Source organism: Dongshaea marina (genome assembly GCF_003072645.1).
GTDB classification, from domain to species: Bacteria; Pseudomonadota; Gammaproteobacteria; order Enterobacterales; family Aeromonadaceae; genus Dongshaea; species Dongshaea marina.
Window position 1 is genome coordinate 250,001 of the sequence record NZ_CP028897.1, and the last position, 56,994, is coordinate 306,994.

Consider the following 56,994-nt stretch of genomic DNA (forward strand, 5'->3'; position numbering starts at 1 on the left):
GAAGGTTGAGTAACATCAACTGGAGGACCGAACCCACTAACGTTGCAAAGTTAGGGGATGACCTGTGGCTGGGGGTGAAAGGCCAATCAAACCGGGAGATAGCTGGTTCTCCCCGAAAGCTATTTAGGTAGCGCCTCGGACGAATACTATTGGGGGTAGAGCACTGTTTCGGCTAGGGGGTCATCCCGACTTACCAACCCGATGCAAACTCCGAATACCAATAAGTACTATCCGGGAGACACACAGCGGGTGCTAACGTTCGTTGTGGAGAGGGAAACAACCCAGACCGCCAGCTAAGGTCCCAAAGTTATCACTAAGTGGGAAACGATGTGGGAAGGCCCAGACAGCCAGGATGTTGGCTTAGAAGCAGCCATCATTTAAAGAAAGCGTAATAGCTCACTGGTCGAGTCGGCCTGCGCGGAAGATGTAACGGGGCTAAGTGATACACCGAAGCTGCGGCAGCATACTAGTTATGCTGGGTAGGGGAGCGTTCTGTAAGCCTGTGAAGGTGGATTGAGAAGTCTGCTGGAGGTATCAGAAGTGCGAATGCTGACATGAGTAACGATAATGGGGGTGAAAAACCTCCACGCCGAAAGACCAAGGGTTCCTGTCCAACGTTAATCGGGGCAGGGTGAGTCGACCCCTAAGGCGAGGCCGAAAGGCGTAGTCGATGGGAAACAGGTTAATATTCCTGTACTCGCTGTAATTGCGATGGAGGGACGGAGAAGGTTAGGTGGGCCAGGCGTTGGTTGTCCTGGTGAAAGTGCGTAGGCTGAGTGTTTAGGTAAATCCGGACGCTCATTAGGCTGAGACACGAGACGAACATCCTACGGGATGGAAGCCATTGATACCCTGCTTCCGGGAAAAGCTTCTAAGCTTCAGATTACAGAGAATCGTACCCCAAACCGACACAGGTGGTCGGGTAGAGAATACCAAGGCGCTTGAGAGAACTCGGGTGAAGGAACTAGGCAAAATAGTACCGTAACTTCGGGAGAAGGTACGCCGCTGACGGTGAAGTCCCTTGCGGATGGAGCTGTCGGTGGTCGCAGTGACCAGGTGGCTGGGACTGTTTATCAAAAACACAGCACTGTGCAAACTCGAAAGAGGACGTATACGGTGTGACACCTGCCCGGTGCCGGAAGGTTAATTGATGTCGTTATCCCTCGGGAGAAGCGGTTGATCGAAGCCCCGGTAAACGGCGGCCGTAACTATAACGGTCCTAAGGTAGCGAAATTCCTTGTCGGGTAAGTTCCGACCTGCACGAATGGTGTAACCATGGCCACGCTGTCTCCACCCGAGACTCAGTGAAATTGAAATCGCTGTGAAGATGCAGTGTACCCGCGGCTAGACGGAAAGACCCCGTGAACCTTTACTACAGCTTGGCACTGAACATTGAGCCTGCATGTGCAGGATAGGTGGGAGGCTTCGAAGCGGTAACGCCAGTTATCGTGGAGCCATCCTTGAAATACCACCCTTGCATGTTTGATGTTCTAACCTCGGTCCATTATCTGGATTAGGGACAGTGTCTGGTGGGTAGTTTGACTGGGGCGGTCTCCTCCCAAAGAGTAACGGAGGAGCACGAAGGTGGGCTAAGTACGGTCGGACATCGTACGGTTAGTGCAATGGCATAAGCCCGCTTAACTGCGAGACAGACACGTCGAGCAGGTACGAAAGTAGGTCATAGTGATCCGGTGGTTCTGAATGGAAGGGCCATCGCTCAACGGATAAAAGGTACTCCGGGGATAACAGGCTGATACCGCCCAAGAGTTCATATCGACGGCGGTGTTTGGCACCTCGATGTCGGCTCATCACATCCTGGGGCTGGAGCAGGTCCCAAGGGTATGGCTGTTCGCCATTTAAAGTGGTACGCGAGCTGGGTTCAGAACGTCGTGAGACAGTTCGGTCCCTATCTGCCGTGGGCGTTGGATGATTGAGAGGAGTTGCTCCTAGTACGAGAGGACCGGAGTGAACACACCTCTGGTGTTCGGGTTGTCACGCCAGTGGCACTGCCCGGTAGCTACGTGTGGAACTGATAACCGCTGAAAGCATCTAAGCGGGAAGCAGGCCTCAAGATGAGTCATCCCTAAGACTTTAAGTCTTCTGAAGGGCCGTCCGAGACTAGGACGTTGATAGGCAGGGTGTGTAAGCGTTGTGAGGCGTTGAGCTAACCTGTACTAATGACCCGAGAGGCTTAACCATACAACACCCAAGTGAGAGACGCTTGTGTGTCTTGAGAACGAATTAATCACTTTCTGGATTTAAGTTTTTTGTCTGGCGACCATAGCGCGGTGGCCCCACCTGATCCCATTCCGAACTCAGAAGTGAAACGCCGTAGCGCCGATGGTAGTGTGGGGGTTCCCATGTGAGAGTAGGTCATCGCCAGACTTTGATTTTGGAGCGGTAGTTCAGTTGGTTAGAATACCGGCCTGTCACGCCGGGGGTCGCGGGTTCGAGTCCCGTCCGCTCCGCCATTATCGAGTAAGAAAGCCTTCCCTAACGGGAAGGCTTTTTTGCGTTTGGGGTTTAGGTATTTTACCAGCAGACCACCGGCACGCAGCGAGTCCGTCCCTGGATGCTCTATTGTGGCGTCCATGCCACAAAAGGCCGGCTTATCTGCATGGCAAAACATCTTGTTAAGGCTCTTCATAGGCAAGCCGGCCTGTCATGCCGGGAGGCGCGGGAGTTTCGTCCGCTCCGCCATTATCGAGTAAGAAAGCCTTCCCTAACGGGAAGGCTTTTTGCGTTTGGAGTTTAGATATTTTGCCAGCAGACCACCGGCACGCAGCGAGTTCGAAGCTTCTCTATGAGACTTTTCTCCTGCTCTGCGATGATAATCCATCACCATCCCTCCTTCTTGCGGTTTAATCCCTGTCTTGGCCTTGTTCTTTTATTGCCCGGGATTATCATCGGATAGGTTTGCGAACTGAGTTCTCAGGAGGGGAACATGACTCGTCTAAAAAGACATCTGATTAAATTGGTTCTATTGCTAGTGATTGTGTTCTGTATAGGCATGGCTGTCTATTACTACCCACCCCTGAGAAGTGCTGTAGGCAATGAATATGGCAATCACTACCTCAGCCAGCTCGACAGGAGTAAGCAGAGCGTGACGCAGCAGTGTGAGCTACTGATGAATGGTCGTGCCGGCTATCAGTTCGCGGATAATCATGGGGGAGTGATTATTGCAAATATGCTGATCAACAAAACACCTGGATGTCCTGCAAAAGTACGCGCAGCATTGAGCGAAAGTTAGCAGGCTGGCGCTGAGTTCGCCCTGCCTTCAACGTCGTTAAATCGCGGATCTCATGCTAGCCATGCTTAAACAGGGAGTCTAGTCGAGAGATGTACTGATGCATTGGCTTAAATTGATTCTCGAGTGTTGACCTTTGGTGCTATGACTGGTTGCCGACGCCAAGCTAGGCAATAAAGGTGGCGGCAAGGCAATAGTGCTTCTCAATCCGGTGGTAAAGGGGGCAAAGTGCAATCCGCGGAGCGCCAAGGAGTCAAAAAGCTGATCGTGTCAGCCCTTCTGAGCAGATGCCACGAGGACTCGAGAAGAAGCTTGATCGTGGGGAGTTCCTGCCTGAGGGCTGGCAGAAGAAGGTAAAGAAGGGGCAGATTCTTGAGGAGAACCTTGAGCGGCCACTGCCTCCGGTAACGGATGCAACGACAGAGTAGCCTTGAGCCCTGAATATAAAAAGCCCGGCATTTTGCCGGGCTTTTTGGGATGGAGCTAGTAAAGCTTAATCCACACTATCATCGGCTACCAGGTACTTTGGATCTTCGATGACATTCACTTCAACCAGGTCACCGGCCTTGGTCAGCAGCTTTTTACACTCTGGGCTCAGGTGTATCAGGTGCAGCTTGATATCGTACTTCATATAGCGTTCAGCCAGGGTATCGATCGCCTCAAGTCCTGAGTGATCACAAACCCGGGCATGCATAAAATCGATGATCACATCTTTGCGATCGTTTTTGGGGTTGAACTGCTCCAGGAAGTTGCTGCTGGAGCCAAAGAACAGAGCACCGCGGACGCTATAGACGGTCGACTCATTCTGATCCGGCTCACGGGTGATCTGGACATGCTTGGCATGCTCCCAGGCAAAGATAAGGGCCGAGACTATGACCCCAATCACCACCGCCATCGCGAGATCGGTAAAGACAGTGATGAGAGATACCAGAATGATGATCAGCGCATCACTCTTAGGGATCTTATTGATGATCCGGAAGGTACACCACTCGAAGGTGCCCAGTACCACCATAAACATGATACCAACCAGCACGGCCACCGGGATCTGCTCAATCAGGGGAGAGAGCACCAGAATAAATGCCAGCAGACATACGGCGGCAGTGATCCCGGACAGGCGGGAGCGGCCGCCAGACTCGATATTGATCATACTCTGACCGATCATCGCACAACCACCCATGCTACTGAAGAAGCCGGCAACTGTGTTGGCAAGGCCCTGACCGATACACTCTTTATTACTGCGACCACGGGTTTCGGTGATCTCATCAATAAGGCGCAGGGTCAGCAGGGATTCAATGAGGCCAACGGCTGCCAGGATCAGAGCGAACGGGAAGATCACCGCCAGGGTGTGCCAGTTCAGGGGAACCATGGGGATGTGGAAGCTGGGTAAGCCTCCCTTGATGTGGGCAACATCACCCACGGTGCGGGTATCAATATTTAAAAAATAAACCCCAATGGACAGGATAAGGATTGCGGCCAGGGTCGAAGGAATGATCTTAGTGAAACGTGGCAGGAAGTGGACTATTAGCATGGTGATCACAACAAGTCCCAACATCCAGTACAGAGGTGTGCCATGAATCCAGGCCAGATCGATGGAGCTGCCCTGCAGCAAGGTTCCATGCAGCCAGCCCTGGACATCATTCAGTGAAAACTGCTTGAGCTGGGCGAGGAAGATGACGATAGCCAGACCATTGACAAAGCCGAGCATCACAGGGTGGGGGACGATGCGGATAAACTTACCGAGACGAAATATCCCGGCCAGGATCTGTAGAATACCGGTCAGGACTATGGTTGCAAACAGGTACTCCACTCCATAACGGGCGACCAGGGCAACCATTACCACCGCCATCGAGCCTGTCGCTCCCGAGATCATGCCTGGGCGTCCACCCGCGATTGAGGTGATCAGGCAGACGATAAAAGCAGCATAGAGGCCCACCAGGGGCTGAACTCCGGCAACAAATGCAAAGGCGACGGCTTCTGGTACCAATGCCAATGCGACTGTCAGGCCGGACAGGATGTCATTTTTAACACTAAAGTTTTTATTTATATGTAGTTCGAACATATTGAGAGCAGGGTCCTTGATGGTTGCCCATGGGGCTCTGGATAAGGCCACAAAAGGCCGCGAATTTTACCGGATCTGTGACATCAGTACAATATCTGACCAAATAAAAAGCAAGAAACTGACAGTTTGTTAGAAGGCGTAACTTTGCGTCGCGAGGTCTCGCTTGAGGCTGGAGTGACCGGGGAGAATCGGATAGGATTCTTCCGCTCTCAAAGTGGACTGTGGGGCTGCTTTTGTTATTCTGTCACAACCTTGGCAATCTTGAGCATATACGGATGTCTTTTTTTGAAAGCAGGCTTCGTCCTCGTTCGCTGTTGCAGCTGATCTTGGCGGGGTTTGTGCTGGTGACTTTTCCTTTGGCATTCCTGCTATACCAGAATACTGTGTCACTCAACTACCTCAGTGGACTGCTTGAGCGTAACATGAGTGAGTCGGTTCAGCAGACGCGCTATGCAACCGAGTTGACCTTTTTATCAACGGATATGGCCTCAACGATTCGTCGTTACCGGGTATTGGGAACGGCGCCGCTCAAGCAACATTATCTTAAGCAACTTGATCACTATGAGAGCTTACTGGCCCAGGAGCAACTGGCTTCGGCAAAGACGACCGGTTTGCTTAAAGATCTGCTACCACAGCTGCAAGCGCTTGCCGGGATGCATGGGGTAGAGATCGATCGACGACTGGATATTTTCATCCCATTTTTTAGCCTCAATCGTCAGCTTTCTAAGGAGATAAAGGCCCAGGTCGATATCCAGGTTGATTTTGTGCAGCAGCAGATCCGGCGCTATCAAAATCGCAGTTGGTGGTATCTGAGCGTGCTGTTCAGCCTGAGTTTTTTATTGATCATGATCTTTACCTGGCTGATTATCCGGCCAATTCGAAAAATGGAGTCGATGATCCACAGCATAGGCTCGGGCCATGATCCTGAGCCGGTGACCATGACCAGTCCGACCGAGTTGGTTGAGCTTTGTGAGAGGTTGCATTGGCTGCACAATCGTCTCAATCAGCTCGAAGAGCAGAAGCAGCAATTTTTACGACATATTTCACATGAATTGAAGACACCTCTATCCAGCCTGCGTGAGGGGGCCGATCTGTTGATAGAACAGGTAGCAGGTCCGCTCAATGAGGGGCAGCTCGAAATTGTTGAGCTGATGGTTGAGAATGGGCAGCGTCTTCAGCAGCTAATTGAGCAGCTGCTTGGATATAACAGATTGAGCCAGCAAAAACAGATTAAGTGGGAGTGGGTTGATATTCCATCCCTGATCCAGTCGGTGGTGAATCATTACCGATTACCTTTAGCGAACTCTCAAATTCGCTTAGTTGAAGAGATTGAGCCGGTTTGTTGGTATACAGATAGTGAGCGATTGCGTTTGATCATTGATAATCTGCTTTCCAACGCAATTCATTATGGAAAGCAGCTCATCTTGATCAAGGTCAGGGTCGAGGAACAACAATTGGTGCTTGATATAGCTAACAATGGAACGGCGATCAGCACAGAGGAGCGTGCGGCTATTTTTGAGCCATTTATTCAGGGGAAGGCCAGCCGGGATGGTCCGGTGCGAGGCAGTGGCCTCGGTTTGAGTATTGCCCTGGAATCTGCATTATCACTGGAGGGACAACTCGTGGTGCTTGAAGAGCATGAAATGGACGTGTGTTTCCGGCTAACCTTGCTGAAACAGGGAGAGGCATCTTGTTCAGAATAATAACAATTGCGCTTTTGGTATTGGGTCTGTGCTCATGTACCAGCTTGTCGCGACAGGCCGCTCAGAGTAATGAGCAAAACTGGCTTGAAAAAATGGCCAAGGTGGATCAGCAGGGCGCCTATTGGCAGAGCTATATCCAGATAGCGGTTAATGCATCTTCAGATCAGCGCAAGCAACTGTTTAGCACCCTGGATGGACAAAAAGATCCCACCAGCCAGCTTAAGCGCGCTATCTTGCTGAGTGTACCGGGGCAGCCCTATCACTATCGCAAGCAAGCGATGCAGCTGTTTAAGCTGGAGTTACCCAAGATGAGTAAAGAGGCGCAGCAATCTCTCAGGCCCTGGGTTGAGCTCAATACAGAGGTGACGGATCTCAGGGGCAAATTGGAGGCCCTGACCAAGATTGATCAGCAGATAGCCGATCAAAAATATAATAGCGGAGGCTTATGATGAGTCAGGCCAGCCTACTCTTAGTTGATGATGATAGCAGTTTGCTCAAGCTGTTGAGCATACGCCTCAAGAGTGAAGGGTACGAGGTTCGCACCGCTCTGTCTGGCAAAGAGGCACTGCAGCTGATTGAACAGCAGCGCCCGGATCTGGTGATGAGCGATCTTCGAATGGATGAGATGGATGGGCTGGCACTGTTTGATCAGATTCAGAAGCGTTGGCTTGGGCTGCCGGTCATCATCATGACGGCACATGGCACCATCTCAGATGCCGTGAGTGCGACTCGCTCGGGGGTCTTTAGTTTTCTGGCCAAGCCGATTGATAAGAATGAGCTGGCTCAGGCCCTGGAGGAGGCACTGGCACAGTCTGCCAGTGAGCAGTATGAGGGGCTGGATAAGGCGTTTGTGACCCGCTGTCCGGCGATGATCCGGACCATTGAGCAGGCCTCCAGAATCGCTCTGAGTGATATCAATGTGCTGATCACCGGGGATAGCGGCACAGGTAAGACCCGAATGGCGCAGACCCTTCACGCCCAGAGCCAGCGTCGTGAAGCCGTGTTCATTGAGATCGACTGCCGCCTTGAAGCTGAAAAGCTTGAGATAGAGCTGTTTGGTGATGGGCAAGGATTTGCCAGTGTTTTTGAGCGGGCGGATGGAGGGATCCTATTCCTTGATGAGGTGGCTGCCATGCCTCTGGCCCTGCAGGGAAAACTGGTGGAGAGTCTCAACGAGTATTGTGTGAACGCCATGGGAGATGTGCGAGAGGGGGAGCTTGATGTTCGGATCTTCTCTGCCAGTCAGCAGGATCTGGTGGAATCTATGGATGAGGGGACGTTCCGTGAAGATCTCTATTACCGGCTCAATGTTGCCAATATCAGCTTACCCAGCCTGCGTGAGCGATTGGAAGATATCCCTGTGCTGGCCAAAGATATTCTCAAGAGCTATGCCAGTGAAAAGACAACCCTGGTTCGTAGCTTCTCTTCGGAGGCGCTCGCCTGCCTGGCAACCGCCAGTTGGCCGGGGAATATTCGTCAGCTGCATAATGTGCTGGAGCAGGCGATCTCACTAACCACCTCCTCGGTGGTGGCGGTTGCGACGATTCGCCAGCTGCTTCCCGAGACCGAGAGTGCCTTCCCGACCCTGGTGGAAGCACGCAATACCTTTGAAAGGGATTATCTTATTCGGGTGCTCAAGCTCAGTGGCGGGAATGCCCGATTGGCGGCTGAGTTGGCAGGGCGTAATCGCACCGATTTCTACAAGCTATTGCGCCGTCATGAGGTAGAGCCGGCGCAATATAAGGGTTAATCGCCCTTCTTCGCGAAACGAGCGGGCCAGATTTTGAATAGCAGCAGCCCGCTCTGCTTCATCGCAAAGCCGAATAGGGCGCCTACCAACAGGGATGGGATTGCGATCTGCCAGGCGCCGTTACTACCAAAAGCGATGCAACAGCCGGCAAAGGTTCCCGGAATATAGGAGAGCCAGCGCTGCTTTCCCTGAAAGCACATCATGAAGGCAACGATCGCCACCATCATGAAACTGAAAACCCCCTGTCCCCAGAGATCCGCCCCTTTGATCAGTAGCATTCCCCAAAAAACTCCGGTGGTATTGGTGAGCCAGGTGGTGATAAGGGAGCGCCAACAGCCCTGGGAGGCAAAATAGCTGGTACAGCCGATAAAGCCAATCCAGGTAACGAGTCCAAACGCGACGGAGAACCAGGCCCAGATCCCGGAAAGGATCCCTGTGGTGATCGCTATGGCTATAAGAGGCGTCATAATTTTTCTTCAGTCAGACACAAGGCCGGCAATTTTGAACAAACTTCCCCCTTAGTGACAGCATCAAGAGTCCGGCTCGTGATCCTGATCACGCACTATACCCAGTTAAAAGGTAAGGTGGTTCATATGGCCTCTTTATTAGCGGCTGACGCCGGGGCATCTGACTGGTTACAATGGGGCAAGAGCAACCGTGATATTGGATGAGATAGAAAATGGGACAAGATAGCTGGGGCATCTGCCATATGGATCCCGAGGTCAACCCCGAACTGGCAGGATATCAGGGGGGAAGTGGCTCACCTTTGATGAGCGTGGTGAAGCGATTGAATATCTTTGTAATGACTATCTGTTGCTATTGGCACAGGTTGGTTCCCTGGATGAACAGCAGCTCGAGATCGCCCGGGAGCGATTTGAGTTACTGGCCGAGCAGTTTGACGATCAGTTGATGATTGAGTCGATGAACGATCTGGCCGAAGGCCTCAGATATATCGTTTGGTTTGGCCCTCTGTCACTGCTGGCCGAGCTACATGAGCCCTTTGCCAATGATATGCGACGCTTTTATTGGGAGGAGTACGCCGAAGAGCCCGATGATCCCGAGGCTCCTGTTCCCGAAGAGCAGTGGGGGGAGTTATTGGAGGCCATTGAGGAGTATATGGCTCATCAGGGATATGGTGGCATCTGAGCCTGAATGAGCAGCCACTGAAAGGGAGTTTCAATGACGAATTTTGCAATCGTGGTGGTGGCTACCGAAGCGGAGCTCTTGCAGCGAGCCCTGGATGAGCTCAAGAGCTTAGAGCTCTGCTTTGGCTTGCATCAGGCTTGCTCAATCAATGAGGCTGAAGAGTTATTAGAACGGTTGGCTGAGTTGAAGCAAGAGGTGGCGGTCATGGTGTGCGATCACCACCTTGAGGATGGTCGAGGGGTCGATTTTTTGATCCGCAATGATGCAACCTACCATAGCTCCCGCCGGATCTTGCTGGGGCGCCATCCTGAGCTGGGTTCCATCATAGAAGCGGTGAACCTGAGCCGACTTGATTACTATCTGCAGTCTCCCTGGCATGAGTCCGCCCTGCGCAAAGTCGTGATAGATCAGGCGACTCACTTCATCCTCAAGCAGGATGTTGACCCGCTCCCCTATGCCCGTATCCTCGACCAGCCTCGTTTACTCAAAGCCCATGTGGATCGTCAGATCGCCCGCTATCGCCAGGGGTTTTTAGACTATACCCACTACAGCGATGAAGAGCTTTCAACCCGGCTCATTGATGCCCTGTATAAATTTTTTGATGGTAACGATGATAGTCATGCCTGTCGCTGCTATACCAGTGGTCATATCCTGACCCGGGAGGGGGAATCGAACGATTACCTGTGGTTTATTGCCAAGGGTGAGGTGCTTTTGAAAAAGCGTGACTCCAAGGGGCAGATGCAGGAAGTGGTTCGTTATCAGGAAGGGGCCCTGGTTGGAGGCATGTCTTTCATCACGGGGGAGCCTGCATTCTCTACCGGGGTTACCCTGACCCGGGTTGAGGTGATACGCCTTGATAAGGCCCTGTTTGCCAAGGTGATGAGTGTTCGCTCGGAGCTGTTGCCGCTGTTCACCAACATGCTACTGCGTCATTTTGACCGGCGTTTGCAAAACAGTATTCGAACCAAGATCAAGTTACAGGAAACCCTGCAGTCGCTGGATGCAGCATATACCCAGCTTATTGATACCGAGAAGATGGCGGTACTGGGGCAGCTTGTCGCCGGGGTTGCCCATGAACTGAATAACCCTGTCTCGGCAATCATCCGTGGCGCGGAGAAGTTGCATCGGCAGATCCCTGAATTAACCGGCATTGAACTCCCGTCAGAGATCACTGAACTTGGCGATCGTATCTTGCGTCAGGCGATGGACTCGAATCCACTGTCAACCAGCACCATCCGGGCTCGAACCAGGTTGGTAAATGAGAGCCTGGAGAATCGGGCGGTGGCTAAAAAGGTGGTTACCATGCGCCTTGATGAAGATGCTTACTGGCCACAGCTTTGCTCCCATGAGCCGGATGAGCGGGATCAGTTGATTACCGAGCTGGAGCGCTTTCATCAGGTCGGGAGCTTTTTGCGCAACATCGATGTGTGTGCCCGGCGGATCGGTGATCTGGTCAAGAGCCTTAAACAATATGCTCGCCAGACCGATGGCCAGATGAAATGGGTTGATCTGCACGAGGGGCTGGAAGATACCCTGCTGATATTTGAGAATCGCCTCAAGCGATTGGAGGTTGAGAAGGTGTATCAACCACTTCCCGATGTGTATTGTGATCCGATAGCTCTTCAGCAGATCTGGACAAATTTTCTATCCAATGCCCTTGAGGCTCTCCTATCAAAGGGGGAGCTGGAGGGAAAGATTATTATCCGCACCCGCGAGTTGGTGGACCAACGTGGGAGCTCCTGGGTTGAGGCGAGTGTTGAAGACAATGGCTGTGGGATCCCACCCGAGCTTCAGGATGAAATCTTTGAACTCAATTTTACCACTAAGCGTGAAGGGGATTTCGGACTGGGGATCGGTCTGAGTGTTTGCGCACAGATCGTACAGCGTCATCAGGGTACGATTAGGGTTGAATCGGAGCCGGGACTCTATACCCGGATGATCGTGACTCTGCCGGTATCTCCACAGAGATGGCAAGAAAGGAGGTCATAAAAAGGGATGAAAAAGTACCTGATAGTCTGCGTGGATGATGAGAGGGAGGTTCTGGACAGCATCGAGGATGATCTGTCTGAGTTTGCCGAGCGCTTTGAGATTGAGTCAACGGAGAGCGTGGCAGAAGCGCGCGAGGTGATCGATGAAATGGCCGGGGAGGGGGTAAAGCTGGCTCTGATCCTATGCGATCACATCATGCCGGGCACCCTGGGGGTCGATTTTCTGATTGAGCTCAATGAAAGGCCTCAAACCTGTGAGTGCCGGCGTGTGCTGTTGACCGGGCAGGCAGATCAGGAGGCGACGATTGAGGCGATTAACCATGGAGGCTTGCACTATTTTGTCGGAAAGCCCTGGCTTGCAGATGAGCTGCGCAAGGTTGTCATTGAACAGCTGACCGAGTTTGTGATTCAGCATGAAAGTGAAGAGCTGATGAGTTATGCCAAGTTGCTTGATTCAGAAAAAGTATTTGCGGCGATGCAGCAAAAAAGAATGGATCTGTAGCTGACGGGGAGATCTTTCTCCCCGTCAGAGCATAAGCATACAGCTGTTTATATATCTTGGGTGTACAAGTATCTGAAAATGATTTAATTATCGCTTTCATACTATTAGTGAAATATTTGAAGCTCATGTCATTAAGCAGTCATAAACACTCTCTAGAATTTTTCGGGCGATTATTTCAGGGAGAAGATGGCTATGCTGATGCAGCAAGCACAGGGACGCGGACAAAATGTAAATCCACTGGTGATGCAAGGGGCAGCGGAGCTTCTCAAGCTACCTCATCAGAGGGTAGCCACTCAGCTAGCCGAGCCAATACTCAGGATGCCCAAGCCGCCGGCTCAGCAGGAGAGCGAGGTGAATCGGGGAAAAGTAGTTCAAGCCAGCCATCAGCTAAATCAAACCAGCCTTCAGAGTCATCCAAGAAGTCATCAGATTCTTCAGAATCATCTAAGATCCCTTCGGCGAAAGAGTTTTTTAAGCCGACCGCCAATATGAAGTGGAAGATTAATGGCTGGATGCAGCTGGAGGCGCAGGCGAAGTTTGAAACTTTTCTGGGATCCAGCCATACCAGTTACCTGGGGAGCTATTCCAAACTGGGTGTAGGGGCTAAGTGGGAGATCTATTTGGCCCTGGTGCAGAAATATAGTTGGCGATCCTATGATGTAAAGGGCACTGAATATAAGTGGGTCGGGTGGAAGAATGGGCTGTATGCTAAAAAAGATTCAACGGCAGCTTCCGTTAGAAAAGTCTTGCTTGAAGAGCATGTTGTTCGGGCTGATGAGCTGGAAGCAGTTAGCCAGAAGCTCCAAACTACCCAAGATAGCGTCCGCATCGCATTTTCTGAAATCGATACAACATCACAGAAGGTTTCAACTCTTGAAAATGAGGTTGCCCTTACCCAGACGCAGGTAATGCATAATTTGAATCAGATAGAAAATACTCAAAATCGTATGCAGTACATTGACTCTAAACTGATGGCTTCAGAAAGTACCATTGAAAGGCATACATCTGAGGTTAAAGATATCCAAAACTCAGTAGCGGCTCTGGGGATGGTGATTGAAGATACTCAGTTAATGATGATTGCTTAAAGTAAATCCACTTCTGGCAGCTCACTACGGCAGAAGGGGGGATTCAAACCAGCACATCTTGCGATGAAGTATTGCTTAGGTTCGTGTCTGATTATCTCAAGTTATGCCTCTTGCATTCACAAAAGGTGCTCCCGAGGTATAGCTTGTTATGCCTGTAGCGTGCGGGTGATTATGCAGGAAAATCTGTCATAAAACTTTCATTGAACTGTCACACTGATGTCATACGACTCTCCTAGAATGCCCTCAACAAATTAGAAACACCATTTTTGTTCTGAGTTCTTGTGCTGAATTAGGGAGAGAGTCATGCCGGGTTTGAAGGGAAAGGAGATCGCTTTTGTACTGTTTGGTTTATGGGCGTTGGGAATCACCGCCCTGGTCAATGTTGCCACGGCCGGGCCTGACTCCGGGGTAGCGCAGCCGGTCGTGCTCTCATCATTTAGCGGGAACTGACTTCGATTAGTCCATGTGATCCATATTAGGAGCGCCCTGGACTCAATAGGGCTCTCATCTGTTAAATGAGCGGGTCCTCCGGCTCGAGAAGCCAGGCGCTGTTGTGAGGCTTGAAGCCAATGTGCGGGTAGTAGTTTTGTGCCGCGGGAGCCGCAAGCAGAATGATGGCACACTTATCACCTAACCGGGTTCGTGTCTGACGGATAAGCTCTTTTCCCACTCCCTTTGCCTGGATCTGTTGGCTCACCGCCAGATCAGAGAGGTAACAGCAAAAAGAAAAATCGGTGACGGAGCGAGCAATACCGATCAGTTCCTCCCCCTCCCAGGCCGTCACCGTCAGGTTGCCATGGTCCAGCATCGACTGCAGGCAGCTTTCATCTTCAATGGGCCGGCGCTCTCCCAGGGTTGAGGTCTGCAGAACATGACGGAACTGTTCTACTGTGATGGTGTGATTGATCTTGTAAGTGATAGCCATGTCATTATCCCGTTAATTCCGAGTTATCTCTTACCGAAAACCGCTCTCGGCTGTGATATTTTGATTTGTGGGGCTAGGCAGCCCGGTGAATGATTATGATGGGATCTTGGCCATATTCAGTCAACCAATGTGAGGTATCAGGATGAGACGAGCCGACAGAGAGATGGAAGATCCCAGTGAGATCGAAGCTGTGCTCCATCAAAACAGGGTGGTGGTATTGGGGGTGGTCGATGGTGATGAACCTTACCTGGTGACGGTCAACTATGGGTATGCCGACAACAAGCTGTATCTGCATGGCGCCAAAGAGGGGCGCAAAGCGAGCAGCTTTGCTACAAATCCGAGGTTGTGCTTTACCGTGACCGATCAGCATCAATTGATCGATCACAAATCTTCAGCCTGTCATCTCTCTTATGGGTTTCGCTCCGTAGTTGGCTACGGAAGGGTTCGAGAGCTTGAGAGTGATCAAGAGAAGACACTTGCTTTTGAGGCGCTGCTTGGGCAGGTTGTTCGTCCCGAACACAAGGTCTCCAAAACCCTGTTAAGGCAGACCGCCTGCTGGGTTATTGATATTGAGAGCATGACAGGAAAACAGCAACTGTTGCCGGAGCACTCTATGGAGAGCAAAGAATAAGGTCTCTGCCTATAATCGGGCCACAACCCTCACCGGAGCGCCTCCGGCCTCAACCTTTAATGGCAGAGCCATGAGTTCAAACTCACCGGAATCAAGGAGCAGCTCCAGCCCTGTCAGGTTTTCGATGATGGGAATCCCTGCTCCCAGGAGCTGCTGGTGGATGGCAAAGGGAGAGTCATCCGGACTTGGAGTGTCCAGCCCCAGCAAGCGGACCCCTGAATCGGTCAATTTTCGGCCAAGCTCAGGGGTGATGAGAGGGTAAGCTTGGTAGTACTCAGGCTTGCCGAAGTGCTTGTCATGTCCGGTCAGGATCAGTACCGCCAGTTCGCGGCGCACAGTGACGCCATCAAGCAGGGATAGTTGTAACTGTTGTTGGCCCCGGGCATCCAGCAGGATCGCCGGGCCGATGAGTCGTGAGAGCCCCAGCTCGCTAATGTTCAGTCCTGAATCGATAAAGTGCATCGGGGCATCCATGTGGGTGCCGGTGTGCATCCCACAGCTCAGGAGGTGATTACTGAAACCATCTTCTCGCACGCTCGCTATTTCAGTGAGTGTGGCGGGAGGATCGCCCGGGAACACCGGCATCGGTGAGCCAAAGGTGTGAGTGAGGTCGATTAGGGGCATGTTACTGACTCCTTGCCGGGTCTTTGTTGTCTGTGAAGGGGAGCTCGAACCATCGATTTCGAATATCCTGAATCTTTCCCTGCTCAAGCAGCTTGTCAAAAGCCTGCTGCCACTCTTTAACGCTTGCCTCAGGGGTCTGGCGTGAAAAGGCCATATACAGGGGAAAGCGTTTGAACTCGTAGATGATTCTGAATACCTCACCTGGCTTCTGGATCTGGCCCAGCTCCTGACGACTCATGGCAATATTGGTCGTGATAAATGCATCGATGCGTCCGCGTTCAAGGAGTCTTGGAAGTTGCAGTGCTTTATTGACCGAGTGCAGGTTGGTAAACCCAAGCTCCTCAAGATAACGCTCCCGGACATCATGGCGATAGGTGCCGATCTGCCCCAGTTTTTTGGCATCGTCTAGTGAGTGGATGATAAGAGGGGAATCCTTGCGGGCAACCAGCAGCCATTTGACTTCAAAGAGTGGTCCCACCCATTGAAACAGAGCTTCTCGCTCGGGAGTTCGGGTTGTGGAAAATAACATGGTATTTGGAGTGCTGGAGATGATTCGATAGCCCCTGGCCCAGGGGACAAGATGGATCTTTCCCGGTTGATTGAGCTTACCCTGAATTGCTTTGACTATTTCGACACTCAGACCTGTGAGATCTCCCTGAGCATTAACAAAATTTCCCGGGGGAGAGTTCTCGGTATAGATAGTTAGCTTGTCCGCATGTGCGAGCGGATTGAGCGTTATGAGTAATACAATCAGTATTGTAAGTAATCGCAGCATGGCGGACTTACTTCCCCTATCTACCTGTTGCTTAATGTCTTTTCTTATGTTGGACGATTGTAGCAGCTCAAAGGAGAATATTTGTTCGTTGACGTAGCAATTTTTGTTGTGCTAGATTGCTTGGGCTGTTCGTGGCCTTATCTGCCACGTTTGAAAAATCAAGAGAGCAATAGAGTCTCAACTGGATGTTTAATTTTTATTATTACGCTCAGTATATTCAGCTTCGATGGCTGCACTGAGTGTTTAAAGTCTTCAGTATTGTCATCGAAGCACCGTTTGAACCTGAGAGGTTCAAGGGCGGAGAGCTTACGAGTGTGATAATACTTCCCTGACTTCCCTTCCTAAGAACCTCACAACTCATTATTGATAACATCAGCTGCCTTATGTGAGGAAATCATCAGTGAATTTTAAATTAGTCGGAAGTGCACTCATAGTTGCTGGCACCGCTCTTGGAGCCGGTATGCTTGGTATTCCCATGGTGTTGGCACAGCTTGGTCTGGTTCTTGGAACCGTGATGATGCTGCTGGTTTGGGGGATCACCTGTTATGCGGCGCTGCTGCTTCTGGAGGTGAACCTGAGTGTCGGGGTTGGCAGTAATATGCACGCCATGGCAGGAAAACTTCTGGGACGAGCCGGTCAGTTGGTGACCAATGGCAGCATGATGTTTCTGCTCTACTCCCTGTTGATGGCTTACATCATAGGGGCTGCCGATCTGCTTCACAGCGCTTTTGACTACTTTGGGTTACAGCTTCCTATGCTGGTTTGCCAGCTGCTATTTGCCTTGCTGGGAGCCGTGGTGGTGATCTGTGGTACCGCCTTGGTGGATAGGCTCAATCGTGCCCTGTTTGCCCTGATGATAGTCTTTTTTCTCGCCGCTCTGATTTTGATGCTGCCGAGCAGCAAGATGGACCTGTTACTGGCAGCGCCTTTGCACGCTAAAGGCTGGTTACTGTGTCTGCCGGTTCTGTTTACCTCCTTTGGTTTCTCTGTGGTGATCCCCTCGCTGGTTCGTTACAGTGGTGCAACCATTAAGCAGATGCGCTGGATTATCATTATCGGTAGTGCCATCCCACTGCTGTGCTACTTCTTGTGGCTGCTGGCTTGTCTCGGGAACCTTCCGGAAGGCAAGCTACTTTCAATGGCAGGAAATGTTCATGCCATGGTTACAGCCCTTTCAGAGCAAAGAGGGCACCTGCGGACCGTGCTGAATCTGTTTGCGGCGATGGCGCTGCTGACCTCTTTTCTCGGAGTGGCCCTGGCCCTGTTTGATCTGCTGGCAGAGGTGTGCAAAAGCTCCTCAAGCCTCAGGGGGCGCAGTATAAATGCGCTGCTGACCCTTGGATTGCCGACGGTGATCGCGATTATTGCTCCCAACCACTTCCTGGCCGCACTCTCCTATGCGGGAATCGCCCAGACGATTTTTGCTATTTTGATCCCAAGCGCTATGGTTTGGCAGCTACGTCGTGGAAAAACCGGCCTGAGCTTCGCTGATTATCGGGTGCGGGGTGGTGAGCTAGGGGTGATGGCGATCAGCGCCTTTGGTGTGGTCCTGATTGCGGCACAGTTTTAGCGGCTAAATTTAAAACACCCGTTGACCTGCTGATTTTTTCTATGCTAGATTCTCCGGGCCTGTCGCTAATGGCGGGCCCATTTTCCATCAAAATGATAGTTGAGTTGTAATCATCTAATGATCAATTTCTATTATTTTGCTCAGTTTATACAGCTTCGATGGCTGGGCTGAGCAGAATATAATTTCAGCGTCGTCATCGAAGCAAACCGACAGAACCAGTGAGGTTCACCGTCGGGAAGCTTGAGAGCGTGGCGCCAACTCATCTACCTTTCCCCTCGAACCTCACTAAACTAAAGATCAGTCATGTGAGGAAGTAGATTTTGAATCTCAAACTAATTGGAAGTGCACTCATAGTCGCCGGAACGGCATTGGGCGCAGGTATGCTTGCGATCCCCATGGTGTTGGCTCGCCTGGGGTTTGTCGGAGGCTCTTTGGTGATGCTTCTGGTGTGGGCTTTTACCAGTTATGCGGCTCTGCTACTGCTGGAGGCTAACCTGCGGGTCGGCGTTGGTAGTAATATGCATGGGATGGCAGGCAAACTGCTTGGCAAGGGGGGTCAGTGGCTGACCAATGCCAGTATGATGTTTCTGCTCTATGCACTGCTGATGGCCTATGTGATTGGTGCCGGCGATCTGCTCCATGGAACTCTCGCTTCCTTTGGTTGGCATTGGCCTATGATGTTGTGCCAGCTGCTGGTGGTACTGATTGGTGGATTGGTAGTAATGCTGGGAACTGCGGCGGTAGATAAGTTTAACCGGCTGCTGTTTGCCATCATGCTGATCTGTTTGCTGCTTGCATTGGTGATGATGCTGCCACGGATCTCCTTTACCCATCTCTATGAGATGACTCCACAGCTGGATGGCTGGATGAATACCCTGCCTGTCCTGTTCACCTCCTTTGGCTTCATGGTGGTTATTCCTTCGCTGGTGAGTTACACCAACGCCAGTGGCCGTCAATTACGCTGGGTGGTGTTGGGTGGAAGTGGGATCCCGCTGGTTTGCTACTGGCTGTGGTTTATCGCCTGTATCGGTAATCTCTCTGCGGAACATCTCTCCGGGCTGTCCGGGAATGTGAACCAGCTGGTCACGGCACTGGGGCATGGTATGAGCGAACTGCAGCCGATCCTGCATATCTTTGCCGCAGTGGCTCTGGCTACCTCTTTTCTTGGGGTATCGCTGGCCCTGTTTGATCTGCTGGCGGAGATCTGCAAGCGACCGAACCATCGTCTGGGGCGCTTTCAGAGTGCGCTGATGACCCTGCTTCCGCCATTGTTGATTGGGATCCTGGCTCCCAATCAATTCCTGGGAGCTCTTGCCTACGCCGGGCTGGCGTTGACCTTTCTGGCGATCTTTATCCCCTGTGCCATGGTGTGGTGCGCCCGCAAGAGAAACCTGGTGGGAGAGCACGCCTATCAGGTAATCGGAGGCGGAATGGGCCTCATTTTGTGTGGCCTGTTTGGGGTACTACTGATAGTTGCTCAATTCTGATGATCTGTGGTAAGCCTGGCCTCTGAGCTGGTCCAGGCTTACTCTGATTCGGATTGCCTGGTGCTTTCATGCGTTTTACCTTCAACCCGATCCCCTTCCTGCTCTTTTACGCTTGAGGAGCTTTCCCTGAGCTGGCTTTGGAATCTGAAGTAGTCAATGGTCTGAGGCGAGGATTGATACTGAAGCATCATCTGAGCCGCCTCCTTGAGGGCTTCGGGGTTTTCAACGGAGGCTGACTCAAAGCCAATGCTTTCGAGAGCTCTCCTGGCTCCCTGGCTATGAGAGCTTGAGATGGTTGCAACCGTTTCTTTTAGTGCCGGGCTATCCGGTTGAGCCTGAGGCTCCGGCGCGGAGGAGCAAGCCGCCAGGATCAGGAGACTCATGCCTGGCAAGCTTAATAATCTGTAGTCCGGCTTCAAATTGATTATGCTCATGTGTTCCTTAATTCATCGACCACTCTTAAGATGGCTCTGATGAAGGCTTAGGGATCAGGATGAGCATGACTCTACAGTAGCTTCAGCAGTGAACCTATCGGGTCAAAACCTGAGCTATCCCGTATATACATCTCCTTCGGGGTAGGTCAGCTTGGACTCGCGAGGTTTGGTCAGCATGAAGGCCAGTGTCAGCGGGCCGAGGCGACCTATGATCATCACCACGATCAGAATAAGCTTGCCCGGGGTCGAGAGATCACTGGTGACCCCCATGCTCAGTCCCACGGTACCGAAGGCGGAGACTGTCTCAAACATCACCTCAATAAAGGGATCTTTTTCGGTAATCATCAATAGGAACATTGCGACGATCAGCACCATGCTGCTCACCACGATAATTGCCAGGGACTTGAAGATCACTTGACGGGAGATGGTGCGCTGGAAGACCGAGACATTGGGCTTTTTGGTCAAAAAGGCATGGGTTGCCAGGTTAGCGATGGCAAAGGTGGTGATCTTGATCCCGCCACCGGTGGAGGTGGAACCAGCCCCGATAAACATCAGCACCATCATCACCAGCAAGGATGCATGGGTCATGGCGCCGATATTGATGGTATTAAATCCGGCGGTCCGCGCGGTTGCCGATTGGAAGAAGGAGGCGAGCAGCTGGGAGCCCGTATCCTGGCCCCCCAGAGTTGCCGGGTTGCTCCGCTCCAGCAAAAACAGTAGCAGCATGCCAATGATTAGCAGCATGGGGGTGGTCACCAGCATCAGCTTGGAGTGAAGCTGTAGTCTGGAGAAGCGACGCTTGCGCCATAGATCGATAATCACGGTAAAGCCCAGTCCACCTAGGATAAAGAGTCCGGCAATGGTCAGGCTGACCAGGGGGTCTGCTTCATAACCCATCAGATTAGAGCGAAATAGCGAGAAGCCTGCGTTGTTAAAGGCGGAGATCGCATGAAACAGGCTGTAAAACAGTCCCTTCTCCCAGCCCAGTAAGGGGACCCAGCGAAACGCCAAGATGCTCATTCCTATGAGCTCAATGACACAGGCGAAGATCACTATGCTGCGTACCAGTTTGACCACATCGATGTTGGTTTCCTGCCCGAGAGCCTCTTTGGCGAGCAGCTGCTGACGTAGGCCAATTCGGGCTCTGAGCATGGAGAGCAGCAATAGCGACAGAGTCATCTGCCCGAGTCCGCCAATCTGCATCAGCAGCATTAGTACAATGTGCCCCATCAGGGTGAAATGGGTGCCGGTATCCACCACTCCCAATCCGGTTACACTGATGGCTGAGGTGGCAGTAAACAAGGCATCGACAAAGCTGAGTCCGGTGACTGAGCCTGCCGGGATCATCAACAACAAAGAGGCCGGGATCAATATGCTCAGAAAGCTTGCCAGGATGATCTGCGGTTCGGACCAGCGTTTGGCGCGCTGGGTACGCATCGAAAAGATGGGGTGTTTAGGTATTTTCATAGAAGACTCAGCTGCTGCTGAATAACCTCCCTGGGTCCGATGAAAATAAGAATATCACTGGTGAGCAGCTCCAGGTCTGGCTCAAGCGGCGCATAGACTTTTGGGCCTCGCTTGAGCGCCAGCAAGATCAGCTCAGGCACACCAAACAGTGGATGGGCATCAAGGCGAATTCCCGATACACTCGAGGTGATCACCATCTCGGTCAGTTGCAGGTTGCTTCCCAGATCCAGAGAGTCAAACACCCTTCTGTCGACCATGCTGTGCGCAATTCGTTGTCCCATCGCCCGCTCGGGATTGATCACCTTATCCGCACCAATTTTCTGCAAAATACGCGCGTGGTTTTTATTTTTTGCCTTGACCCAAACACTGCGGATCCCCGCTTCTTTGAGGATCAGTGTCGTAAGTATGCTGGCTTTGACATTATCACCAATGGCGACAAATACAATATCAAATGCTTCAAGGCCCAGCTCTTTGACTGCAGCTTCATCTGTGGTGTCGGCGCGCAGTGAGTGGGTTGCTATGTCAGCAACATTTTTAACCTGGGCACCATCGATGTCGATCGCCATCAGCTCCACATTCTGCAAACTGAGCTCCTGGCACAAGGCGGTACCAAATCGACCCAATCCAATCACTGCAAACTGTTTATTGGCCATTATTGACTCCTCGACTCTCTCTCAGCATAACCCAGAGAGTTTACAAGCGTGAAATTTTGACCCGGGGCTGGCTGTGGTAGAATTCGCTGTCAACCTTGTAAAGAGTACCCGGTTTTGGATAGATCTTCCCACTCCCTTAAGTCATTGCATACCTTTGGTCTGGAGCAGTCTGCTTTCCAGATTATTACCATCGACTCCCTGAGTGCACTGCGAGAGGCTTGCAACAATAGCAAGGCACCTGTGGTTGTGGTTGGAGGGGGCAGTAATATTCTCCCGGTCGAGGATTTCAGTGGCACTGTATTGCTTAATCGCATTTCCGGACGTGAACTAAAGGAGCGGGATGATCATTACCTGTTGGAAGCCGGAGCGGGTGAGAACTGGTTGGAGCTGGTGCAGTGGAGCCTGGAGCAGGGAGCGCCTGGCCTTGAGAATCTTGCGCTGATCCCGGGATCTTCAGGGGCGGCGCCGGTACAGAATATCGGAGCCTATGGGATTGAGTTTGCGACTTTTTGTGAGTATGTCGAGGCGTATAACCGGCTTTCGGGGGAGTTGGAGCGTTTCGCCGTGGGTGAGTGTGAGTTTGGTTACCGAACCAGTATCTTTAAGACCCGCTTACGTAACAGCCACATCATTACCCGTATCGGCCTGAAGCTTCCTAAGACGTGGCAGGCAAATCTTGAGTATGGCCCCCTCCAGTCGCTTTCCCAGGATGCTACACCCCAGGATGTTTTCGAGAGAGTGTGCCGGCTACGTGAGCAAAAACTTCCTGATCCAAGTGAGCTTGGAAATGCCGGAAGCTTTTTTAAGAATCCACTGGTCAGCCAGCAGTTGGCGGATGAACTAAAAGCGCACTATCCCAAGATGCCCTGTTATCCGGTGGCAGGGGATATGTGTAAGCTGGCGGCGGGCTGGTTGATAGACCAGGCGGGACTCAAGGGATTTGAATTGGGACGGGCCGGGGTCCATCAGGAGCAGGCCCTGGTGTTGGTGAACCTGGGGGGCGCAACGGCCCGGGAACTGGTTTCCCTTGCTTGCTTGGTGCGGGCCCGGGTGAACGAGATGTTTGGCGTCACTCTGGAGCCAGAGGTTCAGTTGCTTGGGGCTCAGGGGTTTGTGACATTAGATGAGGTAGTTCAATGAGTGTGATCACTCCGGTTCGCCGGCAATTGATAGAGCTGTTAGCCGATGGAGAGTTTCACTCCGGCGAGCGACTGGGAAATCTGCTTGGGATCTCCCGTGCGGCAATCAACAATCATATCGGACAGTTGCGTAAAGTCGGTCTGGATATTTTCTGTGTGCGCGGCAAGGGATACTGTCTGCATTCGCCCCTTGAGCTTTACCAGACAGAGCGGATGCGAGAGCTTGCTCCGGGCGCTCCGCTGCACTGCTTTCCTGTCATAGATTCGACCAACCTGTTTTTGTTAGATAGGGTTCAGGAGCTGGAGAAGGGGGAAGCTTGTGTTGCTGAGTGCCAGGTCGCCGGCCGTGCCCGACGAGGCAGGAGCTGGGTTTCTCCCTTTGGCAGACAGCTGATCCTGAGCCTCTACTGGCGGCTTGAACAGGGGATGGGGGCCGCTATGGGGCTGAGCCTGGTGATCGGCTGCTCGGTGGTGGAAGCTCTCAAAGAGCAGGGGATCGAGGGAGTAGGTCTCAAGTGGCCAAACGATCTCTATTACCAGGGGCGTAAGCTGGCCGGAATTCTTGTGGAGCTAAAATCCACCGCGGGTGAAGCCTGCCACGTGGTCTCGGGGATAGGGCTGAACCTGCAGCTCTCGGCAAGCGGAGAGCCGCAAATCGATCAGCCCTGGTCTGAGCTGGCAGAGGCGGTGAGCTACCCTCTGGATCGAAATCTTCTGACGGCGGTGATCCTCAATAAACTTCGGGCGGATCTTGAGCTATTTGAGCGCGACGGGATGAGCGCCTTTTACGAGCGCTGGAACCGGTTTGACTGCTTCCATGATCAGCCGGTTCGCCTGTTGCTTGGTGACCGGCAGATTGAAGGCGTTGCCCGGGGGATCGATCCTCAGGGTGCATTGCTGGTGGATACCGCCAAGGGACTTGAGAAATTTATGGGAGGCGAGATCTCCCTGCGTCCCCGGTAGAGACCCGAGTCATCCTCTTTATGCCCGGACCGATTGACTGCTCCGGGCTGACCCATAGATCAACTTTTTCTGCTGTTACCCACAGGGGATAGCAGGCTCCCTGTCATTCTTGTATGACTCGAAAGGACTGGGGAGAGCTCATCTTATAGTTCGGGTAGTTTGGATTATTTTCGGTCATCTTTGGATACACCTCCTTAAAATTGACCCCGTTCAGGCAGAGATTGATGTTGGGCCGCTTTAACTGCGCCGGGCAGTAGTTCTGGAAAAACCGATAACTCTTGTTGAGCTGGATTTTGCCATCCTGACGGTGGAATCCATAGGCGGTATAGTTGGCCAGGGTCCAATTGCCATCTTCATTGGAGAGCCTGAAGGACTTCACCGAGGGTGAGTTTCCATGGGAGGTAGAGAGTCCGGCGGTGTAGTACTGGCCAATGGTCTTACTCTTCAAAACGATGGGCTGAAATTGCTCCATGTGGGTGTGACCCACCAGAATTCCCCTGACGACTGAGCTGTGATCATTGAGGATCTTCAAAAACTCCTTTTCATACTTAGCTTTCCAGAACTTCTTTCCATCATAGAGGTTGTTGCCCACAGGAATATGCATGGCGATCAATACACTGTACTGCTCCTTTTGTGCCTGGGCCAGTTGCTGTTTGAGAAAGTTAAACTGAGCCTGGGTATTGGTGGCTTTGGCATCATGGTTAGGTGAAAACATGATGCTGTTCAGTGCAATTAGCTTAAGTCCCGGTGCCAGTTTGGCAGAGTAAAAACCAAGCTTAGGATTTTGCTCCTCAAGGCAGGGGAGGACATCAGAGTTCTCATGACAGATTACTCCTGTTGAGAGAAAACCGTTTTTAAACCCGGCGGCCCTGGCAGCCTCCAGCGGTGAGCCATCTTTAGAGCTAAAATCCCCATAGTTGCGCTGGGGTGAGTCGTTATTACCAAACACGTAGAAAATCGGAGTATCTGGGTAGCTGTTTTGGATGTTTTCAAAGACGGCCTGCTCATTTTTGAGGACAAAACTCTTGCGGGTCCCGAAGTTGAAGATCTTATGCCCCACCAGATCGCCGGGAAGCAGGATAAAGCTAGGTTGTGGGATAAGCTGACCCGAGCCCGTATGTTGTTTGAGTTCAGAGGTCAGGGTGTTAAAAGTGGCCAGATCCAGATCATTGGCCGGGGCATAACCCTTGGGATCGATCTGCATCTGGTGCTTGCTATCTATATTCAGGTGAGGGTCACTGATGCTCAGAAAGTTCAAAGATGTAGCGAAACTGCTACTTGAGATCATGACCAGTAGCAGGCCAACTATTTTGTTCACAGGTTCATCTCCCTTGGTATCCAGGCGCCTATCTTAAGGGGCCCGCCGCCGCTGAGACAATCGAATTTCTGCCGGATATTTATGATTGGTGAATAGGGGCTCAGGCAAAGCCTTCCTCAACCCTCTAAAATCAAGATAGGATCTCAGGGCGGAAATCATTATGGTCAAGGGATGTTTACTGTTCGGCTTACTCCTATTTAGTCTGCGAGTCGTGGCAACCGAGCCGCTGCATGTGCTGTTGCTCAATCCTGGTGCGGGAAACTGGTTCTGGAAGCAAACCATTGAATTTATGCAGGCGGCCTCCGAGGATCTGGGGATTGAGCTGGAGGTTTTGGACTCGGAGAAAAATATGCTGGCGGTGACCCAGCTAAGAGAGATTGTCGACCGCCCTCATCTTCCGGATTATCTGCTGATCAGTAACGAAAATGGAATTGGCGGTGACCTGCTGAGAATTGCCGACCGGGCGGATCTCAAAACCTTTCTATTCATCAATGGATTTGAGAGCAAGCGCGACCGCCGGGAGTATGGTAAGCCACGTCAGTATTACAAGAGCTGGATTGGCGAACTGATCCCCGACAACTACTCTGCTGGCTACCAGATGGGCACTGTGTTGCTGGATAAGGCTTTGAAGCAGGGGATGGACAAGCCCTATGGCAAGGTTCAGCTTGCTGCCATTGCGGGAACCTCAAACACTCAGGCTTCCAGTGAGCGGGTCAGGGGACTAGGTAAGGCGGTTTCTGAACGTGAAGATAGGGTGAAGTTATTAAAGATAGTTGCAGGTGATTGGACTCAGCAGCGGGCCTTTAAGCTGTCACTGCATCTGTTCACTCACTACCCGAATATTCAGGCATTCTGGGGAGTCAATGATAGTACCGCCATAGGTGAGATCCAGGCTGCCCTGGATAAGGGAAAGCAGCCGGGTAAAGACCTGTTGTTTGTCAGCTGTGGTTGGCACCCACAGGCGATCGACAAGGTTAGCAGGGGAGAGCTGGTGGCAACCATCGGGGGCATTTCATGGATGGCGCCTGGGCGCTGGTGATGCTCTATGACTACCACCATGGCAAGGATTTTATCCGGGAGCGCTTCAAGCCCCGGATGTATCCAATCACCCGGGATAACCTGGCTCAATACCAGCCACTGCTCATCCAGAGCCGGTGGGAGGAGATCGACTTTCGAAAGTTTTCCAAGGTCTATAATCCGAAGGTCAAGCGCTATGACTTTAGCCCTGAAATGGTTATGAAGTCTCTTCGCAAAAAGTGATGGACTCAGGAATCTCCGGCTCGGGAAAAGTCTACACGGACTTGATCTCATTTTCGCTAAGATAGCGCCATTGCCCGGGTTCCAGGGCCGGGTCCAGCTCAATTTCCCCGACACTTTCCCTGTGTAGCCCAATCACCTTGTTGCCGACCGCGGCAAACATCCGCTTAACCTGGTGGTACTTGCCCTCATGGATTGTCAGTAGCACTTCGGTGGGGGAGTGGATCTCTAGTTTTGCCGGGCGAGTCAGCTCCCGCTCACCGCGAAGTTCAACGCCTTTGGCAAACTGCTCTGTCAGGGAGGCCTCCACCGGATCAGCCAGTTGCACCCGATAGCGCTTGCCGCACTCCTTTTTGGGGGAGGTGATTCGATGGGACCACTGGCCGTCATCGGTGATCAGCACCAGACCCGTGGTATCCAGGTCCAGCCGCCCGGCGATGCAGAGCCTGTCGCGGTTATTGAGTTTAAGAAGAGATAGCACCGATGGGTGCTCCTCATCTATGGTCGAGCAGATATAGCCAATTGGCTTGTGGAGCATGATGTAGCGAGGACCTCTGAGCTCCAGCAGCTCACCATTGAGAGTCACCTTACAACCGACCTTCACCTTAAAGGCGGAGTTTTTCACCACCTCGCCATCACAGCAGATCTCGCCGCGATGCAGCGCCTTTTTGGCAAGCGAGCGGGTCAGGGATGTGGTTTCACTGATGAACTTATCTAAACGCATGGAGGCTCGTTATCGACCTGAGGTCAGAAGAGGTTATTTCGTACAAGGCGGGCAGGTTACCCTAAAGTCCCTGCTGACGCCAGGTTGTGGAACTCTTCTCGAAGCAGGCCATACATAAGATCATTTTGCCAGCAGCCGGCAAGTTTGAAGTTATCACGAAGCCTTCCTTCCAAACGAAATCCCAGGCGGGTGAGCAACCTGGATGAGGCGCTATTCCCTTCGGTGACAGTTGCCTTAACCTTGTGAAAACCCAACTCATCAAAAGCAAGCTCCAGGACTCGCTGTAGCGATTCCGTGCCATAGCCTCTGCCCTGAAACTCAGGAAGTAAAAGAAATCCTAGCTCTGCCTGCTGGTAGGGCTCCCATTCGGAAAGAAACCCACTAATCCCAATTTTTTGCCCCGAGGCCTTGTCGATCAGGGTAAGTGCAAGCCAGTGAGGGCTTTCCTTATTCCATAGGGGAAGCCTGCTCTCAAATCGTTGCTGGATCACCTCATCAGAAAGCGGGTCACAAACATAACGAATGACTTCAGGCTCGTGGTACAGCTGAAAAATGAGATCCGCATCTTGCTTAGTAATCTGCCTTAATATCAATCGCTTGGTTTGTAACTCGAGTGCCATTTTGGGCCCCCTTTTTGTGCATCCGTTGACCCATCATATTTGTGCAATAAAAGAACGGCAAGTCAGTTCCTGACCACAAGGGCGAGTCCTGATTTTAAACATCTGGCTTTTCGGTTTTTGGTAAATCTTTTGTTTTTCGCTAGGGTGTTCATTTGGGTCAATTTTTGTCGTGGTGTCTATGAATCAGCAACTTGGAATGACATTGGAAAGATTTGAGGATGAATACAGGGAGCAGCCAAATTGGGATATAGAGCGTCATCAGGAGTATTTTTCTGAGATCCTGAGCTCAGGACAAATCAGCTCTCCGGTTCTGGACATAGGCTGTGGTAGTGGGGATCTCTCAAGATTTGCTGCAAGCCTTGGCCATCAAGTGTTGGGCATCGATTTTTCTCCGACCGCGATAAGCAGGGCCAGCTCACATCTTTCTCAGAGTATTGAGAATCTTAGTTTTAAAGTGTGGGATGCCTTTAAGCTTTGTGAGCTTGGTCAGGAGTTCAATACAGTCCTCGATTGCTGTTTCTTCCACATGCTCGATGATGATGCCAGAAGCCGTTATCTATCCTCCCTGGAGGCCGTCATGCCCATAGGTTCACGCCTGTATATGCTTAATCTGGCCATTGAGGCTCCAAGACCCCATGCACCACGGGCAGTATTAGCGGAAGATATCTATGATACTTTCAGGGATGGGTGGAGGATTCTTGACTGTGGCTCTACCAGTCTCAAATTAAGATCTGCTCCCGATGGTGTGCCTGCAACCTATGCCAGCCTTGAGCGAGTAGGCTGACTATTTCAGGTGAAGGTGAGCATAAAAAGCAATTTTCTTTTCGAGGCAGGATGCCGAGCATCGTAGCTTGATGGATGGACTCATCACGCGAAGAGAGCTTTTGCTTACTTTTGGCGGTACAAAAGTAAGGTGCTGCCGGCACCCCGGCAATCATTCAGCGAAGCTGCAAATTTAACTGTGCGCAGCACAAATTAAGGTCTCAGGAGTGAAGAGGCAACGCCTCTTCAGCTCAGGATTTCCGGAGTTTGATCTGCTCAATAAAGTGGTTTTGTCCCTTGGTCAGGATCAGATCGGCCCGCTCCCGGGTCGGCTGAATATTATCCCTGAGATTTGGGTAGTTAATATCATCCCAGATCTGCCCCGCCGTCTGGATCGCCTCTGGTTCATTGAGGCTGGAGAAGTGATGAAAGTAGGAGTTAGGATCGCGGAATGCACCCTGGCGAAACTTCAAGAAGCGCTCGATATACCAGGTCTTGAGGCGCTCCTCCTCGGCATCAACATAGATGGAGAAGTCCAGAAAGTCGGACACAAACACCTTGTGGGGATCACTCGGATAATCCAGCCCGGTCTGTAGTACGTTGAGCCCCTCCAGGATCAGGATATCCGGCTGTTCGATAACTTTTTCGGTATCCGGCAGAATATCGTAGATGAGGTGAGAGTAGATGGGGCAACTCACTCTGGGCTCACCGGCTTTTATCGCCCGGATAAACTGAATGAGTTTCTGCATGTCATAGGATTCCGGAAACCCCTTGCGATGCATCAGCTCCCGCTCCTGAAGCACCTTGGTCGGATGGAGAAAACCATCCGTGGTCACCAGCTCAACCCTGGGGTGCTCGGGCCAGCGATCCAACAGGGCCTGGAGAATCCTTGCGGTGGTGCTTTTACCGACTGCGACACTGCCGGCAATGCCGATGACATAGGGGACCGAGCCCTGGTTGGTAGCCAGAAATTCCTGCTGTACCTCATGGCGGCGCTGTTTGGATTTAAAATTTAGATTAAGCAGTCGCGATAAAGGCAGGTAGATATCCGAGACTTCATCCAGATCGAGGGATTCGTTGATCCCGCGCAGCTGTTCGAGATCCTGTTCTGTTAATGACAGGGGCACAGAGTTGCGCAGACCCGCCCATTGCTGGCGATTAAAGCCAAGATAGGGGCTGAGTTTGGATGCTTGCTGGTCGCTCATGACGATGGCTTATTGGTGTAAAAGGGGCACACTATACCAAGGGGGCTTAGGGGTGCAAGACGTTCGGCGCTGAATTGGCAGGCCCGCCCTCTTTTTCATATGAATTCCGGGCGGTATCCGTAAGCACGCGAGTCCTGATGGGCCGGGTGGAAATACACTTTTTGCCCGATGCGATGCTTTTTTGCCCGGATGGGTCGCTGGCGTGAAAAAAATCACAAAATCACCTTGCATCCATAAAACCCTTACCATAGAATGCGTCTCGCTGTCGCCGGCATAGCTCAGTTGGTAGAGCAACTGACTTGTAATCAGTAGGTCGTGGGTTCGACTCCTACTGCCGGCACCAAAAAATGTGGAGGGGTTCCCGAGTGGCCAAAGGGATCAGACTGTAAATCTGACGGCTCCGCCTTCGAAGGTTCGAATCCTTCCCCCTCCACCATTTATCGCACATAAGCGTGCGGGCATCGTATAATGGCTATTACCTCAGCCTTCCAAGCTGATGATGCGGGTTCGATTCCCGCTGCCCGCTCCAATTTGCTGATATAGCTCAGTTGGTAGAGCGCACCCTTGGTAAGGGTGAGGTCCCCAGTTCAAATCTGGGTATCAGCACCACTTCTTTTTTCTTTTCTTTTTTCTATTTTTGCACTTTCAAAGCTCCTTCATCACTTGAAGATATTTTCAGCTTTCAGACTGAGATTTTTATCCAACAGGTTGCGAGTTTTAGCTGAATCGGAGAGAAGAAACGAAAGAAAAGCTTCAGCCGGGCATTCGCGGGTTTTAATTCTGCGTAAAGCTCATATAATAGTGAGGTTTTTCTGTCGGTGAAGAATTGAGCACCGGTTAAGGGCGGACAGGCAGGCCCGAAGCTTATCGCAATGCGATCGCCTCGGCTTTGTCGGTTAAACAGATGGTAGATAGGGCGCACTTGCACTGTGCAAGCGATGAGCGTCTCAATCATGTTGAGTACAGGTACGTTGTATGAATGCGAAGACAGAAGGCCAGCAACCCTCCTCTGATAAACTCAAGTGGACTCTGGTTTTTGTTCTGCTAGTGCTGGCGATCGCCGGTAACTGGTATATGGGGTCAAATGCGGCATTGGATACCTTGCCTCTGCAGAGTACAGGTCTGCTGGCGACTCGTATCGTCGGCGTGGTTGTACTGGTTGTGCTGGCACTGCTGGTTGCCTGGACAACGACCAAGGGTAAAGCGACGATCTCATTTGCCAAAGAGTCTCGTCTGGAAATTCGTAAGGTCGTCTGGCCTACACGCCAGGAAGCCGTACAGACGACACTGATCGTTATTGCCATCACCTGCCTGATGGGCTTTTTGATGTTTGTCATCGATGGTGCCCTGGTATGGATCATTGGCCATATTACTGGAGTGAAAGGTTAAGCCATGTCTGAAACAAGAATGAGATGGTATGTTGTTCAGGCCTTTTCCGGCTTTGAATCCCGCGTGGCTAAGTCGCTGCAGGAGCATATCAAGTTACACCAGATGGAAGAGCAGTTCGGTGAAGTGCTGGTCCCAACCGAAGAGGTTGTGGAGATGCGTGCCGGTCAGAAGCGCCGCAGTGAGCGCAAGTTCTTCCCTGGCTATGTCCTGGTACAGATGGTGATGAACGATGAAACCTGGCACCTGGTGCGCAGTGTTCCTCGTGTGATGGGCTTCATCGGTGGTACTTCCGATCGTCCGGCACCTATCTCAGATCAGGAAGCAGAAGCGATCCTCAATCGTCTGCAGGAATCTCACGATAAGCCACGTCCGAAGACTCTGTTTGAGCCGGGTGAAGTGGTTCGTGTTACCGAAGGTCCGTTTGCCGACTTCAACGGTGTTGTTGAAGAGGTGGATTACGAGAAGAGCCGCCTGAAGGTATCGGTTCTGATCTTCGGTCGTTCGACTCCGGTTGAGCTGGAGTTTGGTCAGGTCGAAAAGAGCTGATCAAGAAATAAACACAAGACTTGTCAGGGGGCGCAATTATCCATATAATTGCGGCCCTTTCCATTGGGGAGCTTAAAAGATGCCGTGGTGGTGTCTTAGCGTTTGAACCCAAATAGAGGTAAATCTAAAATGGCTAAGAAAGTCCAAGCTTATATCAAGCTGCAGGTAGCTGCGGGTGCAGCAAACCCTAGTCCTCCCGTTGGTCCAGCACTGGGTCAGCACGGTGTTAACATCATGGAATTCTGTAAGGCGTTCAACGCCCGTACCGACAAGCTGGAAAAAGGCGCGCCGGTTCCTGTTGTTATCACTGTATACAGCGATCGCTCTTTCACTTTCGAGACCAAGACTCCACCTGCTTCCTTCCTGCTGAAGAAAGCTGCTGGCGTTAAGTCTGGCTCTGGTCGCCCTAACACCGACAAGGTGGGTAACGTGACTCGCGCTCAACTGGAAGAGATTGCAGAGATGAAGAAGCCAGACATGACTGGTTCTGACGTTGATGCAATGGTCCGTTGTCTGGAAGGTTCTGCCCGTTCTATGGGCCTGGTAGTGGAGGGTTAAGACCATGGCAAAACTTTCTAAGCGTATTCGCAATATCCGTGAAAAAGTTGAAGTGACTCGTGACTACGAGATCAATGCAGCGATCGACCTGCTCAAGGAGCTGGCTACCGCTAAGTTCGTTGAGAGCGTAGACGTAGCAGTAAACCTGGGTATCGACCCACGTAAATCTGACCAGAACGTACGTGGTGCAACTGTACTGCCTCACGGTACTGGCCGTGAAGTACGTGTTGCTGTGTTCACTCAGGGTGCTAACGCAGAAGCAGCTAAAGAAGCTGGTGCGGACATCGTAGGTATGGACGAGCTGGCAGCTGACGTTAAGAAGGGCGAGATGAACTTTGACGTTGTTATCGCTTCTCCTGACGCTATGCGCGTTGTTGGTCAGCTGGGTCAGATCCTGGGTCCACGCGGCCTGATGCCTAACCCTAAGGTTGGCACTGTAACTCCAAACGTTGCAGAAGCTGTTAAGCAAGCCAAGGCGGGTCAGATCCGTTATCGTAACGATAAGAACGGTATCATCCACACCACTATTGGTAAGGCAGACTTCAACAACGAGCAGCTGAAAGAAAACCTGGAAGCTCTGGTTGTTGCACTGAAGAAGGCTAAGCCTTCCTCAGCTAAGGGTCAGTTCATCCGCAAGGTAAGCATCTCCACCACTATGGGTGCAGGTGTTGCGGTTGACCAGGCGACTCTGGAAACTGCCAACGCTTAATCCGCGGATAGACTTTACAAGGCGTGGGATTTTATTTAAAATCTTGCGCCTTTGATTTGGTTAGGGGTTTCGACTCCTGTCCAAGACCGTAGGTGTCCTTAGGGACTTAATATTCCCTGCGTAGACGGTGCCGTGACCCAGCGAGAAAGATTCTCTTTCTTCTGGTTCGACTGCCACCGTAAGTTCCCGAAAGGGATTGTGTTAGTTCTGGATCCTTTGAGATCCGGGTTGAATCCAGGAGTAAGCCAATGGCATTAAGACTCGAAGACAAGAAGGCAATTGTTGCTGCAGTCAACGAAGCTGCCAAAGGCGCCCTGTCTGCAGTAGTTGCGGATTCCCGTGGCGTAACTGTAGATGCGATGACCGCTCTGCGTCAGCAAGCTCGTGAAGCTGGTGTGTACATGAAAGTTGTACGCAACACTCTGGCTCGCCGCGCAGTAGAAGGGACCGATTACGAATGTCTGAAAGACGTTTTCGTTGGTCCTACTTTGATCGCTTTCTCAAACGAGCACCCAGGTGCGGCCGCTCGTCTGTTTAAAGATTTTGCAAAAAATCAGGAAGCGTTTGAAGTTAAAGGTCTGGCCTTTGAGGGCGAATTTATCGCAGCGGCGGACCTAGACCGTCTGGCAACACTGCCGACCTACGACGAAGCGATTGCACGCCTGATGATGTGCATGAAAGAAGCTTCTGCTGGCAAGCTGGTTCGTACTTTTGCCGCCCTGCGCGACCAAAAGCAAGAGCAAGCTGCTTAATTTTTCGAGAGCTGCTTAGGCGGCAAACCATTAAGAATTTAAGGAATTTGAGTCATGTCTATCACTAAAGACCAAATTATCGAAGCTGTTGCAGAAATGTCTGTAATGGACGTTGTTGAACTGATCGAAGCAATGGAAGAGAAGTTCGGCGTATCTGCTGCTGCTGCTGTTGTTGCTGGCGGTGCTGCTGGCGGCGAAGCTGCTGAAGAGAAGACTGAGTTCGACGTAGTTATGACCTCTTTCGGTGGTAACAAAGTTGCTGTTATCAAGGCAGTACGTGGCGCGACCGGTCTGGGCCTGAAAGAAGCGAAAGCTCTGGTAGAAGGCTGCCCAGCGAACGTTAAAGAAGCAGTAGCTAAGGAAGAAGCTGAAGAGCTGAAGAAGGCTCTTGAAGAAGCTGGTGCTTCCGTTGAAGTTAAGTAATCTATATAATAGATTATTGGCCTGATTTTCAGGCTAGGGCTGGTGAATTTTTATTCACCAGCCCTTTTGCGCTGTTGGATGTCGGGAGATTTCACACCGTTTCATCCCTTCATCAATGCATGCCCCCGAGGTCGAAACTGACTTCGGTCTGACAAACGGTGTCAGACAGAGCTGTCCCTATCCGGGCAGAGTGGGTCACTTTTCTGCGAGCTGAGGAACCCCATGGTTTACTCTTATACAGAGAAAAAACGAATTCGTAAGGACTTTGGTAAGCGTCCGCAAGTGTTGGGTACGCCTTACCTGCTATCGATTCAGCTTGACTCCTTTAAACAGTTTATTGAGGCTGACCCGGACGGTGAGTATGGCCTCGAAGCCGCGTTCAGGAGTGTTTTTCCTATTACAAGTTACTCAGGCTATTCTGAGCTGCAATATGTCAGCTTCCGCCTGGGCGAACCTGTATTTGATGTCAAAGAATGTCAGATTCGAGGTGTGACTTATGCCGCGCCACTAAGAGTCAAGTTACGCCTGGTGCTCTATGATAAAGACGCACCGGCGGGAACTGTCAAAGATATCAAAGAGCAAGAAGTTTACATGGGCGAAATTCCGCTCATGACCGAGAACGGTACCTTTGTCATCAATGGTACTGAGCGGGTTATTGTTTCCCAGTTGCACCGTAGTCCCGGTGTATTCTTCGATCACGACCGAGGAAAGACACACTCCTCTGGTAAGGTTCTGTACAACGCACGCGTGATTCCTTATCGCGGATCCTGGCTCGACTTCGAGTTTGATCCTAAGGATAACCTGTTTGTACGTATCGACCGTCGCCGTAAGTTGCCTGCGACGATCATCCTGCGTGCGCTCGAGTTTACTACCGAGGAGATCCTCGAGAGCTTCTTCGAGACCATAAGTTTCCGTCTTCAGGACAACAAGCTGCTGATGAAGCTGGTTCCTGCGCGCCTGCGTGGTGAAGTAGCAGCATTCGATATCCGTGATGGATCGGATGTGGTCGTCGAGCAGGGACGTCGCATCACTGCGCGTCACATTCGTCAGCTGGAAAAGTCCGGCATCGAGTGGCTTGAAGTACCCCTTGAATACATTGTTGGCAAGGTTTCTGCGAAGGACTATGTCAATGCTGATACCGGTGAAGTTGTTGTTGCAGCGAACACCGAGCTGAATCTGGAGCTGCTGGCATCCATCGCTCAGGCTGGTTTCAAGGACTTTGATGTTCTTTATACCAACGAGCTGGACCAGGGATCTTATATCTCTGATACCCTGCGCATCGATTCTTCAACCAACCGCCTTGAGGCCCTGGTTGAGATCTATCGTATGATGCGTCCGGGCGAGCCACCAACCCGTGAAGCAGCAGAGCAACTGTTCGAGAATCTGTTCTTCAGTGAAGATCGCTACGATCTGTCCACTGTAGGTCGGATGAAGTTTAATCGTCGCCTCAAGCGTGAAGAGCTGACCGGTCTTGGAACCCTGACCAAAGAAGACATCCTGGATGTCATGCGCCAGCTAATCGAGATCCGCAACGGGCGTGACGAAGTAGACGACATCGATCACCTGGGTAACCGTCGTATCCGTTCTGTCGGTGAGATGGCTGAGAACCAGTTCCGTGTTGGTCTGGTACGTGTTGAGCGTGCGGTCCGTGAGCGTCTGTCCCTGGGTGACCTGGACAGCCTGATGCCTCAGGATCTGATCAATGCCAAGCCTATCTCTGCGGCAGTGAAAGAGTTCTTCGGCTCTTCTCAGCTGTCCCAGTTTATGGATCAGAACAACCCGCTGTCTGAGATCACCCACAAGCGTCGTATCTCTGCACTGGGTCCGGGCGGTCTGACACGTGAGCGTGCAGGCTTTGAGGTTCGAGACGTACACCCGACTCACTATGGTCGTCTGTGTCCTATCGAAACCCCTGAAGGTCCGAACATCGGTCTGATCAACTCGCTGTCGCTGTATGCGCGTACCAACGAGTTTGGCTTCCTGGAGACGCCATACCGTAAGGTGGTCGACTGTAAGATTACCGATGAAGTAGATTACCTCTCTGCAATCGAAGAGGGTAACTATGTCATCGCTCAGGCAAACGCTGATGTTGATGATGAAGGCCGCCTCAAAGATGAGCTGGTTCCTTGTCGTTACCGCAGCGAAGCAACCTTCATGAACGCTGAACAGATCCAGTATATGGACGTTTCTCCTCAGCAGGTTGTTTCGGTCGCAGCATCCTTGATTCCATTCCTTGAGCACGATGATGCGAACCGTGCATTGATGGGATCGAACATGCAACGTCAGGCTGTTCCGACCCTGCGTGCTGATAAGCCGCTGGTTGGTACGGGTCTGGAGCGTGCGGTTGCGGTTGACTCCGGTGTTGCCGTTGTTGCTAAGCGTGGTGGTCTGGTTGATTACGCCGATGCATCCCGCGTGGTCGTTAAAGTGAATGAAGATGAGCTGGTTCCAGGTGAAGCAGGCATCGACATCTACAACCTGACCAAGTACACCCGTTCTAACCAGAACACCTGTATCAACCAGCGTGTCTGTGTGAGCCAGGGTGAGATGGTTCGTGGTGGTGATGTGCTGGCCGATGGTCCTTCAACGGATCTGGGTGAGCTGGCTCTGGGTCAGAACCTGCGCGTGGCATTCATGCCATGGAACGGTTACAACTTCGAGGATTCTATCCTCATCTCTGAGCGTGTCGTTCAGGAAGATCGTCTGACCACCATTCACATTCAGGAACTTTCCTGTATCGCGCGTGATACCAAGCTGGGTCCAGAAGAGATCACGGCTGATATCCCGAACGTGGGTGAAGCGGCTCTGTCCAAGCTGGATGAGTCCGGTATCGTTTACGTGGGCGCGGAAGTGAAGGGTGGCGACATCCTGACCGGCAAGGTAACACCTAAGGGTGAAACCCAGCTGACTCCGGAAGAGAAGCTGCTGCGTGCGATCTTCGGTGAGAAGGCTTCCGATGTGAAGGACTCCTCACTGCGTGTACCGAACAGTGTTTCCGGTACCGTTATCGACGTTCAGGTATTTACCCGTGACGGCGTTGAGAAAGACAAGCGTGCTCAGGAAATCGAAGCTTCTCAGCTTAAAGAAGCGAAGAAAGACCTGACCGAAGAGTTCTCCATCCTTGAAGATGGTATCTACTCTCGTGCCAAGTCCCTGCTGATCAATGCTGGTATCAGCGAAGCTCAACTGGACGGGATGCCTCGTTCCAAGTGGCTGGAGCAGACTCTGAGTGACGAAGCTCAGCAGCTCGAGCTGGAGCAGATCGCCGAGCAGCATGCCGAGATCAAAGAAGACTTCGACAAGAAGTTTGACGTGAAGCGTCGCAAGATCACCCAGGGTGATGATCTGGCACCTGGCGTGCTGAAGATCGTTAAGGTTTACCTGGCGGTTAAGCGTCGTATCCAGCCTGGTGATAAGATGGCGGGTCGTCACGGTAACAAGGGTGTAATTTCCACCATTGTTCCTGTTGAAGATATGCCTTATGACCACAAGGGTAACCCGGTCGACATCGTTCTGAACCCATTGGGCGTACCATCGCGTATGAACATAGGTCAGATCCTTGAGACTCACCTTGGCCTGGCTGCACGTGGTATCGGTGACAAGATTGAAGACATGCTCAAAGAGCAGCGTGAAATTGCGCACATGCGTGAATTCCTGCAGCAGGTCTACGATCTGGGTGACTCGCGTCAGAAGATTAATATCGCCGAGCTCGACGATAAGGAAGTGATGGTACTGGCACAGAACCTGCGTAAGGGGATGCCAATTGCTACACCTGCCTTTGATGGTGCTCGCGAGAAAGAGATCAAGCAGTTGCTGACTCTGGGTGACCTGCCGGATTCCGGTCAGATCACTCTGTACGACGGTCGTTCCAGTATGCCATTTGAGCGTGCGGTGACCGTGGGCTATATGTATATGCTGAAGCTGAATCACCTTGTCGATGACAAGATGCATGCTCGTTCTACCGGCTCTTACAGCTTGGTAACACAGCAGCCTCTGGGTGGTAAGGCACAGTTCGGTGGTCAGCGCTTCGGTGAGATGGAAGTGTGGGCCCTGGAAGCATATGGTGCAGCTTATACACTGCAAGAGATGTTGACGGTTAAGTCGGATGATGTGAATGGTCGTACTAAGATGTATAAGAACATCGTGGACGGCGATCACAGCATGGAGCCGGGCATCCCCGAATCCTTTAACGTCTTGCTGAAGGAAATCCGCTCTCTGGGTATCAATATCGATCTCGAAGAGTAGTTTCCTAGCCTTTGCTAAACGCGAAAGCATTAATGTTGGCGCCCTTCGGGGCGCCAGGTATTAACTCCTGACAGGAGATGAACGTGAAAGACTTACTCAAGTTTCTCAAAGCGCAGAGCAAGACCGAAGAGTTCGATACCATCAAGATCGGTCTGGCCTCTCCGGATATGATCCGTTCCTGGTCATTTGGTGAGGTAAAGAAGCCTGAGACTATCAATTACCGGACCTTCAAGCCTGAGCGTGACGGCTTGTTCTGTGCGCGAATTTTTGGTCCGGTAAAAGATTACGAGTGTCTGTGTGGCAAGTACAAGCGCCTCAAGCACCGTGGTGTTATCTGTGAAAAATGTGGTGTTGAAGTAACTCAGGCCAAGGTGCGTCGTGAGCGGATGGGTCATATTGAACTGGCTTCTCCGGTTGCACACATCTGGTTCCTGAAGTCACTGCCATCGCGCATCGGCTTGCTGCTTGATATGACCCTGCGTGATATCGAGCGTGTTCTCTATTTCGAATCATACGTGGTGATTGAGCCGGGTATGACCAACCTCGAAAAGGGACAGATGCTGACCGAAGAGCAGTATCTGGATGCCCTGGAAGAGTGGGGTGATGAGTTCGACGCCCGCATGGGTGCCGAAGCGGTTCTGGGTCTTCTCAAGGATATCGATCTCGCTGCCGAGATTGAAACCATCCGTGAAGAGCTGGAGCAGACCAACTCTGACACCAAGCGCAAGAAGGGTACCAAGCGCCTCAAGCTGCTGGAAGCCTTCCTCTACTCAGGAAACAACCCTGAGTGGATGATCCTGACCGTTCTGCCGGTTCTGCCGCCAGATCTGCGCCCACTGGTTCCTCTGGATGGTGGCCGTTTCGCGACTTCGGATCTGAACGATTTGTATCGCCGGGTGATCAACCGTAACAACCGACTCAAGCGCCTGCTGGATCTGGCCGCGCCGGATATCATCGTTCGCAACGAAAAGCGGATGCTGCAAGAGTCTGTTGATGCGCTGCTGGATAATGGTCGTCGCGGTCGTGCGATTACCGGTTCTAACAAGCGTCCTCTGAAGTCCCTGGCCGACATGATCAAGGGTAAGCAGGGTCGTTTCCGTCAGAACCTGCTGGGTAAGCGTGTTGACTACTCAGGCCGTTCGGTTATCACCGTAGGTCCTACTCTGCGTCTGCACCAGTGTGGCCTGCCAAAGAAGATGGCTCTGGAGCTGTTCAAGCCATTCATCTACGGTAAGCTGGAAGCTCGTGGCTTGGCAACCACCATCAAGGGTGCCAAGAAGATGGTTGAGCGCGAAGAGCCGGTGGTATGGGATATCCTCGACGGAGTGATCCGTGAGCATCCGGTACTGCTGAACCGTGCACCAACCCTGCACCGTCTGGGTATCCAGGCATTTGAACCTGTGCTGATCGAAGGTAAAGCGATCCAGCTGCACCCACTGGTGTGTGCGGCCTATAACGCTGACTTCGATGGTGACCAGATGGCTGTTCACGTACCGCTGACGCTGGAAGCCCAGCTCGAAGCGCGTGCGCTGATGATGTCTACCAACAACATCCTGTCGCCTGCACACGGTGAGCCAATCATCGTTCCTTCTCAGGACGTGATCCTGGGTCTGTACTACATGACCCGCGATAAGGTGAATGCCAAGGGTGAAGGCATGCTGCTGACCAGTGCGAAAGAAGCCGAAAAGGTTTATCGCGCCGGCCACGCCGAGCTGCACGCCCGCGTCAAGGTTCGTATCACTGAATACGTGCGTGACGAAGATGGTGAGCTGCAGCCGCAGACCTCTGTTAAAGACACCACAGTGGGTCGTGCGATCCTGTCGCTGATCATGCCTAAGGGTCTGCCGTTTGAGCTGGTTGATTGTGCCCTGGGTAAGAAGCAGATCTCGAATCTGGTTAACAACAGTTACCGTGCTCTGGGTCTGAAAGATACCGTTATCTTTGCTGACCAGCTGATGTATACCGGTTTCCAGTATGCAACCCTGTCGGGTGTGTCTGTTGGTATCAACGACATGGTGATCCCTGCTGCGAAGAAAGAGATCATCGAAGCTGCCGAAGCCGAAGTTACCGAGATCCAGGACCAGTTCCAGTCCGGTCTGGTTACCGCGGGTGAGCGTTATAACAAGGTTATCGATATCTGGGCCAGCGCCAACGAGAAAGTCTCTAAGGCGATGATGGACAACCTGTCCAAAGATCTGGTGACAGACCGTGACGGTAACGAAGTTGAGCAGGACTCCTTCAACAGCATCTTCATGATGGCTGACTCGGGCGCTCGTGGTAGTGCCGCACAGATTCGTCAGTTGGCGGGTATGCGTGGTCTGATGGCTAAGCCGGATGGCTCAATCATCGAAACCCCGATCGTGGCGAACTTCCGTGAAGGTCTGAACGTACTCCAGTACTTCATCTCGACTCACGGTGCTCGTAAGGGTCTGGCGGATACCGCACTGAAGACAGCGAACTCAGGTTACCTGACTCGTCGTCTGGTTGACGTTGCTCAGGATCTGGTGGTGAACGAGGACGACTGTGGCACCCTGGACGGTCTGTGGATGACTCCGCTGATCGAAGGTGGTGACGTTGTTGAGCCGTTGCGTGAGCGTGTTCTGGGCCGTGTTGTTGCCGAGGATGTGATCAAGCCGGGAACCGAGAATGAAGTCCTGATCGAGCGTAACACCCTGCTGGATGAAGCATGGTGTGACATCATCGAGGCAAGCTCCGTAGACCGCATCAAGGTTCGCTCCGTAATCACCTGTGATACCGACCATGGTGTGTGCTGTAACTGTTACGGCCGTGACCTGGCACGTGGCCACCTGGTGAACAAGGGTGAGTCTATCGGTGTTATCGCGGCACAGTCTATCGGTGAGCCGGGTACCCAGCTGACGATGCGTACCTTCCACATCGGTGGTGCGGCATCGCGTGCGGCGGCAGAGTCCAGCATTCAGATCAAGAATGCAGGTTCTATCAAGCTGCAGAATGCGAAGTTTGTTGAGAACAGTGAAGGCCAGCTGGTTATCACTTCTCGCTCCTCTGAGATGAGCATCATCGATGAGCTGGGCCAGACCAAAGAGATGCACAAGCTGCCTTACGGTTCGGTCCTGACCAAGAAGGATGGTGAAGCGGTCAGTGGTGGTGAGACCATCGCGAACTGGGATCCGCATACGCACCCAATCATCACTGAGGTGGCGGGTCGTATCAAGTTCATCGACATGGTTGAGAGTGTGACCATCACACGTCAGACCGATGAGCTGACGGGTCTGTCCTCTATCGTTGTTATGGATGCGAACGAGCGTACCAGTGGTGGTAAGGATATGCGTCCAACCATCAAGCTGGTCGATGAGAAAGACAACGAAGTGATGATCCCGGGTACCGATGTACCGGCTCTGTACTTCCTGCCTGGCGGCGCGATCGTCCAGCTGGAAGATGGTGCTGAGGTGAAGGTCGGTGATGCACTGGCGCGTCTGCCTCAGGAATCTGGCGGTACCAAGGATATCACCGGTGGTCTGCCACGAGTGGCGGATCTGTTCGAAGCTCGTATGCCGAAAGAGCCTGCGATCCTGGCTGAGATCTCCGGTACCATCTCGTTTGGTAAAGAGACCAAAGGTAAGCGTCGTCTGGTAATCACCCCGCTTGAGGGTGGCGATCAGCACGAAGAGATGATTCCTAAGTGGCGTAACCTCAACGTGTTTGAGGGTGAGAAAGTCGAGAAGGGTGAAGTTCTGGCCGATGGCCCAGAGTCCCAGCACGACATTCTGCGTCTGCGTGGAATCAGCCCGGTTGCGAACTTTATCGCGAACGAGGTTCAGGACGTTTACCGCCTGCAGGGGGTTAAGATCAACGACAAGCACATCGAGGTTATCGTCAACCAGATGCTGCGTCGCTGTGAAATCATCCACCCTGGTGATACTAACTTCATCTCTGGTGAGCAGCTCGAGTACGCTCGGGTGAAGATCGCTAACCGTGAGCTGGAAGCAGAAGGCAAGCAGCCTGCAACCTTCCGCCGCATCCTGATGGGTATCACTAAGGCGTCTCTGAGCACCGAGTCCTTCATCTCCGCGGCCTCGTTCCAGGAGACAACCCGAGTTCTGACCGAAGCCGCCGTTGGTGGTAAGGCCGATGAACTGCGTGGCCTGAAGGAGAACGTGATCGTGGGTCGTCTGATCCCTGCCGGTACCGGCTTTGCTTATCACAACGAGCGCATGCGTAAGCGTGATGCGGCCGTCAGTGGTGAGGAAGTAGTACCTCAGATCACTGCGGATGAAGCCGAGCAGAACCTGGCTAACCTGCTGAACGCTGCTGGCTCACTGGGTCAAAATCCTGCTGAGTAATAGCGAGCGTCTCGCATGAAAAGGCCGTCCTCAGGGGCGGCCTTTTGTTTATGGGGAGCTCCCCTGAGAATTAATCAAACTATAGTAGAGTGCTTTTTTGAGAGCTATCAGGCTGGCTCTCAAGAGAGTGATTCACCAGGATAAAGAATGTCATGAGCGATGCACAACCCAATAATCCATTGCATGGGATCACCCTGCAGCAGATAGTTACCGAGCTGGTAGAACACTATGGCTGGGAGGAGCTGGGAGAGCGGATCAACATCCGCTGCTTTACCCATGATCCCAGTATCAAATCCAGCCTGAAATTTTTGCGTAAGACCCAGTGGGCCAGGGATAAGGTAGAGGCGCTGTATGTCCGAACCAAGCAGAGCCCCTGGGGTATGAAACGCTAGATGCCGCTTCAATTATCCGCTCGGGTGAGTATCCCGGATGATGAGCTTGAGATGAACGCAATCCGTGCTCAGGGGGCCGGTGGCCAGAACGTTAACAAGGTCTCCTCGGCGATTCATCTTAGGTTCGATATCAAAGCAAGCTCATTGCCTGAATTTTACAAGGAGCGACTGCTTGGCCTCAAAGACTCGCGGATCACCGCTCAGGGAGTTATCGTGATCAAGGCTCAGCAATATCGCACTCAGGAGCAGAACCGCGAAGATGCTCTGGAGCGGTTAAAGGCGCTGATCCTCAAGGCGATAGAGACCCAAAAGGCTCGCAGGGCGACCAAACCTACCCGCTCCTCTCAGCGTAAGCGCCTCGACAGCAAGAGTAAGCATTCGGCCCTTAAGAAGAGTCGGGGTAAGGTCGGTTATTAGGGCGGCCCTTGTGGCAGCAAAGCCTCATCTCAGGGGGCTATTGCACCTATCTGGACCCCACTTTTCCACCATAAAATCGATAAGGCGGCGTACCGCCGGAAGTTGATAGCTGCGCGATAGGTAGACGGCCCACAGGGCGTTCTCCGGCTGCTGATAGTCCGTCAGCAGGGGGAGGAGCTGACCGGACTCTATCAGGGGTAGTGCAAGATCATCTTCGAGGCGGATGATCCCTCGCCCCTTCAGGGCTGCCTGTACCAGGACCCCGAAGTCATTTGCCCTGATATTTCCGCTAACCTGCACCTCGTGCTGATTTCCCTGTTTCGACAGTTGCCAGCGATCCCGATTCATGTGGATCAGGCAGTTATGCTGGCTTAGCTGCTCCGGATATTGCGGGGTGCCATGGCGTGCAAGATAGTCACGGCTGGCGCAGATCTGTTTATTCTGGGTCAGCAGGTGACGGGCAATCCAGGGCTGCTCCGGGTTAGGGGTAAAGCGCAGTGCTATATCGACCCTGTCCTCGATGAGCTGGATGAAATCATCGGATAGCCGGAGATCAAAGCTGACTTCCGGGTGGAGCTTGATAAACTCATCAATCAGCTCAAACAGCATGCTTTGAGCAAAGGCGAGTGGGGATGCCAGGCGGATGGTGCCGCTGAGTGTCTCGGTTTTCCTGTGGGCTGCAATCTGCAGCTCGGCGGCCTCATTGAGGATCCGTTCGCAATGATGGAGGGCCTCCTCTCCCGATGAGGTAAGGCTTACCCGGCGGGTAGTCCGATGCAGCAGCCGCTGCTGCAACCAGGATTCCAACTCCTGAACATGACGTGAGACCTGCAGGCGGCTTAAGCCTAAATTCTCTGCGGCCCGGGTGAAGCTTGAGGTCTGGGCCACCTCGGCGAAACTGCGCATCGCGATGAGCTTATCCATTAGTAACTCTTTTTGAAACAATCTGTCTCATTTTAGGCATATTTAATGCTCAAATCACACCAATTAGACTGGAGTGAATTTTACAAGGGCTCAGGAGTCGCAATGGCTGCTCCCGGGCGTGAGCGAATGGCTGCCTGCGGTAGCCCGACCAAGAGAGAGATTGATGGATAGAATAAATAGACTCCTGTCCCATGAGGATTTGGCAAAGCTCATTTTGCGGTTGTCACTGGCAGTGTTGCTGCTATTTCATGGGGTATCCAAGATACTACATCCGCAGATTTTGGCATTTGTCGAGGCCCAGGTAGCCGCAGCCGGTTTGCCTCACATCACTAGCTATGGGGTGTTTGTCGGTGAACTATTGGCACCATTGCTGCTGATTTTTGGTATCTACAGTCGGGTTGCTGGCTTACTTGTGGTGGTAAACATGCTATTTGCCCTGATGCTGGTTCACTTCACCCAGTTTATGATGCTTGGAGATAGTGGGGGCTGGAAACTGGAGCTCCAGATGTTTTATCTAATCAGTGGCCTGCTGGTCTTATTACTTGGATCCGGGAATTATGCCCTTAAAGGGGATTGAAGCTTAATTCGGCCTTGCTTGTGCTTGGGAGTCTGGCTAGCGATGGCAGTTAGCAGCAGCCTCCTTTAGGAGGCTGCTTCTGCTCAGTGTTTCTCCATGGATAGGGCGATGACACTACACAGGAGGATGGCCATATGGACTCCGATAACCCAGGTGATGTACCACATGATGAATCTCCTAATAGAGTGAATGAGGGTTCTGCTCAATATGCTCTTTGGTGACCCGTCCAAACATTTTTTTGTGGGTCCAGCTGGTATAGAACAGGATCAAGGGGAGTAGAATGGCAGCCGCGATCAGCATGATCATCAGGGTTTTTTGAGATGAACTGGCATTCCACAGGGTTAGACTTGAGTCCGGGTTTGTAATGGATGGCATCACGAAGGGGAACATGGAGAAACCTGCCGTCAGTATGATCCCTGCAATCTTGGTTGAGCTACAGATAAATGCGCCAACAGGGCGTGCCGCTCTGGCCATCATCCAGCAACCGATGCAGCCGAGAATGCCTGTGATGGGGGCAAACACCATCCAGGGATGGAGGCTATAGTTGTTTAGCCAGGCCCCGGCCTCAGTAACGACGCTTTTTAGCTGTGGATTACTCGGAGCTGAAGGGTTGATGGGGCCGGAGATGATAAAACCATCGAGTCCGTAAGCAACCCAGAGCCCGGCGAGAGTAAAGAATATCGCGGTGAGTAATGCGCAGATAATGGCCGCAAGGCGTGCCCGGCTGGCGACCTCATCCTGGGTTTTCATCATCAGGTAACTTGCGCCCTGAGTGAGGATCATTAATGCGCTGATGACTGCACAGATAAGAGCAAAGGGATTGAGTAACTCAAAGAAGCTCCCGCTGTAGATGGGGCGCATCCATTCGCTAAAATGAAAAGGAACCCCCTGCAATAGGTTGCCAAAGGCAATTCCACAAATAAGAGGGGGGAGCAGGCTCCCAAGGGCTAATAGCCAATCCCAGCTATGCCGCCAGAGTGGGTGCTCAATTTTGGATCGATAGTCAAAGGCAACCGGACGCAGATACAGGGCTACGAGCAGCAGCACCATGGCAATGTAGAATCCGGAAAAGGCGGTGGCATACACCAGGGGCCAGGCTGCGAACAGAGCTCCACCGGCACAGATGAGCCAGACCTGATTACCATCCCAGTGTGGGGCGATGGCATTGATGGCGATACGTCGCTGGGTATCATTGTCACCCACGAATGGGATCAGCATACCTACGCCCATATCAAATCCATCCATGATCGCAAAGCCGATCAGCAGGGCACCAATCAACACCCACCAGATAAGCCTCAATGTTTCATAGTCGATCATCCTTTGCTCCTTATGCTGTCTGTTCGAAGTGATAGCGGCCTGTATGCATGCTGCTTGGGCCACGGCGGGCAAATCGGCACATCAGGTAGATCTCAACCATAAAGAGAAGTGAGTACACCAGGGGGATCGTGATAAGAGAGAACCAAAGATCACCAGGAGACAGACTGGATGCCGAAAAAATGGTGGGTAATACACCGGAGATACTCCAGGGTTGTCTGCCATATTCGGCGACAAACCAACCACACTCGGCAGCAATCCAGGGAAGGGGCATGGCAAGCAGGCAAGTCTTAAGTAGCCATGAGTGCTGACCTATCTTGCGTTTGAGAGTTACGTAGAAAGCCAGGGCAAAGATGATGAACATAGCGATTCCACAGCCCACCATGATCCGAAAGCTCCAGAAGATGGGAGCCACCCGGGGGATGGTATCTCTGGCCGCAGCTTTGATTTGTGACTCGCTCGCATCGGTCACCTCAGCTGTGTATTTTTTCAGGAGCAGTCCGTAGCCCAGATCGTCTTTGATCCGGTTAAATTCGGTCAGGGTTTGCATGGAGTCGTCCCCGGCTCTTAGCTTTTTGAGCAGGGCATAAGCTGCGATCCCGCTGCGGATGCGTTGTTCATGCTCCTGCATCAGCTCGGTAAGGCCTGTCACCTGTTTATCCAGGGAGCGGGTTGCGATGATGCCTAGCAGATAAGGGATTCGGATCGCATAATTGTCGGTCATGGCTTGCTGATCGGGAAGTGCAGCCAGGGTGAAGGCAGCTGGAGCAGGTTCGGTATGCCACTCGGCCTCAATGGCAGCAAGCTTGGTTTGCTGCACGTCCCCCAGGGTATAGCCCGACTCATCCCCCAGCATAATCACAGAGATCACCGAGACCATGCCGAAGGTCGCCGCGATGGCAAAAGAGCGTTTGGCGAAGGCAAGATCGCGTTTTCTGAGAAGGTAGTAGGAGGAGACCCCTAATACAAAGAGGGCCCCCACACAGTAACAGGCCGCAACCGTATGCAGAAATTTGACCTGGGCCACTGGGTTGAGGATGACCTCACTGAAGCTGGTGACTTCCATCCGCATGGTCTGCCAGTTAAACTCTGAGCCCACCGGATTTTGCATCCAGGCATTACCAACCAGGATCCACAGGGCGGAGAGGTTGGTGCCAATGGCGGTAAGCCAGGTGCAGGCCAGGTGAGCCCGCTTGCTCATCCGATCCCAGCCAAAAAAGAACATGCCAACGAAGGTGGACTCAAGAAAGAAGGCCATCATTCCCTCAATGGCCAGTGGGGCACCAAATACCGAGCCGGCATAGTGGGAGTAATAGGCCCAGTTCATCCCGAACTCAAACTCCATGGTCAGCCCGGTCGCTACGCCCATCGCGAAGTTGATGCCAAAGAGCTTCCCCCAGAATTGTGTCATGTCCTTATAGATGGGCTTATTCGTCAGGACATAGATGGACTCCATGATCACCAGCATAAAACTCATGCCAAGAGTCAGGGGGACAAACAGAAAGTGAAACAGGGCGACGGCAGCAAACTGCAATCGGGATAGATCGACCAGGTGTTCAGAGAGCATAGAGATACCAAGGTGTAACCAAAAGAAACGATAGAAAGTGGATGGAGAAAGCAAGGCTGGCTCATCCCTGAGCTCAGCTGGCTTGAACCTGACTATGTAGAATGAATTAATTTGGGCTCCGGCAGGATTGCAATCAGGTAGCGTAGGGCGACATAGGTCACGATCACTGTGGCGACGGCCAGCTCAAGGTTGGCGAGGATCCTAAGCTGATGTGCATACCTGTGAAACATCTCCCAACCCATCATCAGGTGCGACAGCTTGTAGATGGCGGTGGCACCAATCACCATAGGGAAGGTGAAGGCGGCATATCCAGGGCTAAAGGGCAGCTTGAGTAGCCGGAAGAAAGCCATGTAGATGATGGCCGTCATCAGTACCGCGATGCCAAACAGCAAAGCAACCAGTAGCGGGGAGGGAGCTGATTCGATCGTCAGATAACCGGCCAGGGAGAGGCTCGCCGGTGCCGCCATGATGGCGATGGTTGGTTTGGCTGAATCCGGAACCTCGTGAGAGAAGATAAGACGATGGGTCATCACCGGCAGCATGATGAAGTAGCAGATGATCCCGAAAATCAGTAGTCCATAGGCCAGGTTCTGGAAGTGGAGCCCGGGAAACGAGACACAGGCGACTATGATCCCGACCGGGGGGACAAACCAGCTGGGGACCATATGATGGAGCTTAAACTCTTTAGCCCTGTGCCAGGTAAAAACAGCAAGAAAGATCAGATGCAGTACCACCGCAAACAGCCATAAAGCCTCTCCCCAGAATGCTGTCAGCTTACCCAGGGCGTTAGAGACTACCATGGTTGCCATCGCAAAGGTTGGCACCACGCTGCCGACCACAGGGTGTGCCAGATCGCCCCACAATAGCTTGGGGTGGCAGATAAATTTACCCAGCAGGATCAGCAGTAACACAGCGGCAATGGCGGCTCCCAGCAGCTGGCCATGGCCATGCAGTGGTGCTGCATTTTCCCAGCTCCATCCAAGGCTAGAGATACCAAGTGCTAACCCTGCCATGGGGGTTGGGGCTCCTGCCAGTTTGGAATAGGTTCGATAGATCATAATGCAGACTCACTCAAAGAAACTGAGAGAATGCTAGCATGGAGAGTGTTATTCAAAATATCGAGTAATTTTTTATGTCTTGTTTTATAAAACTTAACAATAAGTAGCTCTAGGGGAATTTCCCTGTTATGAACCCTGGCAACCCGTTATGATCCTGGCAGAGCAACCAACTGAATTAATGAGATAAATTTTGATACTGATTGCCAGTTTTGAAGGGATGAAAAGAGGCTTTTCCGGGGTCTTGCTCTGTGTGGCATTGGCCGGATGCGGGATAGTATTGAATCGCTGGATCCCGATAGGTGCGGTCACCATCACCATTATCCTGGGATTTGTGGTGGGTAACCTGATACCTCTGCCTAAGACGCTGGATACAGGGATCCGCTTTTCGGAAAAGCAGTTGCTTGGGCTGGCGATCATGCTATTGGGATCCAAGCTTAATTTCGTGATGCTGAGTCAGTTAGGGCTCAAGGCGATACTGGTGATCCTGCTCGGGCTGGCATTTACTATCTGCATTGGCTTTTTTGTGGGGCGCCTGCTTAAGCTGGATGGAAAGCTGGCGCTGCTGCTTGGAATTGGGAATGGGATCTGTGGTAGCTCGGCCATTGCGGCCGCCTCGCCCGTAGTACAAGGCAAGGCAGAGCAGATGGTCCTGGCGGTCACCGTGGTTAACTTTCTGGGAACCCTGGGGATCTTTATTCTTCCGCTGATCGCTCATCTCACCCTTGGCTCGGCCCCGTTAGAGCAGGGGATCCTCATTGGAAATACTCTGCAGGCGGTCGGGCAGGTTTCTGCTGCGGGTTTTGCGATGGGGGATCAGATTGGCCAGGGGGCAATGATTATCAAGATGGGGCGGATCCTGATGTTGGGGCCCATTTTGTTATTGCTGGCTCTGTTGCTCAGCCGGGCACAGAACAGAGAATCGGTTGCCGGAAAGCGCCAATTTCCGATACCACCCTTTATCATCGGCTTTGCGCTGTTGGCTGTGGTCGCCTCACTGCATATCCTTCCAGCAGGACTAGTCTCGGGCATTGGTGATATCAGCGAACTGATCCTGACGGTCGCGATGGCGGGGATGGGTCTTAAGATCCGCTTTGATAGCATAATTCGTTATGGGGCGGGAGCGCTGGGTGCCGGAGCTCTGATCTGGGCTTTGCAGATCCTGTTTACCCTGTTACTGCTACTCTCTTTGTACTAACAGAGCTGCAGGCAAAGAGCTATTGAAGGCTTGTTTAAGAGGAGAAAGCTCAGGGCCGGTGGTAAATGAGTTTCTAATTGATTGCATTTTTATGTCAGGAGTAAAGGATGACGCTCAAACGAAACCTTAGTTTTTTTGCATACCTGGTCGTTATGATAGGGGGTCTTATCCTGCTGCAGGCCTGCAGCACAGCGAGCCAGGATAAACCTCTGTATAAAAAGCTCACTTCGCAGCAGCGGGCGGCGATAGTTACCCAGGAGATGACCCGGGTCTTGAGTCTTAATGATGAGATCCAATCTAAAATTCTGGGGATCAACCTGCTTTCGACTCGCAAGATCCAGGATGTGTGGAATTCATCTTTGTCGCCCGAGATCAAACAACAAAAAGTAGAGCAATTGATGAGAGAGCGGGAGCAGATGTTTAAGCAACTGTTATCTCCCGTTCAGATGAAACTCTACTACCAGAGAAAAGATGAACTCAAAGAAGATCTAATTGAATACAGATCACAAAAATCTCAAGCAGGTTGATCCTGGTTGCAGGGGGAACCTATTGCAGGATCTGTCAGTTGAGAGCTCCTGACTCCTGACTTAGGCTTGAGGCAGGAGCTCAGGGCGTTGTTATGAAGCAGGGAGGCGTTATGGAGCAGGAACAGGATCTTGAAACCCGGCGCTGTAATCGTTGTATTACAGCCTGTGCTGTGTTGGGAGCGCTGTTGATCATCTGTGCTCTTGCCCTGCTGGTCTGCCTTTTTGGCTGATAATAGAGCGGTTTGGCTATCTTTGAGTCTCAACAATATGCTAGCTTAGTTTTTGTACGGCAGGTGCATGGAGAGACATCATGGATATTCGTCCTATACAGAAGGACAGTCTTCAGATATTACATAATCTTGCTCAGGCTCATGAGGCTGAGTTTTCCGCTATCACAGGCAAACTGCCCAATCAGCATGGGATCTTCAGCCTGGATACTCAGCTTGATGAGGAGCACTCAGGATTTCTGCTGTTTCAGCAGGATATCCCGGTTGGATTTGCCGTGATAGGCCAGGCTGAAGGACGCCACGATATTGCAGAGTTTTATGTGATCCCCTCGGCGCGCAAACAGGGGCTTGGCTTTGAGTTTGCCAGCTGGCTGTTTGATCATCATCCCGGGGCCTGGCAGGTGAGGCAAATTCAGGAGGCCGATGGTGGCCGCTGCTTCTGGCAGAAGGTGATCGCCCGTTATACGGACCATGATTATAGTGAGTCCAGGATCAAGGACCCTGTGTGGGGAGATATCACCCGGCAGATCTTCAGCTCCCAGGGATAAAAAAACCGCTGCCAGTTGGCAGCGGTTTTTTTAGTTTTAAGCCTTGGCTGATTCGCGGCGGGCCTTGAACTTGAGGCCCTGCTTGCCCATCTCCAGGGTGACAGGCTGCTCCGGCTGAATCTTTCCGGAGAGTATCGCCTGGGCCAGCGGGTTCTCCAGCTGTTGCTGAATCGCACGCTTGAGTGGCCTTGCCCCGAATACGGGATCGAATCCAGCTTCTGAAATCTGTTCCAGTAGTTGGTCTGAGAGCTTAACCTTGTATCCCTTCTCTTCGATACGACTGAGCAGGCCCTGCAGCTGGATCTTGGCAATCGACTTGATGTTGTCGCTGCTCAGAGGGTGGAATACCACACTCTCATCGATCCGGTTGATAAACTCGGGGCGGAAGCTCTGGCCAACCACCTCCATGATCAGCGCCTTCATGCCTGAATAGTCAATCTGTCCATGATGCTCCTGGATCAGGTCCGAGCCTAGGTTCGAGGTCATGATCACAACCGTGTTGCGAAAATCGACCGTCCGTCCCTGACCGTCGGTCAGGCGACCATCATCAAGCACCTGCAGCAGGATGTTAAACACATCCGGATGGGCTTTTTCTACCTCATCGAGCAGGATCACCGAGTAAGGCTTACGGCGTACCGCCTCGGTCAGGTATCCCCCTCCTCATAGCCGACATAGCCCGGAGGTGCCCCGACCAGGCGAGCGACCGAATGCTTCTCCATAAACTCGGACATATCGATCCGCACCATAGCATCTGAGCTATCGAACATGAACTCGGCCAGTGCCTTACACAGCTCGGTCTTACCGACCCCGGTTGGCCCGAGGAATAAAAATGATCCCATGGGGCGGTTTGGATCGGACAGGCCGGCGCGGCTACGACGCAGCGCATTAGAAACCGCACTCACGGCTTCTTCCTGGCCGATGACCCGCTGGTGGAGGTGCTCCTCCATCTTCAGCAGTTTTTCACGCTCACCCTCGAGCATCTTGCTGACCGGGATCCCGGTAGCCCGGGACAGGACCTCGGCAATTTCGGCATCGGTGACTCGGCTTTTGACCAGCTGCTGCTCCTGCATCTCGGCCTGAGAGGCGAGATCTAGCTGCTTCTCAAGATCAGGTATTCGCCCATACTGGAGCTCAGACATCCGACCCAGATCGCCGGCGCGGCGAGCCACTTCCAGATCGTGACGAGCCTGCTCAAGCTCACCCTTGATATGCTGGGTGCCTGCCAGGGCAGCCTTTTCTGCTTTCCAGACCTCTTCGAGTTCGGAATATTTCTTATCCTTCTCGTTGATCTCCTGGTTAATCAGATCCAGGCGCTTCTTACTGGCATCATCATCCTCTTTCATCAGCGCCTGCTGCTCCAGCTTAAGCTGAATGATCCGCCGTTCCAGCTTATCCATGGCTTCCGGCTTGGAGTCGATCTCCAGACGGATACTCGATGCCGCCTCATCGATGAGATCGATAGCCTTATCTGGTAGCTGGCGATCCGAAATATAGCGATGGGACAGAGTCGCTGCCGCAACGATCGCAGGATCCGTGATCTGCACATGATGATGCAGCTCGTAACGCTCTTTGAGACCCCGCAAGATGGCAATGGTATCTTCAACGCTTGGCTCATCCACCAGAACCTTCTGGAAGCGACGCTCCAGGGCCGCATCTTTTTCTACATACTGGCGGTATTCATCCAGGGTGGTTGCGCCAACACAGTGCAGCTCTCCCCTTGCCAGGGCAGGCTTGAGCATGTTTCCGGCATCCATGGCGCCTTCGCCTTTACCTGCGCCAACCATGGTATGCAGTTCATCAATAAACAGGATGATGTTGCCTTCCTGCTGAGCTAGCTCATTGAGGACTGACTTGAGGCGCTCCTCAAATTCTCCCCGGTATTTGGCTCCGGCGATCAAGGCCCCCATATCCAGGCTCAGGACTCGCTTGTTTTTGAGCCCTTCAGGGATCTCACCATTGATGATCCGCTGAGCCAGTCCTTCGACAATCGCGGTTTTACCCACCCCGGGCTCACCGATCAGCACCGGGTTATTCTTGGTTCGGCGCTGCAGAACCTGGATGGTACGGCGGATCTCATCATCACGGCCGATCACTGGATCCAGTTTCCCCTGTTCGGCGCGGGCGGTGAGATCTATGGTAAATTTTTCCAGGGCCTGGCGGCTCTCCTCAGCGTTTGGATCATCGACATTCTGTCCGCCGCGGATCTCATCGATCGCCTTTTCAATCTTCTCTTTGGTGATCTGCTGAGCCTTGAGCAGATCGCCCAGGGTTCCACGCTCTTCAACGGCGGCTAGCGCAAAGAGTTCGGATGAAATATATTTATCATTTCTTTTCTGTGCCAGCTTGTCACACAGGTTGAGCAGTCGGCCTAACTGAGGTGAAAGCTGTACGTCACCACCAAATCCATCAACCCGTGGCAGACGATCCAGCGCCTCAGACAGTTGGGAGCGGAAGCTGGCAACCTCTGCGCCTGAAAGCATCAGCAGGCTGCGCATCACTCCACCATCTTGGTTGAGCAGTGCCTGCATCAGATGAATGGGTTCGATATATTGGTGGTCACGGCCCAATGCCAGAGACTGTGCATCTGACAGAGCCAACTGAAATTTACTAGTTAAACGGTCTAGTCGCATTTAGTCCCTCTCTGAAATTAGTTATCGTATAAACGATGGCTTTTGCCTATGCCCTGGATATGAGGACACGGAGCTCATTTTTCAAGCTTTGTTATAAAAAAAACTAATCAAACCAGATCAGGGAGGCCATTCTCCCGGTTTCACCATCCCGGCGATAGGAGTAAAAGCGTTCAGGATCCGAATAGGTGCACAGTCCACTCTTGTAGATCTGCTCAACACCATAGTGCTGTAGGCGCTGCATCGCCAGCTTCTCCAGTGAGCCGTACCAGCGCTCACCCTTTTGGATAAAAGCATCAATGGCTTCAGGCTGTTTGTTGCAAAACGCCTCAACCACCTCCGGGCCGACTTCAAAGCATTCAGGGCCGATCGCCGGACCAAGCCAGGCCATCAGCTCCCGGGGTGGCCCCAGTCTGGCGGCCGCCTTCTCAATGATCCCGCCGCACAGGCCGCGCCACCCGGCATGGATGGCACTGACACCCTGACCATCAAGCCTGCATAACAGGACCGGCAGACAGTCCGCGGTCATCACCACACAGGCCAGGTTTGGATGAAAACTATAGCTGCCATCGGCACTGCTTCTCGCCTGGATACCCGACGTGAGTTCAAGCAGTTCCGTCCCATGTACCTGATCCAGCCAGCAAGGCTGAGCATCTCCAAGCAGCTCCTGAAGTCGCTGGCGATTTTGTGCGACGTCCTGAGGCTCATCTCCAACGTGCGTGCCCAGATTCAGGTTTTGGTAGATGCCTCGGCTCACACCACCCTGACGGGTGGTGCTAAAGGCATGGACATTGGCCGGGGCGGGCCAGTCGGGAGTGATCACAGCCAATCGATCTGATCCCGGTTAAGCTCTTTATCTTCACGCAGCACATCTAACAGATGAACCATGTCTTGAGGCGTCTCGGCGTTCCACTGCATCATCTCGCCCGTGACCGGATGTTTGAGCTGGAGCATGGTGGCGTGTAGGGCCTGACGCTTAAATCCTCGCAGAGTTTGGGTTAGTTCTTCAGAGGAGTGGGTCGGCAGTTGCAAACGCCCACCATACAGAGGGTCACCCACCAGGGGATGACGCAGATGAGCCATGTGCACCCGGATCTGGTGGGTCCGGCCACTTTCCAGACGTAATCTCAGATAAGTGTGGGCCCGAAAATGCTCGGCAATCCGATAGTGGGTCACCGCCGGCTTACCGAAAGGCGTGACCGCCATACAGGTCCGCTTGCGCGAGTGGCGACCGATCGGCTCGTCAACGCTGCCTCCTGCCGTGATATGACCTATGGCAACCGCCTCATATTCACGAGTGATCAAGCGATCCTGCAGGGCTGCGACCAGGGCCGTCTGAGAAATAATGGTACGGGCGACTACCATCAAGCCCGTGGTATCTTTATCCAGCCGGTGCACAATGCCGGCCCGCGGGACATCCGAAAGCTCAGGATAGCGGTGCAGCAGGCCATTGAGCACGGTTCCATCCGGGGTGCCTGCTCCGGGATGGACCACCAGACCGGCAGGCTTATTGATGACGATCAGTTGATCATCTTCATAAACCACATCAAGCTCGATTGGCTGCGGCTCCCAACGACCCTCATCCTCTATGGTGACATCAATGGTCACCACCTGTCCGACGGTGACCTTCTCTCTGGGCTTGTTGATGGGGGAGCCATCAAGGTGCACCACGCCATCCTGGATCCAGGATTTTATCCGGCTGCGGGAATAGTCACTGAAAAGATCAGCAAGGACCTGGTCCAGACGTTGGCCGTGATGTTGTGGCTGGATCTCTCCAGTAAGTTGTATCTGTTGGCTCATTGACTCTCTCTTGAGCTATCATTGTTTCTCTAAATATAAGTTAGCCATTTTAGCTTTTCTTTTGTCCAAGCTTAAAGGATACTTTGCCAACAAAATTAAAAGGTGTAGATAAACTCATGGGAAATAAGCTTCGTCTGCTACTGATCACGGCTCTGGTTGCCTTTGTTGTCACAGGATGCTCATCCACTAAGAAGGTGATCGCCGATAAATCCCCCGATATTCTCTATCAAGAGGCGCAACAGCAGCTCAAAGATGGTGATTTTGCCGGAGCGATTGATGTACTGGAAGCGCTTGACTCCCGTTACCCCTTCGGAGCTTACTCGAAGCAGGTCCAGCTTGAACTGATCTATGCCTATTACAAAAAAGGGGATACGGCCCAGGCCCTGGCGAATATTGATCGCTTCATCCGCCTGAACCCAACCGACCCCTCCATTGATTATGTCTACTATATGCGTGGCCTGACCGACATGGCGGCAGATAGTAACTTCCTGCAGGATCTGTTCAACATGGATCGCTTCGATCGCGATCCTGCTTATTCGCGTCAGGCCTTTGCGGATTTCAAGCTGCTGCTGACTCAATATCCCAATAGCCGTTATGCGGCGGACGCCAGAGCTCGGATGATCTTCCTCAAAGACAGGCTGGCCCGTTACGACCTGGCGGTTGCTGACTATTACTTCAGACGTGGTGCCTTCGTTGCGGCGGCCAACCGTGGCAAGCAGGTGGTGAAGCTCTATCCGGATACCCCTCAGTTAAAGCCTGCACTTGAGATCATGATCAAGTCCTACCAGAAGCTTGGAATGAGCGATCTGGAGAAGGATGCGCAAAAGGTGTTGCAGGATAATA

General features: G+C 52.3%; 53 protein-coding genes, 5 tRNA genes, 2 rRNA genes and 1 pseudogene (2 of these 61 only partly in view). 41 read left to right on the top strand and 20 right to left on the bottom strand.

Going from position 1 to position 56,994, the window contains the following annotated elements; all coding sequences use genetic code 11:
• The 5 genes from DB847_RS01340 to DB847_RS24145 form a co-directional block, all read left to right on the top strand.
• Positions 1–2,199: ribosomal RNA gene (locus DB847_RS01340) — 23S ribosomal RNA — on the top strand (it extends 694 nt beyond the left edge of the window).
• 71 nt (positions 2,200–2,270) lie between these two features.
• Positions 2,271–2,385 (top strand): 5S ribosomal RNA (rrf, locus tag DB847_RS01345).
• Between the two features lie 9 nt (positions 2,386–2,394).
• Positions 2,395–2,471 (top strand) — tRNA-Asp (locus DB847_RS01350).
• Between the two features lie 473 nt (positions 2,472–2,944).
• Positions 2,945–3,250, top strand: a complete 306-nt coding sequence (locus DB847_RS01355; protein WP_108649099.1) for a hypothetical protein — start codon at positions 2,945–2,947, stop codon at positions 3,248–3,250.
• Between the two features lie 284 nt (positions 3,251–3,534).
• Positions 3,535–3,675, top strand: coding sequence for a hypothetical protein (locus tag DB847_RS24145; RefSeq protein ID WP_159084319.1), 141 nt, complete (start codon positions 3,535–3,537; stop codon positions 3,673–3,675).
• A 65-nt stretch (positions 3,676–3,740) separates the two neighbouring features.
• On the opposite strand, the gene DB847_RS01360 is transcribed toward DB847_RS24145, so the two are convergent.
• Positions 3,741–5,306, bottom strand: a complete 1,566-nt coding sequence (locus tag DB847_RS01360; RefSeq protein WP_108649100.1) for a SulP family inorganic anion transporter — start codon at positions 5,304–5,306, stop codon at positions 3,741–3,743.
• 275 nt (positions 5,307–5,581) lie between these two features.
• On the opposite strand from DB847_RS01360, the gene DB847_RS01365 reads away from it, so the two are divergent.
• The 3 genes from DB847_RS01365 to DB847_RS01375 are packed head-to-tail and all read left to right on the top strand — an operon-like array spanning position 5,582 to position 8,759.
• Complete coding sequence (locus tag DB847_RS01365; RefSeq protein WP_108649101.1) at positions 5,582–7,009, top strand: sensor histidine kinase; 1,428 nt, start codon at positions 5,582–5,584, stop codon at positions 7,007–7,009.
• A complete protein-coding gene (locus tag DB847_RS01370; protein WP_159084320.1) occupies positions 6,997–7,458 on the top strand; it encodes a hypothetical protein in 462 nt (153 codons plus the stop codon). The genes DB847_RS01365 and DB847_RS01370 overlap by 13 nt, the downstream gene beginning before the upstream one ends.
• Complete coding sequence (locus tag DB847_RS01375; RefSeq protein ID WP_108649103.1) at positions 7,455–8,759, top strand: sigma 54-interacting transcriptional regulator; 1,305 nt, start codon at positions 7,455–7,457, stop codon at positions 8,757–8,759. Before DB847_RS01370 ends, DB847_RS01375 begins: the two co-directional genes overlap by 4 nt.
• On the opposite strand, the gene DB847_RS01380 is transcribed toward DB847_RS01375, so the two are convergent.
• Complete coding sequence (locus tag DB847_RS01380) at positions 8,756–9,226, bottom strand: DUF1097 domain-containing protein (RefSeq protein ID WP_108649104.1); 471 nt, start codon at positions 9,224–9,226, stop codon at positions 8,756–8,758. The genes DB847_RS01375 and DB847_RS01380 overlap by 4 nt on opposite strands.
• Positions 9,227–9,304: 78 nt before the next feature.
• Between DB847_RS01380 and DB847_RS25880 the strand changes: the two genes are divergently transcribed.
• The 6 genes from DB847_RS25880 (at position 9,305) to DB847_RS24155 (ending at position 13,930) form a co-directional block, all read left to right on the top strand.
• Positions 9,305–9,430 (top strand): hypothetical protein, encoded by a 126-nt coding sequence (locus DB847_RS25880; RefSeq protein ID WP_267897733.1) that lies wholly within the window; start codon positions 9,305–9,307, stop codon positions 9,428–9,430.
• A gap of 142 nt (positions 9,431–9,572) precedes the next feature.
• Positions 9,573–9,905, top strand: a complete 333-nt coding sequence (locus tag DB847_RS01385) for a hypothetical protein (protein ID WP_199911682.1) — start codon at positions 9,573–9,575, stop codon at positions 9,903–9,905.
• A 33-nt stretch (positions 9,906–9,938) separates the two neighbouring features.
• Entirely contained in the window at positions 9,939–11,894 is a 1,956-nt protein-coding gene (locus tag DB847_RS01390) for an ATP-binding protein (RefSeq protein ID WP_108649105.1), read from the top strand.
• Positions 11,895–11,900: 6 nt separating this feature from the next.
• On the top strand, positions 11,901–12,395 hold the full coding sequence (locus DB847_RS01395) for a response regulator (RefSeq protein ID WP_108649106.1): 495 nt from the start codon (positions 11,901–11,903) through the stop codon (positions 12,393–12,395).
• Positions 12,396–12,451: 56 nt separating this feature from the next.
• A complete protein-coding gene (locus DB847_RS24150; protein ID WP_159084321.1) occupies positions 12,452–13,480 on the top strand; it encodes a hypothetical protein in 1,029 nt (342 codons plus the stop codon).
• A gap of 303 nt (positions 13,481–13,783) precedes the next feature.
• Positions 13,784–13,930: a hypothetical protein gene (locus DB847_RS24155; protein WP_159084322.1), complete on the top strand. Its 147-nt coding sequence runs from the start codon at positions 13,784–13,786 to the stop codon at positions 13,928–13,930.
• A 61-nt stretch (positions 13,931–13,991) separates the two neighbouring features.
• Here DB847_RS24155 and DB847_RS01410 read toward each other — a convergent pair whose 3' ends face one another.
• Positions 13,992–14,405: a GNAT family N-acetyltransferase gene (locus DB847_RS01410; RefSeq protein ID WP_108649109.1), complete on the bottom strand. Its 414-nt coding sequence runs from the start codon at positions 14,403–14,405 to the stop codon at positions 13,992–13,994.
• 142 nt (positions 14,406–14,547) lie between these two features.
• Between DB847_RS01410 and DB847_RS01415 the strand changes: the two genes are divergently transcribed.
• Positions 14,548–15,036 carry a pyridoxamine 5'-phosphate oxidase family protein gene (locus tag DB847_RS01415; RefSeq protein WP_108649110.1) on the top strand — a complete coding sequence of 163 codons (489 nt, stop codon included), beginning with the start codon at positions 14,548–14,550 and terminating at the stop codon, positions 15,034–15,036.
• 9 nt (positions 15,037–15,045) lie between these two features.
• Here the strand turns inward: DB847_RS01415 and DB847_RS01420 are convergent, their stop codons facing one another.
• Together DB847_RS01420 and DB847_RS01425 are read right to left on the bottom strand one after the other, a co-directional pair.
• Complete coding sequence (locus DB847_RS01420) at positions 15,046–15,660, bottom strand: cyclase family protein (protein ID WP_108649111.1); 615 nt, start codon at positions 15,658–15,660, stop codon at positions 15,046–15,048.
• A gap of 1 nt (position 15,661) precedes the next feature.
• On the bottom strand, positions 15,662–16,435 hold the full coding sequence (locus DB847_RS01425; RefSeq protein ID WP_108649112.1) for a substrate-binding periplasmic protein: 774 nt from the start codon (positions 16,433–16,435) through the stop codon (positions 15,662–15,664).
• Between the two features lie 400 nt (positions 16,436–16,835).
• Here DB847_RS01425 and DB847_RS01430 point away from each other — a divergent pair, with 400 nt between their 5' ends.
• Positions 16,836–18,005, top strand: coding sequence for an amino acid permease (locus tag DB847_RS01430; RefSeq protein WP_159084323.1), 1,170 nt, complete (start codon positions 16,836–16,838; stop codon positions 18,003–18,005).
• A 320-nt stretch (positions 18,006–18,325) separates the two neighbouring features.
• Positions 18,326–19,492, top strand: coding sequence for an amino acid permease (locus DB847_RS01435; protein ID WP_108649114.1), 1,167 nt, complete (start codon positions 18,326–18,328; stop codon positions 19,490–19,492).
• Positions 19,493–19,530: 38 nt separating this feature from the next.
• On the opposite strand, the gene DB847_RS01440 is transcribed toward DB847_RS01435, so the two are convergent.
• The 3 genes from DB847_RS01440 to DB847_RS01450 all read right to left on the bottom strand — a co-directional run bounded on the left by DB847_RS01440 (position 19,531) and on the right by DB847_RS01450 (position 22,046).
• Positions 19,531–19,926 carry a hypothetical protein gene (locus tag DB847_RS01440; RefSeq protein ID WP_108649115.1) on the bottom strand — a complete coding sequence of 132 codons (396 nt, stop codon included), beginning with the start codon at positions 19,924–19,926 and terminating at the stop codon, positions 19,531–19,533.
• 114 nt (positions 19,927–20,040) lie between these two features.
• Positions 20,041–21,393, bottom strand: coding sequence for a TrkH family potassium uptake protein (locus DB847_RS01445; protein WP_108649116.1), 1,353 nt, complete (start codon positions 21,391–21,393; stop codon positions 20,041–20,043).
• The gene (locus tag DB847_RS01450) at positions 21,390–22,046 is read right to left on the bottom strand and encodes a potassium channel family protein (protein ID WP_108649117.1); all 657 of its coding nucleotides are present in this window, start codon (positions 22,044–22,046) and stop codon (positions 21,390–21,392) included. Before DB847_RS01450 ends, DB847_RS01445 begins: the two co-directional genes overlap by 4 nt.
• A gap of 114 nt (positions 22,047–22,160) precedes the next feature.
• On the opposite strand from DB847_RS01450, the gene murB reads away from it, so the two are divergent.
• Positions 22,161–23,186 (top strand): UDP-N-acetylmuramate dehydrogenase, encoded by a 1,026-nt coding sequence (gene murB, locus DB847_RS01455; protein WP_108649118.1) that lies wholly within the window; start codon positions 22,161–22,163, stop codon positions 23,184–23,186.
• Positions 23,183–24,148 (top strand): bifunctional biotin--[acetyl-CoA-carboxylase] ligase/biotin operon repressor BirA, encoded by a 966-nt coding sequence (gene birA / locus DB847_RS01460; RefSeq protein WP_108649119.1) that lies wholly within the window; start codon positions 23,183–23,185, stop codon positions 24,146–24,148. The genes murB and birA overlap by 4 nt, the downstream gene beginning before the upstream one ends.
• Before the next feature lie 103 nt (positions 24,149–24,251).
• Here birA and DB847_RS01465 read toward each other — a convergent pair whose 3' ends face one another.
• Positions 24,252–25,466: a metallophosphoesterase gene (locus DB847_RS01465; protein ID WP_108649120.1), complete on the bottom strand. Its 1,215-nt coding sequence runs from the start codon at positions 25,464–25,466 to the stop codon at positions 24,252–24,254.
• A gap of 160 nt (positions 25,467–25,626) precedes the next feature.
• On the opposite strand from DB847_RS01465, the gene DB847_RS01470 reads away from it, so the two are divergent.
• On the top strand, positions 25,627–26,505 hold the full coding sequence (locus tag DB847_RS01470; RefSeq protein WP_108649121.1) for an ABC transporter substrate-binding protein: 879 nt from the start codon (positions 25,627–25,629) through the stop codon (positions 26,503–26,505).
• Positions 26,481–26,726, top strand: a complete 246-nt coding sequence (locus DB847_RS01475) for a hypothetical protein (RefSeq protein ID WP_108649122.1) — start codon at positions 26,481–26,483, stop codon at positions 26,724–26,726. The genes DB847_RS01470 and DB847_RS01475 overlap by 25 nt, the downstream gene beginning before the upstream one ends.
• Before the next feature lie 31 nt (positions 26,727–26,757).
• On the opposite strand, the gene rsuA is transcribed toward DB847_RS01475, so the two are convergent.
• Positions 26,758–27,447: a 16S rRNA pseudouridine(516) synthase RsuA gene (rsuA, locus tag DB847_RS01480; RefSeq protein ID WP_108649123.1), complete on the bottom strand. Its 690-nt coding sequence runs from the start codon at positions 27,445–27,447 to the stop codon at positions 26,758–26,760.
• A gap of 56 nt (positions 27,448–27,503) precedes the next feature.
• Positions 27,504–28,067 carry a GNAT family N-acetyltransferase gene (locus DB847_RS01485; RefSeq protein WP_108649124.1) on the bottom strand — a complete coding sequence of 188 codons (564 nt, stop codon included), beginning with the start codon at positions 28,065–28,067 and terminating at the stop codon, positions 27,504–27,506.
• Positions 28,068–28,245: 178 nt separating this feature from the next.
• Here DB847_RS01485 and DB847_RS01490 point away from each other — a divergent pair, with 178 nt between their 5' ends.
• Positions 28,246–28,851 carry a class I SAM-dependent methyltransferase gene (locus DB847_RS01490; protein WP_108649125.1) on the top strand — a complete coding sequence of 202 codons (606 nt, stop codon included), beginning with the start codon at positions 28,246–28,248 and terminating at the stop codon, positions 28,849–28,851.
• Positions 28,852–29,080: 229 nt separating this feature from the next.
• Here DB847_RS01490 and coaA read toward each other — a convergent pair whose 3' ends face one another.
• The gene (coaA, locus tag DB847_RS01495; RefSeq protein WP_108649126.1) at positions 29,081–30,034 is read right to left on the bottom strand and encodes a type I pantothenate kinase; all 954 of its coding nucleotides are present in this window, start codon (positions 30,032–30,034) and stop codon (positions 29,081–29,083) included.
• 267 nt (positions 30,035–30,301) lie between these two features.
• On the opposite strand from coaA, the gene DB847_RS01500 reads away from it, so the two are divergent.
• The 14 genes from DB847_RS01500 (at position 30,302) to arfB (ending at position 43,787) form a co-directional block, all read left to right on the top strand.
• Positions 30,302–30,377: transfer RNA gene (locus DB847_RS01500), tRNA-Thr, on the top strand.
• 8 nt (positions 30,378–30,385) lie between these two features.
• Positions 30,386–30,470, top strand: a tRNA-Tyr gene (locus DB847_RS01505).
• Between the two features lie 18 nt (positions 30,471–30,488).
• Positions 30,489–30,563 (top strand) — tRNA-Gly (locus DB847_RS01510).
• 4 nt (positions 30,564–30,567) lie between these two features.
• Positions 30,568–30,643 (top strand) — tRNA-Thr (locus DB847_RS01515).
• Positions 30,644–31,009: 366 nt separating this feature from the next.
• Positions 31,010–31,423, top strand: coding sequence for a preprotein translocase subunit SecE (gene secE, locus DB847_RS01520; RefSeq protein ID WP_108649127.1), 414 nt, complete (start codon positions 31,010–31,012; stop codon positions 31,421–31,423).
• Between the two features lie 3 nt (positions 31,424–31,426).
• Positions 31,427–31,969, top strand: coding sequence for a transcription termination/antitermination protein NusG (gene nusG, locus DB847_RS01525; protein WP_108649128.1), 543 nt, complete (start codon positions 31,427–31,429; stop codon positions 31,967–31,969).
• A 129-nt stretch (positions 31,970–32,098) separates the two neighbouring features.
• Positions 32,099–32,527, top strand: coding sequence for a 50S ribosomal protein L11 (gene rplK / locus DB847_RS01530; RefSeq protein WP_108649129.1), 429 nt, complete (start codon positions 32,099–32,101; stop codon positions 32,525–32,527).
• A 4-nt stretch (positions 32,528–32,531) separates the two neighbouring features.
• Positions 32,532–33,236, top strand: a complete 705-nt coding sequence (rplA, locus tag DB847_RS01535; protein ID WP_108649130.1) for a 50S ribosomal protein L1 — start codon at positions 32,532–32,534, stop codon at positions 33,234–33,236.
• A gap of 248 nt (positions 33,237–33,484) precedes the next feature.
• A complete protein-coding gene (rplJ, locus tag DB847_RS01540; protein ID WP_108649131.1) occupies positions 33,485–33,988 on the top strand; it encodes a 50S ribosomal protein L10 in 504 nt (167 codons plus the stop codon).
• A gap of 54 nt (positions 33,989–34,042) precedes the next feature.
• Positions 34,043–34,411, top strand: a complete 369-nt coding sequence (gene rplL, locus DB847_RS01545) for a 50S ribosomal protein L7/L12 (RefSeq protein WP_108649132.1) — start codon at positions 34,043–34,045, stop codon at positions 34,409–34,411.
• A 222-nt stretch (positions 34,412–34,633) separates the two neighbouring features.
• Positions 34,634–38,656, top strand: coding sequence for a DNA-directed RNA polymerase subunit beta (gene rpoB, locus DB847_RS01550; RefSeq protein WP_108649133.1), 4,023 nt, complete (start codon positions 34,634–34,636; stop codon positions 38,654–38,656).
• 83 nt (positions 38,657–38,739) lie between these two features.
• Positions 38,740–42,978, top strand: coding sequence for a DNA-directed RNA polymerase subunit beta' (rpoC, locus tag DB847_RS01555; protein WP_108649134.1), 4,239 nt, complete (start codon positions 38,740–38,742; stop codon positions 42,976–42,978).
• Between the two features lie 152 nt (positions 42,979–43,130).
• Positions 43,131–43,370, top strand: a complete 240-nt coding sequence (locus DB847_RS01560; protein WP_108649135.1) for a VF530 family protein — start codon at positions 43,131–43,133, stop codon at positions 43,368–43,370.
• Positions 43,371–43,787, top strand: a complete 417-nt coding sequence (gene arfB / locus DB847_RS01565; RefSeq protein ID WP_108649136.1) for an alternative ribosome rescue aminoacyl-tRNA hydrolase ArfB — start codon at positions 43,371–43,373, stop codon at positions 43,785–43,787.
• Positions 43,788–43,811: 24 nt separating this feature from the next.
• On the opposite strand, the gene DB847_RS01570 is transcribed toward arfB, so the two are convergent.
• Positions 43,812–44,711 carry a LysR family transcriptional regulator gene (locus DB847_RS01570; RefSeq protein WP_108649137.1) on the bottom strand — a complete coding sequence of 300 codons (900 nt, stop codon included), beginning with the start codon at positions 44,709–44,711 and terminating at the stop codon, positions 43,812–43,814.
• 163 nt (positions 44,712–44,874) lie between these two features.
• Here DB847_RS01570 and DB847_RS01575 point away from each other — a divergent pair, with 163 nt between their 5' ends.
• Entirely contained in the window at positions 44,875–45,288 is a 414-nt protein-coding gene (locus tag DB847_RS01575) for a DoxX family protein (RefSeq protein WP_108649138.1), read from the top strand.
• Positions 45,289–45,371: 83 nt separating this feature from the next.
• Here DB847_RS01575 and DB847_RS26480 read toward each other — a convergent pair whose 3' ends face one another.
• The 4 genes from DB847_RS26480 to DB847_RS01595 form a co-directional block, all read right to left on the bottom strand.
• Positions 45,372–45,455, bottom strand: coding sequence for a cytochrome bd oxidase small subunit, CydX/CbdX family (locus tag DB847_RS26480; RefSeq protein WP_108649139.1), 84 nt, complete (start codon positions 45,453–45,455; stop codon positions 45,372–45,374).
• Between the two features lie 10 nt (positions 45,456–45,465).
• Positions 45,466–46,605, bottom strand: coding sequence for a cytochrome d ubiquinol oxidase subunit II (gene cydB, locus DB847_RS01585; protein WP_108649140.1), 1,140 nt, complete (start codon positions 46,603–46,605; stop codon positions 45,466–45,468).
• Between the two features lie 10 nt (positions 46,606–46,615).
• Positions 46,616–48,169: a cytochrome ubiquinol oxidase subunit I gene (locus tag DB847_RS01590; RefSeq protein ID WP_108649141.1), complete on the bottom strand. Its 1,554-nt coding sequence runs from the start codon at positions 48,167–48,169 to the stop codon at positions 46,616–46,618.
• Between the two features lie 92 nt (positions 48,170–48,261).
• Positions 48,262–49,227: a TDT family transporter gene (locus DB847_RS01595; protein ID WP_108649142.1), complete on the bottom strand. Its 966-nt coding sequence runs from the start codon at positions 49,225–49,227 to the stop codon at positions 48,262–48,264.
• A gap of 190 nt (positions 49,228–49,417) precedes the next feature.
• Here DB847_RS01595 and DB847_RS01600 point away from each other — a divergent pair, with 190 nt between their 5' ends.
• From DB847_RS01600 to DB847_RS01610, 3 genes are all read left to right on the top strand, one after another.
• Entirely contained in the window at positions 49,418–50,422 is a 1,005-nt protein-coding gene (locus DB847_RS01600) for a YeiH family protein (RefSeq protein WP_108649143.1), read from the top strand.
• A 107-nt stretch (positions 50,423–50,529) separates the two neighbouring features.
• Positions 50,530–50,949 carry a hypothetical protein gene (locus DB847_RS01605; RefSeq protein ID WP_108649144.1) on the top strand — a complete coding sequence of 140 codons (420 nt, stop codon included), beginning with the start codon at positions 50,530–50,532 and terminating at the stop codon, positions 50,947–50,949.
• A 310-nt stretch (positions 50,950–51,259) separates the two neighbouring features.
• On the top strand, positions 51,260–51,724 hold the full coding sequence (locus tag DB847_RS01610; RefSeq protein WP_108649145.1) for a GNAT family N-acetyltransferase: 465 nt from the start codon (positions 51,260–51,262) through the stop codon (positions 51,722–51,724).
• Between the two features lie 36 nt (positions 51,725–51,760).
• Here DB847_RS01610 and clpB read toward each other — a convergent pair.
• The 3 genes and pseudogenes from clpB to rluD form a co-directional block, all read right to left on the bottom strand.
• Positions 51,761–54,354: pseudogene (gene clpB, locus DB847_RS01615) on the bottom strand (ATP-dependent chaperone ClpB).
• Between the two features lie 103 nt (positions 54,355–54,457).
• Complete coding sequence (pgeF, locus tag DB847_RS01620; protein WP_108649146.1) at positions 54,458–55,180, bottom strand: peptidoglycan editing factor PgeF; 723 nt, start codon at positions 55,178–55,180, stop codon at positions 54,458–54,460.
• Entirely contained in the window at positions 55,171–56,151 is a 981-nt protein-coding gene (gene rluD, locus DB847_RS01625) for a 23S rRNA pseudouridine(1911/1915/1917) synthase RluD (RefSeq protein WP_108649147.1), read from the bottom strand. The genes pgeF and rluD overlap by 10 nt, the downstream gene beginning before the upstream one ends.
• Before the next feature lie 116 nt (positions 56,152–56,267).
• Here rluD and DB847_RS01630 point away from each other — a divergent pair, with 116 nt between their 5' ends.
• Positions 56,268–56,994 carry the 5' portion of an outer membrane protein assembly factor BamD gene (locus tag DB847_RS01630; RefSeq protein WP_108649148.1) on the top strand. Its footprint extends 11 nt past the window's final position, so 727 of the gene's 738 nt are visible here — the first part of the coding sequence; it begins with the start codon at positions 56,268–56,270; the stop codon falls past the right edge of the window.

Excerpts from the sequence above, each read along its gene's own strand:
- DB847_RS01490 (WP_108649125.1), top strand. The coding sequence starts at position 28,246 with ATGAATCAGCAACTTGGAATGACATTGGAAAGATTTGAGGATGAATAC.
- DB847_RS01570 (WP_108649137.1), bottom strand. The coding sequence starts at position 44,711 with ATGGATAAGCTCATCGCGATGCGCAGTTTCGCCGAGGTGGCCCAGACC.
- DB847_RS01420 (WP_108649111.1), bottom strand. The coding sequence starts at position 15,660 with ATGCCCCTAATCGACCTCACTCACACCTTTGGCTCACCGATGCCGGTG.
- DB847_RS01380 (WP_108649104.1), bottom strand. The coding sequence starts at position 9,226 with ATGACGCCTCTTATAGCCATAGCGATCACCACAGGGATCCTTTCCGGG.
- DB847_RS01390 (WP_108649105.1), top strand. The coding sequence starts at position 9,939 with ATGACGAATTTTGCAATCGTGGTGGTGGCTACCGAAGCGGAGCTCTTG.
- DB847_RS01375 (WP_108649103.1), top strand. The coding sequence starts at position 7,455 with ATGATGAGTCAGGCCAGCCTACTCTTAGTTGATGATGATAGCAGTTTG.
- nusG (WP_108649128.1), top strand. The coding sequence starts at position 31,427 with ATGTCTGAAACAAGAATGAGATGGTATGTTGTTCAGGCCTTTTCCGGC.
- DB847_RS24155 (WP_159084322.1), top strand. The coding sequence starts at position 13,784 with ATGCCGGGTTTGAAGGGAAAGGAGATCGCTTTTGTACTGTTTGGTTTA.
- DB847_RS01595 (WP_108649142.1), bottom strand. The coding sequence starts at position 49,227 with ATGATCTATCGAACCTATTCCAAACTGGCAGGAGCCCCAACCCCCATG.
- DB847_RS01415 (WP_108649110.1), top strand. The coding sequence starts at position 14,548 with ATGAGACGAGCCGACAGAGAGATGGAAGATCCCAGTGAGATCGAAGCT.
- rplL (WP_108649132.1), top strand. The coding sequence starts at position 34,043 with ATGTCTATCACTAAAGACCAAATTATCGAAGCTGTTGCAGAAATGTCT.
- DB847_RS01590 (WP_108649141.1), bottom strand. The coding sequence starts at position 48,169 with ATGCTCTCTGAACACCTGGTCGATCTATCCCGATTGCAGTTTGCTGCC.
- DB847_RS01445 (WP_108649116.1), bottom strand. The coding sequence starts at position 21,393 with ATGAAAATACCTAAACACCCCATCTTTTCGATGCGTACCCAGCGCGCC.
- rplA (WP_108649130.1), top strand. The coding sequence starts at position 32,532 with ATGGCAAAACTTTCTAAGCGTATTCGCAATATCCGTGAAAAAGTTGAA.
- DB847_RS01410 (WP_108649109.1), bottom strand. The coding sequence starts at position 14,405 with ATGGCTATCACTTACAAGATCAATCACACCATCACAGTAGAACAGTTC.
- DB847_RS01485 (WP_108649124.1), bottom strand. The coding sequence starts at position 28,067 with ATGGCACTCGAGTTACAAACCAAGCGATTGATATTAAGGCAGATTACT.
- DB847_RS01365 (WP_108649101.1), top strand. The coding sequence starts at position 5,582 with ATGTCTTTTTTTGAAAGCAGGCTTCGTCCTCGTTCGCTGTTGCAGCTG.
- rplJ (WP_108649131.1), top strand. The coding sequence starts at position 33,485 with ATGGCATTAAGACTCGAAGACAAGAAGGCAATTGTTGCTGCAGTCAAC.
- DB847_RS01560 (WP_108649135.1), top strand. The coding sequence starts at position 43,131 with ATGAGCGATGCACAACCCAATAATCCATTGCATGGGATCACCCTGCAG.
- DB847_RS24145 (WP_159084319.1), top strand. The coding sequence starts at position 3,535 with ATGCCACGAGGACTCGAGAAGAAGCTTGATCGTGGGGAGTTCCTGCCT.
- DB847_RS01605 (WP_108649144.1), top strand. The coding sequence starts at position 50,530 with ATGACGCTCAAACGAAACCTTAGTTTTTTTGCATACCTGGTCGTTATG.
- DB847_RS01450 (WP_108649117.1), bottom strand. The coding sequence starts at position 22,046 with ATGGCCAATAAACAGTTTGCAGTGATTGGATTGGGTCGATTTGGTACC.
- cydB (WP_108649140.1), bottom strand. The coding sequence starts at position 46,605 with ATGATCGACTATGAAACATTGAGGCTTATCTGGTGGGTGTTGATTGGT.
- DB847_RS01395 (WP_108649106.1), top strand. The coding sequence starts at position 11,901 with ATGAAAAAGTACCTGATAGTCTGCGTGGATGATGAGAGGGAGGTTCTG.
- rluD (WP_108649147.1), bottom strand. The coding sequence starts at position 56,151 with ATGAGCCAACAGATACAACTTACTGGAGAGATCCAGCCACAACATCAC.
- arfB (WP_108649136.1), top strand. The coding sequence starts at position 43,371 with ATGCCGCTTCAATTATCCGCTCGGGTGAGTATCCCGGATGATGAGCTT.
- secE (WP_108649127.1), top strand. The coding sequence starts at position 31,010 with ATGAATGCGAAGACAGAAGGCCAGCAACCCTCCTCTGATAAACTCAAG.
- DB847_RS01425 (WP_108649112.1), bottom strand. The coding sequence starts at position 16,435 with ATGCTGCGATTACTTACAATACTGATTGTATTACTCATAACGCTCAAT.
- DB847_RS01360 (WP_108649100.1), bottom strand. The coding sequence starts at position 5,306 with ATGTTCGAACTACATATAAATAAAAACTTTAGTGTTAAAAATGACATC.
- DB847_RS01475 (WP_108649122.1), top strand. The coding sequence starts at position 26,481 with ATGGATGGCGCCTGGGCGCTGGTGATGCTCTATGACTACCACCATGGC.
- DB847_RS01610 (WP_108649145.1), top strand. The coding sequence starts at position 51,260 with ATGGATATTCGTCCTATACAGAAGGACAGTCTTCAGATATTACATAAT.
- DB847_RS01355 (WP_108649099.1), top strand. The coding sequence starts at position 2,945 with ATGACTCGTCTAAAAAGACATCTGATTAAATTGGTTCTATTGCTAGTG.
- rplK (WP_108649129.1), top strand. The coding sequence starts at position 32,099 with ATGGCTAAGAAAGTCCAAGCTTATATCAAGCTGCAGGTAGCTGCGGGT.
- coaA (WP_108649126.1), bottom strand. The coding sequence starts at position 30,034 with ATGAGCGACCAGCAAGCATCCAAACTCAGCCCCTATCTTGGCTTTAAT.
- DB847_RS01575 (WP_108649138.1), top strand. The coding sequence starts at position 44,875 with ATGGATAGAATAAATAGACTCCTGTCCCATGAGGATTTGGCAAAGCTC.
- rpoB (WP_108649133.1), top strand. The coding sequence starts at position 34,634 with ATGGTTTACTCTTATACAGAGAAAAAACGAATTCGTAAGGACTTTGGT.
- birA (WP_108649119.1), top strand. The coding sequence starts at position 23,183 with ATGAGTGTGATCACTCCGGTTCGCCGGCAATTGATAGAGCTGTTAGCC.
- DB847_RS26480 (WP_108649139.1), bottom strand. The coding sequence starts at position 45,455 with ATGTGGTACATCACCTGGGTTATCGGAGTCCATATGGCCATCCTCCTG.
- rsuA (WP_108649123.1), bottom strand. The coding sequence starts at position 27,447 with ATGCGTTTAGATAAGTTCATCAGTGAAACCACATCCCTGACCCGCTCG.
- DB847_RS01470 (WP_108649121.1), top strand. The coding sequence starts at position 25,627 with ATGGTCAAGGGATGTTTACTGTTCGGCTTACTCCTATTTAGTCTGCGA.
- DB847_RS01440 (WP_108649115.1), bottom strand. The coding sequence starts at position 19,926 with ATGAGCATAATCAATTTGAAGCCGGACTACAGATTATTAAGCTTGCCA.